Annotated in this window: 53 protein-coding genes and 1 tRNA gene; 14 read left to right on the forward strand and 40 right to left on the reverse strand. The window is 52.3% G+C overall.

The window, feature by feature from the left end; all coding sequences use genetic code 11:
- Positions 1-221: hypothetical protein (locus tag ACFO3I_RS00005; protein WP_377330660.1), on the forward strand; the 221-nt coding region annotated here is incomplete at its 5' end.
- Here ACFO3I_RS00005 and ACFO3I_RS00010 read toward each other — a convergent pair.
- Both ACFO3I_RS00010 and ACFO3I_RS00015 read right to left on the reverse strand, forming a co-directional pair.
- On the reverse strand, positions 218-811 hold the full coding sequence (locus ACFO3I_RS00010; RefSeq protein WP_377330662.1) for a hypothetical protein: 594 nt from the start codon (positions 809-811) through the stop codon (positions 218-220). The two genes, ACFO3I_RS00005 and ACFO3I_RS00010, sit on opposite strands and share 4 nt — an antisense overlap.
- Before the next feature lie 139 nt (positions 812-950).
- Positions 951-1,646: a hypothetical protein gene (locus ACFO3I_RS00015; RefSeq protein ID WP_377330663.1), complete on the reverse strand. Its 696-nt coding sequence runs from the start codon at positions 1,644-1,646 to the stop codon at positions 951-953.
- A gap of 102 nt (positions 1,647-1,748) precedes the next feature.
- Here ACFO3I_RS00015 and ACFO3I_RS00020 point away from each other — a divergent pair, with 102 nt between their 5' ends.
- On the forward strand, positions 1,749-2,174 hold the full coding sequence (locus tag ACFO3I_RS00020; RefSeq protein ID WP_377330665.1) for a hypothetical protein: 426 nt from the start codon (positions 1,749-1,751) through the stop codon (positions 2,172-2,174).
- Between the two features lie 156 nt (positions 2,175-2,330).
- On the opposite strand, the gene pssA is transcribed toward ACFO3I_RS00020, so the two are convergent.
- The 25 genes from pssA to ACFO3I_RS00145 all read right to left on the reverse strand — a co-directional run bounded on the left by pssA (position 2,331) and on the right by ACFO3I_RS00145 (position 30,811).
- Positions 2,331-3,674: a CDP-diacylglycerol--serine O-phosphatidyltransferase gene (gene pssA, locus ACFO3I_RS00025; RefSeq protein ID WP_377330667.1), complete on the reverse strand. Its 1,344-nt coding sequence runs from the start codon at positions 3,672-3,674 to the stop codon at positions 2,331-2,333.
- Positions 3,675-3,773: 99 nt separating this feature from the next.
- On the reverse strand, positions 3,774-5,213 hold the full coding sequence (gene tldD, locus ACFO3I_RS00030; RefSeq protein ID WP_377330669.1) for a metalloprotease TldD: 1,440 nt from the start codon (positions 5,211-5,213) through the stop codon (positions 3,774-3,776).
- Entirely contained in the window at positions 5,210-6,046 is an 837-nt protein-coding gene (locus ACFO3I_RS00035; RefSeq protein WP_377330671.1) for a carbon-nitrogen hydrolase family protein, read from the reverse strand. The genes tldD and ACFO3I_RS00035 overlap by 4 nt, the downstream gene beginning before the upstream one ends.
- A complete protein-coding gene (locus tag ACFO3I_RS00040) occupies positions 6,039-10,016 on the reverse strand; it encodes a YhdP family protein (protein ID WP_377330672.1) in 3,978 nt (1,325 codons plus the stop codon). Before ACFO3I_RS00040 ends, ACFO3I_RS00035 begins: the two co-directional genes overlap by 8 nt.
- Positions 10,017-10,037: 21 nt before the next feature.
- The gene (gene rng / locus ACFO3I_RS00045; protein ID WP_377330674.1) at positions 10,038-11,510 is read right to left on the reverse strand and encodes a ribonuclease G; all 1,473 of its coding nucleotides are present in this window, start codon (positions 11,508-11,510) and stop codon (positions 10,038-10,040) included.
- Positions 11,507-12,070 (reverse strand): Maf family protein, encoded by a 564-nt coding sequence (locus tag ACFO3I_RS00050; RefSeq protein ID WP_377330676.1) that lies wholly within the window; start codon positions 12,068-12,070, stop codon positions 11,507-11,509. Before ACFO3I_RS00050 ends, rng begins: the two co-directional genes overlap by 4 nt.
- An 8-nt stretch (positions 12,071-12,078) precedes the next feature.
- On the reverse strand, positions 12,079-12,561 hold the full coding sequence (mreD, locus tag ACFO3I_RS00055; RefSeq protein WP_377330678.1) for a rod shape-determining protein MreD: 483 nt from the start codon (positions 12,559-12,561) through the stop codon (positions 12,079-12,081).
- Complete coding sequence (mreC, locus tag ACFO3I_RS00060) at positions 12,561-13,448, reverse strand: rod shape-determining protein MreC (RefSeq protein ID WP_377330680.1); 888 nt, start codon at positions 13,446-13,448, stop codon at positions 12,561-12,563. Before mreC ends, mreD begins: the two co-directional genes overlap by 1 nt.
- Positions 13,449-13,467: 19 nt before the next feature.
- The gene (locus tag ACFO3I_RS00065) at positions 13,468-14,511 is read right to left on the reverse strand and encodes a rod shape-determining protein (RefSeq protein WP_046521342.1); all 1,044 of its coding nucleotides are present in this window, start codon (positions 14,509-14,511) and stop codon (positions 13,468-13,470) included.
- Between the two features lie 286 nt (positions 14,512-14,797).
- Positions 14,798-17,905 carry a DUF6701 domain-containing protein gene (locus ACFO3I_RS00070; protein WP_377330683.1) on the reverse strand — a complete coding sequence of 1,036 codons (3,108 nt, stop codon included), beginning with the start codon at positions 17,903-17,905 and terminating at the stop codon, positions 14,798-14,800.
- 224 nt (positions 17,906-18,129) lie between these two features.
- Positions 18,130-18,582: a type II secretory pathway component gene (locus tag ACFO3I_RS00075; RefSeq protein ID WP_377330684.1), complete on the reverse strand. Its 453-nt coding sequence runs from the start codon at positions 18,580-18,582 to the stop codon at positions 18,130-18,132.
- Entirely contained in the window at positions 18,572-19,348 is a 777-nt protein-coding gene (locus ACFO3I_RS00080) for a PilW family protein (protein WP_377330686.1), read from the reverse strand. The genes ACFO3I_RS00075 and ACFO3I_RS00080 overlap by 11 nt, the downstream gene beginning before the upstream one ends.
- Positions 19,348-19,890 carry a type IV pilus modification PilV family protein gene (locus ACFO3I_RS00085; protein WP_377330688.1) on the reverse strand — a complete coding sequence of 181 codons (543 nt, stop codon included), beginning with the start codon at positions 19,888-19,890 and terminating at the stop codon, positions 19,348-19,350. The genes ACFO3I_RS00080 and ACFO3I_RS00085 overlap by 1 nt, the downstream gene beginning before the upstream one ends.
- A complete protein-coding gene (locus ACFO3I_RS00090) occupies positions 19,884-20,327 on the reverse strand; it encodes a prepilin-type N-terminal cleavage/methylation domain-containing protein (protein WP_377330690.1) in 444 nt (147 codons plus the stop codon). Before ACFO3I_RS00090 ends, ACFO3I_RS00085 begins: the two co-directional genes overlap by 7 nt.
- A gap of 26 nt (positions 20,328-20,353) precedes the next feature.
- Positions 20,354-20,905 (reverse strand): prepilin-type N-terminal cleavage/methylation domain-containing protein, encoded by a 552-nt coding sequence (locus ACFO3I_RS00095; RefSeq protein WP_377330691.1) that lies wholly within the window; start codon positions 20,903-20,905, stop codon positions 20,354-20,356.
- A gap of 30 nt (positions 20,906-20,935) precedes the next feature.
- Positions 20,936-21,547: a prepilin-type N-terminal cleavage/methylation domain-containing protein gene (locus tag ACFO3I_RS00100; protein WP_377331329.1), complete on the reverse strand. Its 612-nt coding sequence runs from the start codon at positions 21,545-21,547 to the stop codon at positions 20,936-20,938.
- Between the two features lie 103 nt (positions 21,548-21,650).
- The gene (locus ACFO3I_RS00105) at positions 21,651-22,868 is read right to left on the reverse strand and encodes a type II secretion system F family protein (RefSeq protein WP_377330693.1); all 1,218 of its coding nucleotides are present in this window, start codon (positions 22,866-22,868) and stop codon (positions 21,651-21,653) included.
- Positions 22,868-24,607 (reverse strand): GspE/PulE family protein, encoded by a 1,740-nt coding sequence (locus ACFO3I_RS00110; protein WP_377330696.1) that lies wholly within the window; start codon positions 24,605-24,607, stop codon positions 22,868-22,870. The genes ACFO3I_RS00105 and ACFO3I_RS00110 overlap by 1 nt, the downstream gene beginning before the upstream one ends.
- Before the next feature lie 3 nt (positions 24,608-24,610).
- Entirely contained in the window at positions 24,611-25,747 is a 1,137-nt protein-coding gene (locus ACFO3I_RS00115; RefSeq protein WP_377330698.1) for a tetratricopeptide repeat protein, read from the reverse strand.
- Positions 25,744-26,649, reverse strand: coding sequence for an ExeA family protein (locus tag ACFO3I_RS00120; RefSeq protein WP_377330700.1), 906 nt, complete (start codon positions 26,647-26,649; stop codon positions 25,744-25,746). The genes ACFO3I_RS00115 and ACFO3I_RS00120 overlap by 4 nt, the downstream gene beginning before the upstream one ends.
- Positions 26,650-26,651: 2 nt before the next feature.
- Complete coding sequence (gene mshL / locus ACFO3I_RS00125; RefSeq protein ID WP_377330702.1) at positions 26,652-28,322, reverse strand: pilus (MSHA type) biogenesis protein MshL; 1,671 nt, start codon at positions 28,320-28,322, stop codon at positions 26,652-26,654.
- Entirely contained in the window at positions 28,315-28,638 is a 324-nt protein-coding gene (locus ACFO3I_RS00130) for a hypothetical protein (protein WP_377330704.1), read from the reverse strand. The genes mshL and ACFO3I_RS00130 overlap by 8 nt, the downstream gene beginning before the upstream one ends.
- Positions 28,616-29,266, reverse strand: a complete 651-nt coding sequence (locus ACFO3I_RS00135; RefSeq protein WP_377330706.1) for a hypothetical protein — start codon at positions 29,264-29,266, stop codon at positions 28,616-28,618. The genes ACFO3I_RS00130 and ACFO3I_RS00135 overlap by 23 nt, the downstream gene beginning before the upstream one ends.
- Entirely contained in the window at positions 29,263-29,868 is a 606-nt protein-coding gene (locus ACFO3I_RS00140) for a PilN domain-containing protein (protein WP_377330708.1), read from the reverse strand. The genes ACFO3I_RS00135 and ACFO3I_RS00140 overlap by 4 nt, the downstream gene beginning before the upstream one ends.
- Positions 29,852-30,811: a hypothetical protein gene (locus ACFO3I_RS00145; protein ID WP_377330710.1), complete on the reverse strand. Its 960-nt coding sequence runs from the start codon at positions 30,809-30,811 to the stop codon at positions 29,852-29,854. Before ACFO3I_RS00145 ends, ACFO3I_RS00140 begins: the two co-directional genes overlap by 17 nt.
- Before the next feature lie 111 nt (positions 30,812-30,922).
- On the opposite strand from ACFO3I_RS00145, the gene ACFO3I_RS00150 reads away from it, so the two are divergent.
- Entirely contained in the window at positions 30,923-31,849 is a 927-nt protein-coding gene (locus tag ACFO3I_RS00150; RefSeq protein WP_377330712.1) for a 1-aminocyclopropane-1-carboxylate deaminase/D-cysteine desulfhydrase, read from the forward strand.
- On the opposite strand, the gene ACFO3I_RS00155 is transcribed toward ACFO3I_RS00150, so the two are convergent.
- The gene (locus ACFO3I_RS00155; protein WP_377330713.1) at positions 31,800-33,434 is read right to left on the reverse strand and encodes an EAL domain-containing protein; all 1,635 of its coding nucleotides are present in this window, start codon (positions 33,432-33,434) and stop codon (positions 31,800-31,802) included. The two genes, ACFO3I_RS00150 and ACFO3I_RS00155, sit on opposite strands and share 50 nt — an antisense overlap.
- Before the next feature lie 135 nt (positions 33,435-33,569).
- On the opposite strand from ACFO3I_RS00155, the gene ACFO3I_RS00160 reads away from it, so the two are divergent.
- Entirely contained in the window at positions 33,570-34,022 is a 453-nt protein-coding gene (locus tag ACFO3I_RS00160; RefSeq protein WP_377330715.1) for a GNAT family N-acetyltransferase, read from the forward strand.
- Between the two features lie 23 nt (positions 34,023-34,045).
- Here the strand turns inward: ACFO3I_RS00160 and ACFO3I_RS00165 are convergent, their stop codons facing one another.
- Positions 34,046-34,747, reverse strand: coding sequence for a 2OG-Fe(II) oxygenase (locus ACFO3I_RS00165; RefSeq protein WP_377330716.1), 702 nt, complete (start codon positions 34,745-34,747; stop codon positions 34,046-34,048).
- A gap of 221 nt (positions 34,748-34,968) precedes the next feature.
- On the opposite strand from ACFO3I_RS00165, the gene ggt reads away from it, so the two are divergent.
- Entirely contained in the window at positions 34,969-36,681 is a 1,713-nt protein-coding gene (ggt, locus tag ACFO3I_RS00170) for a gamma-glutamyltransferase (protein WP_377330718.1), read from the forward strand.
- Between the two features lie 331 nt (positions 36,682-37,012).
- On the opposite strand, the gene ACFO3I_RS00175 is transcribed toward ggt, so the two are convergent.
- The 8 genes from ACFO3I_RS00175 to ACFO3I_RS00210 all read right to left on the reverse strand — a co-directional run bounded on the left by ACFO3I_RS00175 (position 37,013) and on the right by ACFO3I_RS00210 (position 43,648).
- A complete protein-coding gene (locus ACFO3I_RS00175; RefSeq protein WP_377330720.1) occupies positions 37,013-37,768 on the reverse strand; it encodes an arylamine N-acetyltransferase family protein in 756 nt (251 codons plus the stop codon).
- 9 nt (positions 37,769-37,777) lie between these two features.
- Positions 37,778-38,104: a DUF2288 domain-containing protein gene (locus tag ACFO3I_RS00180; RefSeq protein WP_377330722.1), complete on the reverse strand. Its 327-nt coding sequence runs from the start codon at positions 38,102-38,104 to the stop codon at positions 37,778-37,780.
- Between the two features lie 30 nt (positions 38,105-38,134).
- Positions 38,135-39,484, reverse strand: coding sequence for a sigma 54-interacting transcriptional regulator (locus ACFO3I_RS00185; RefSeq protein WP_377330723.1), 1,350 nt, complete (start codon positions 39,482-39,484; stop codon positions 38,135-38,137).
- 1 nt (position 39,485) lies between these two features.
- Positions 39,486-40,061 (reverse strand): hypothetical protein, encoded by a 576-nt coding sequence (locus ACFO3I_RS00190; RefSeq protein WP_377330725.1) that lies wholly within the window; start codon positions 40,059-40,061, stop codon positions 39,486-39,488.
- Positions 40,058-41,476 (reverse strand): sensor histidine kinase, encoded by a 1,419-nt coding sequence (locus ACFO3I_RS00195; protein ID WP_377330727.1) that lies wholly within the window; start codon positions 41,474-41,476, stop codon positions 40,058-40,060. The genes ACFO3I_RS00190 and ACFO3I_RS00195 overlap by 4 nt, the downstream gene beginning before the upstream one ends.
- 109 nt (positions 41,477-41,585) lie before the next feature.
- Positions 41,586-41,786 carry a hypothetical protein gene (locus ACFO3I_RS00200; protein ID WP_377330729.1) on the reverse strand — a complete coding sequence of 67 codons (201 nt, stop codon included), beginning with the start codon at positions 41,784-41,786 and terminating at the stop codon, positions 41,586-41,588.
- Between the two features lie 436 nt (positions 41,787-42,222).
- Positions 42,223-43,452 carry an adenosine deaminase family protein gene (locus ACFO3I_RS00205; RefSeq protein WP_377330731.1) on the reverse strand — a complete coding sequence of 410 codons (1,230 nt, stop codon included), beginning with the start codon at positions 43,450-43,452 and terminating at the stop codon, positions 42,223-42,225.
- Positions 43,453-43,561: 109 nt separating this feature from the next.
- Positions 43,562-43,648, reverse strand: a tRNA-Leu gene (locus ACFO3I_RS00210).
- Positions 43,649-44,080: 432 nt separating this feature from the next.
- Between ACFO3I_RS00210 and leuA the strand changes: the two genes are divergently transcribed.
- The 5 genes from leuA (at position 44,081) to ACFO3I_RS00235 (ending at position 49,290) form a co-directional block, all read left to right on the forward strand.
- Positions 44,081-45,661, forward strand: a complete 1,581-nt coding sequence (leuA, locus tag ACFO3I_RS00215) for a 2-isopropylmalate synthase (protein WP_377330732.1) — start codon at positions 44,081-44,083, stop codon at positions 45,659-45,661.
- Between the two features lie 2 nt (positions 45,662-45,663).
- Entirely contained in the window at positions 45,664-46,725 is a 1,062-nt protein-coding gene (gene leuB / locus ACFO3I_RS00220) for a 3-isopropylmalate dehydrogenase (protein ID WP_377330734.1), read from the forward strand.
- A gap of 13 nt (positions 46,726-46,738) precedes the next feature.
- Positions 46,739-48,139: a 3-isopropylmalate dehydratase large subunit gene (gene leuC, locus ACFO3I_RS00225; protein ID WP_377330736.1), complete on the forward strand. Its 1,401-nt coding sequence runs from the start codon at positions 46,739-46,741 to the stop codon at positions 48,137-48,139.
- Position 48,140: 1 nt separating this feature from the next.
- Positions 48,141-48,743: a 3-isopropylmalate dehydratase small subunit gene (leuD, locus tag ACFO3I_RS00230; RefSeq protein ID WP_377330739.1), complete on the forward strand. Its 603-nt coding sequence runs from the start codon at positions 48,141-48,143 to the stop codon at positions 48,741-48,743.
- A 178-nt stretch (positions 48,744-48,921) separates the two neighbouring features.
- Positions 48,922-49,290 (forward strand): DUF3718 domain-containing protein, encoded by a 369-nt coding sequence (locus tag ACFO3I_RS00235; RefSeq protein ID WP_377330741.1) that lies wholly within the window; start codon positions 48,922-48,924, stop codon positions 49,288-49,290.
- A gap of 28 nt (positions 49,291-49,318) precedes the next feature.
- Here ACFO3I_RS00235 and ACFO3I_RS00240 read toward each other — a convergent pair whose 3' ends face one another.
- The 3 genes from ACFO3I_RS00240 to ACFO3I_RS00250 all read right to left on the reverse strand — a co-directional run bounded on the left by ACFO3I_RS00240 (position 49,319) and on the right by ACFO3I_RS00250 (position 53,489).
- Positions 49,319-50,359: a PepSY-associated TM helix domain-containing protein gene (locus tag ACFO3I_RS00240; protein ID WP_377330743.1), complete on the reverse strand. Its 1,041-nt coding sequence runs from the start codon at positions 50,357-50,359 to the stop codon at positions 49,319-49,321.
- A 9-nt stretch (positions 50,360-50,368) separates the two neighbouring features.
- Complete coding sequence (locus ACFO3I_RS00245) at positions 50,369-52,441, reverse strand: TonB-dependent receptor (protein WP_377330744.1); 2,073 nt, start codon at positions 52,439-52,441, stop codon at positions 50,369-50,371.
- 82 nt (positions 52,442-52,523) lie between these two features.
- Complete coding sequence (locus ACFO3I_RS00250; protein ID WP_377330746.1) at positions 52,524-53,489, reverse strand: hypothetical protein; 966 nt, start codon at positions 53,487-53,489, stop codon at positions 52,524-52,526.
- A gap of 107 nt (positions 53,490-53,596) precedes the next feature.
- Between ACFO3I_RS00250 and ACFO3I_RS00255 the strand changes: the two genes are divergently transcribed.
- The 4 genes from ACFO3I_RS00255 to ACFO3I_RS00270 all read left to right on the forward strand — a co-directional run bounded on the left by ACFO3I_RS00255 (position 53,597) and on the right by ACFO3I_RS00270 (position 56,852).
- Positions 53,597-54,220, forward strand: coding sequence for a trimeric intracellular cation channel family protein (locus ACFO3I_RS00255; RefSeq protein WP_377330749.1), 624 nt, complete (start codon positions 53,597-53,599; stop codon positions 54,218-54,220).
- Positions 54,221-54,310: 90 nt separating this feature from the next.
- Entirely contained in the window at positions 54,311-54,763 is a 453-nt protein-coding gene (locus ACFO3I_RS00260) for a MarR family winged helix-turn-helix transcriptional regulator (RefSeq protein WP_377330751.1), read from the forward strand.
- Positions 54,760-55,830: an HlyD family secretion protein gene (locus ACFO3I_RS00265; RefSeq protein ID WP_377330753.1), complete on the forward strand. Its 1,071-nt coding sequence runs from the start codon at positions 54,760-54,762 to the stop codon at positions 55,828-55,830. Before ACFO3I_RS00260 ends, ACFO3I_RS00265 begins: the two co-directional genes overlap by 4 nt.
- 29 nt (positions 55,831-55,859) lie before the next feature.
- Complete coding sequence (locus tag ACFO3I_RS00270) at positions 55,860-56,852, forward strand: DUF2955 domain-containing protein (protein ID WP_377330755.1); 993 nt, start codon at positions 55,860-55,862, stop codon at positions 56,850-56,852.
- Positions 56,853-56,871: the final 19 nt, after the last annotated feature.

Genomic DNA, 56,871 nt, shown 5'->3' on the forward strand with positions numbered 1-56,871 from the left:
GAATGTGGGTCTTGTCTTTTTGTTCATCATGTCACCTAATTGCTTACGAGGTGGATCATAACACCTCTAATCAGGTGGCCAAATTCAGTGTGCCACTACAGTCGCGTGGTGTAGTAGACATTCTGAACATCGACAAAGATGGCAATCTTCTTCAATTTTTATCCTTATCCAGCGTAACGCCCCAAGCAGCGGAGCTAGCTCCGCGTGCATTGGCTTATTAAGCATTGCGCTTGATCCTCACATGAACTTTTACAATATCTTTGTCTTGCCAATTTCCAGCTCTAAACTCAAAGCGAGAACGCAAATTGCCAAAGACGTTTGACGAAATTCCTAAATTGGCCGCATTCCATTTTTTTGTTTCAATTCGGCCGTCTTTGTAAGTCGTCTCTATTTCTGCGAGCTTTGTTACTAAAAGCTCTTGCTTGAAAAGCTCAGGATCTCCAGGCTCTAGTGTTATCGGTAGATAATCTGTGCGAGATCTAATCACCTCTGAAAGCGGACCTGTAATTTCCTGCCAGTCCGATATGTCTGCTTTATCATTCACTGGAATACTATGGTCGTAATTTTTATGGCAAGGCTGACAAAGAATCAGAATTGATCTCTCTAAAGGAAAATGTTCGTCTTTGAATCGTTCTTCAAACTTTTCAATATCCACGGTCGCAATACCGTTGTAGGTATAATCCTTGAGGATCAAATCTATTATTTCATTCCTATCTCGTCCATGCACATGAGCAGACTCTAGATTTTCCTTTGAACCACAGTGCTCACAAGCGGAAACTTCAGCTTTATGGCTTTTGGTAAATTGCTGCACAAGGTTTCTCAACCTCGGGCCTATATACCTACGGAATTCTTTGTTGGTTCCTACGAACGATGCCATTTTAATTGCCTAACGCCGCGCTCTGCGGAAATTTGGGAGCGCCAGCGAGTAAATTTTCCGTAGCAGCGCTTTGTTAGCACTCTTCTTCACGCTCGAGGCTCCATTTTATTGCAGCCCGCGCGATATCATTTCCAATTTCATATTCAACAATAGCCTTCTTCACAACTGTTTCAATGTGAAGTAAATAGACTCTCCACTCCCGATACCAGTGAACCTGTAGAAGTTGCTCCCAGGTTTCAATTGTGCTTGATAGATCGGCTTTTATTTCAGAGTCAGCATTTCTTGTAAGGCCATCTAAAGCATCCAAGACATACTTCATATTGCGTACAATCGTTTCAAGTTTTAAATACGCAACATAGTCAAAATCATCGCGAACTGATTCTAACGGGTAGAAAATTTCATTCTTTACATCTGGTTTTCTGAAATATCCCCAAATTTCACAAATGTCCTTTTGTGGATCGAAGTGCGCGCGTGGATTTCTACCCGTTTCGTATGTTTCAATAAATTCCTTTATTTCATTGTTAACCCTGTCTCGACACTCTTCTATCCTTGGGCTTATTCTTTCAAACTTAAACTCTATATATTCTAAGGCCTTAAATATTTCAGCTGATTTCAACGAACGCGCTTGGCTTTCACTTGCCCGCTTCATATCCTTTATTTCTTCATACTGTAATTTCAAATCTCTGTTCTGTAAGAGAACTGTTACAATAATCCATAGAAATGCAAGTACGCCCGCGAACCCAGCCAATGAATCACCTATTTCATTCATGGGCATTACAAAAATATTCTTCGAAAATGAAGTCGTAACGAACACCAGTACTATCAATGCAGTTATATATGTCGGATAGCTTATTAAGGCTGAGTTCCGTTTATGAAAACGCTTCAGCAAATAACGTATCCTTCTCCATTGCCAAAGGATTCTTTTTTTCAACACTTCAACGTCATACAAAATCTGATGTTCTCCTATAGAGTGCTAACGCTTATTCAAAGGCAAAACGCCCGCAAGTCGGAAGTTTTTTTGCCTTCTTTGCTGATGTTTACTTATACCAAGCTACTGCCGAAGTCCCTATTTTTCAACCAATTTTTTCGAATGCGCCAAAGGCCAGCCGGACAAAATACGTACTCGCTGTACGCGAGTTGTCCGGAGTTTAACTCCGGGGTGGTTGGCTGGGTTTTTCACCAGTGGTTTTTAGGGCTTATCGAAACCAATGCCTATCTGCATCTGTTTGCTTTTGGCACAAACCAGCCATCCAGCAAAACAGACATTGGTAACTGCGTAGTGAGCAATCAAAAGTGAGCGCGGGAGGCGCGAACGGGCGAACGCAGTAGTTGCCCCTGGCTGGTTTGCCCTGCCGCCTGATGGGAATACACATACCGGCACAGGGTTAAAATATTGGATTAAAGGGCGCAGTAAACGGCGCCCCTACCACAGCAACCGGATGGCAGCGGGCGGTTAAATAAGCCGCTTCACCACTAAGGTGCCGCCAATGCGGCCGATGCGGGCCAGCAGCTTTTGCACGGCTTCCGGGTAATCACTGATGGTTTCAATGTCGCGGTAATGGTGAATGGCTTTGGCGTGGGCGGTGATCACCGCTTTTTCCTGCTCCAGCACCGGTTTTAACTGCTGCAGCTCGTCTTCCACATAAATACCGTTTTCAAAATCCAGCGCAAAGGCGCGTGGGTTCAGGTTGTGGCCGGTAAACAGGTGCTTGTCACCGTCCACACTCAGGCCCTTCAGGTGGTAACTGTTGTCCTCGTGTTTCCACAGTTTCACCGTCAGCAAACCAGCGTCGATAAACTTCTGATTCGCGCGCAGGAACTTGCGCAAAATGGTTTCGTACAGGTACGGCAGCGCGCCAATTTTGCTAAAACGCTGGCCTGGTGGAATATAAAAATCGTTGGCGGTTTTATCCCCCACCACAATAGTCACCTGCACACCACGCTGTAAACATTTACGCAGCGCACGCGACAACGCCAGTGGCGGGTTAAAGTATGGTGTGTAAATAAACACATCCCGCTGCGCCAGAGCCAGCATGGCCAGAATACTGGTGTTCAGCTCATTGTCGCGCCGGCCCAGCCCCATCAACAAAGCCGCACGCAGCGGCGCGTCGGCGTTGTCGGCTAAACCGTAGTGCATGGTTTTGGCGTGCTTCAGCCAGTTGCGGCTTTGTTTTTTCGCCGCGTCTTTCAGCTGGACCTCATCGGTCAGCAGTGGTGGTGTTTGCTCCGCGTCGCCAAACAGCTGCTGGTGGGTGTGCACCACGGCGTCGGTCAGTGCTTTATTGCTTAGCAGTAAATAACGGTCGGCGCGATAACGGCCTTGCTGCGCCAGGTAAACATTATTCAGTGACGCGCCGCTGTACAGCAGCGTTTGGTCAAACACAAAGCCTTTTAAATGCAGTACGCCAAACAGCTCGCGCTTTTTCACCGGTACGCCGATGATTTGAATAGGCAGCTCGTAATCTTTGGCAATATCACGGTAAAAATCGTTGTTGGTGCGGGCGCCTTCCTGGCCAATTAAACCTCGCCGGGCGCGGTGGTAATCCACATACACAGTCACATCCAGCTGCGGGTTGCGCTGCTTGGCTGCAAACAAGGCACGTAACACCTCTTCGCCCGCTTCGTCGGCCTGCAAATACAACGCGGTGATCACAATGCGCTGCTGCGCACTGCCAATCAGCTCCAGCACTTTTTGTTTGTAGTCCAGCGCCGAACTCAGCACCGAAACGGTTTCAGCCACCAGATTGGTTTTGGCTAACCGGGCCAGACGACGACGGTTTAATAGGGTCTGTAGCATACAGGCTCTGTTCTCATTCCATAAAAAGTTTGGGGCCGGAGTTAAGGCTCCGGCCCCAGATCTTGCCGTAAAACGGTGCTTTGGCCCAGCTTTTTTTCGTCAGGCGGTGCCGCCTACCGTCATGGCGTCCAGTTTTAAGGTAGGTTGCCCAACGCCAACCGGCACGCTCTGACCTTGTTTGCCACACACGCCTACACCGCTGTCCAGCCGTAAATCATTGCCCACCATCGACACTTGCTGCATCGCCTGCGGGCCATTACCAATCAGAGTAGCGCCTTTAATTGGTTGGGTGATTTTGCCGTTTTCAATCAGGTAGGCTTCGCTGGCCGAAAACACAAACTTGCCGGAAGTGATATCCACCTGGCCACCACCAAAGTTAGGCGCATAAATACCTTTTTCCACCGACGCAATAATTTCTTCCGGCGCGTAATCACCGGCCAGCATATAGGTGTTGGTCATGCGTGGCATTGGCAGGTGAGCAAAGGTCTCACGGCGGCCATTGCCTGTGGGGGCTACGCCCATCAGCATCGCGTTGTGTTTGTCCTGAATATAGCCTTTCAAAATGCCGTTTTCGATCAGCACGTTGTACTGGCTGGCTGTGCCTTCGTCGTCGATATTCAGTGAGCCACGGCGGTGTGCCAGAGTACCGTCGTCCACAATAGTGCAGTGCCTGGACGCCACTTGTTCGCCAATACGGCCAGCAAAAGTCGACGAGCCTTTGCGGTTAAAGTCACCTTCCAGGCCGTGGCCTACCGCTTCGTGCAATAACACGCCTGGCCAACCACTGCCCAGTACCACCGGCATAGTGCCAGCCGGTGCGTCCACTGCGGTTAAATTCACTTGCGCCATCCGCACGGCTTCGCGGGCATACCCCATCCAGCGCGGTTCGCCGTCTACGTTTTCATAAAAATACTGGTAATCCAGCCGGGCACCACCACCGGCATTGCCACGCTCGCGGCGGCCATTGTGCTGCAACAGCACTGAGCAGTTCAGCCGCACCAAAGGCCGGATATCCGTGGCGAAGGTGCCGTCGGATGCCGCCACCAACATTTCTTCGTACACACCACTTAAGCTGACACTCACTTGCTCAGCGCGGTTGTCCAAAGTGCGAATAAAGGCATCCACTTGTTTGAGCAAGTCCACCTTGGCGGTGTTATCTAGGCTTTGCAACGGCTCCACCGGTAAATAAATTTGTGGCGTGTTGCCCCGGCTAAAGGCTTTTACCTGGCCCTGTTGGCCTGCCGCCGCAATACCGCGGGCGGCACTGGCCGCCTGGTTTAATGCCTGCAGTGAAATAGCGTCGGCATAAGCAAAACCGGTTTTTTCACCGCTGATAGCGCGCACACCCACACCACGTTCAATATTAAATGAGCCTTCTTTCACCAGGCCGTCTTCCAGCGCCCAGGATTCATGCACGCTGGACTGAAAATACAAGTCGGCGTAATCCAGCTGATGGGCAAATAAAAAACCCAGGGTTTGCTGTAAGTCGTCTGCCTTCAGCTCGCTGGCTTCTAACAGGTTAAATTCCACATTGCTCATTTCATCAGCTCACTATTAAATCTGTTGTGTTGCCGCACAGGCATTTTCTCAGCCAGTTGGCGGCATTGCTCCAGGTCGACCAGCACTGTCAGCACCATCTCGCTGTTGCTGTCGCCTTCTGCCAAAATATGGCCCCAAGGGTCGATAATCAGGCTGTGGCCATAGGTCTGGCGGCCATTGGCATGAGTGCCTGCCTGCGCCGGGGCCAGCACAAAACTTTGGGTTTCTATGGCTCTGGCCCGTAATAAGGTTTCCCAATGCGCCTGCCCTGTCACCACAGTAAAGGCTGAAGGTACGGCCAGCACATTCATGCCTTGCTGTGCCAGTTGCTGGGCCAGCCCGGCAAAGCGCATATCGTAGCAAATCATCAGGCCTAGCTTAAGTTGGTCCACCGCGGCCAGTGTCACCTTGTGGCCAGCCGCCGTGCTGGCCGACTCCTGATACTGCTTGCTGCTGTCGTTGACCAACGCGTCGAACAAATGAATTTTCTGGTAATCGGCAACCAGTTCACCAGCCGGGCTGTACAGCAGGCTACTGGCAGAAAATTTGGCCGGATCTGCGCTTTGGGTTGGCAGGGTGCCCACCAGCAAATAACAGCCAAATTCACGCGCCAAACCGGCATACCCCTGCTGCATAGGCCCGTGGCCCAGCGGCTCGGCCAGGCGCAGGTTCAGGCCATCTGGCCCGGCAAACAGCGCCACACCTTCAGGCAGCGCCACCAAATGCTGTGCTGCCCGCGGCAACTGCGCCATTAAGGCCCGCACTTTGGCCAGGTTCTGCTGCCAGTCCGGGCCGCTGGTCAGCTGTACCGCCGATAAACGCCACTCAGCCATTGGCTTTGTCCTTTTTCGTGCTGTCGGCTTTCGGTTTAGGCGGCTGGTTCTGCTGCTGTTGCTCCTGCAGCTGCCGGCGTTTTTCCTGTTCGGCCTTTAACAGCTCAGAGCGTGGAATTTCTATTTCTGTGGTATGGCGTGCCACTTCGGTCACCTGAAGCGCGGCAAAATTACCTGTCACGGCAAAATTCACTTTCGACACCACTTCAGCCGACTCGACCAGTTCGTCCAGTGCCAGCGCCGCCAGCCCTGTGGCCGGGTTAAATTGCAGCAGCGCCACCAATACAGGCAGGCTGGAAGTGACTTTAGGTAAAAACGCCATTTGGTAATCCAGCTGACGGGTAACTAAATCAGCGTAGCCCTGAATTTCAATATTACCGGCAGCGCCTTCCACTTTACTGTTATTGGTATGGGCTACGCCTTTGTCCAGCTTCAGGTCGCCGGTCATTTCGGTGAAGAAAAAGCCTTTGGAGAAAATATCGCGAAAATCCAGTTTTAGCTTACGCACCAGGGAACCCAGACTGAACACCGACAATAAGCGCGCGCCTTTGTCGCTGACTTCCGACAAGGAGCCTTCGCCTAAACGCCAGTGTAAATCACCCGCCAGGGTGGCGTAGTTAAACTGGGTCGGTCCGCCGTCCCAGCTCATTTGTTTAAACTGCACTTCACCGTCACTGCCAGCCACCGCGGACGTCAGATCATAGTCCTGCATCAGCTCACCAAAATTCGGACTTTTGATTTCTGCATCTACCGTGGTGCGGCCAGCGGCTTCGTCTTTCACCCAACGCCCGGTCAGGTTCAGCTGGTGCTTTTTATAGCGGGATTCAAACTGATCAATGCTCAGACTCTGGCCGTCTGAATGGGTCTTCAGCTTCAGTTGGCCTAAATCATAAGGGCCAAACACACAGCTTTTACAATTCAGGCTAAGCGGCGGTAAGTCAGCCAACCAGGGCATAGGTTTTGGCGGCACCACTTCGGCCAGCGCTTTGGCAATTTGTTGTTCTTTCGTCAGCTTCTGCAACTCTTCGGCCTCAGCCAGTGCTTTGGCTTCAGCGGCAGCCGTGTCGTATGGGAACAACTTTAAAAAATCCAGTTCAGCGGCAATACCGCCTTGCTGCAGGTCTTTCGCCAGCATGGCCACGCCTTTGGCCTGGTCCGATTGCAGTTTCAGCTGCCAGTGCTGATCAGCTGGCACCATCTCCAGCTGCAGGTTGTCTAGTTGCAGCTCGTCTGCCAAGTTCAGCCTGGCAACCTTCGCGCTGACTTTACTGAGCGGCGGCATCGGCGAATCTTCTTTGGCGGCGGATGCCGTGATCTGATGCTGAATTAGCCCCAGCCAGGGCACAAAATCGGTTTGTTCCAGATTAGCGTTAATGGTAAAACCTGGCGGCGCGGAGCCCGGCTCCATCCGCTCACCAAGGCTGAGCTGGGCCTGGCTGACCTGGTTTTGCTGATGTTGATAATTGGCGTCAAAAAACAGCAGGTCCTGGTAATTTAATGCAATGACACTGCTGTCCTGGTTGCCTTGGGTGGAGACAAAAACCGACCCGGGCTGTCCGACCGCTTTGGCTAACGGGTTGGGCAGTTTCAGCTCAGTGTCGGCGAAATCCAGCTCTAAATCAGACTGATACTGGTAGCCCTCGCCGGCCAGTTGCAGGTCCAGTTTAAACTGCCAGCTCAGCGGCCCCTGCGCATAAGATTCAAACTCTGGCGCCAGCGCCAGCAGCAACTCCTGGCTATTCTGCAGGCCCTGGCTGAGCAGCGACACCTGATAACCCTGCTCCTGTTGCTCGCCCCGTAAGCTGAATTGCACCGGAATGGTCGACAGCGTCATATCCAGCGCATCGGCCTGCACCCGGGCGTTGTCAAAGCTCAAGCGGCCGGTCAGGTTTTCGCCGGTCAGTGCAGGACCGGATAAATTCAGGCCGTTGTTCTGAAAGTCGATATCGCCTTTGACCTGCACGCCTGGGTGGTCCAGACCAATCGACAGCGACACATTGCCCTGCACCGGGCCCGTCACACCAAGGTAAGCCAGGGTTTCACCCACCGAGTCATGCATGGGCGACGCCTGCATCAGAGTGGTGACCTGTTCCGCCAGCAATTGCTGTTTAATATCTATCAGTAAATCTGAGGCATGGAACAAATCCGGAATACGGACTGTGACACCTTGTTGTACCGGCGCATCGACCAGGAAACCGGCCTGGCTCTGAATGGTCATGCTGGCGTTTTCGAACAGTAGCTCAGCCGACAACTCGGTCAGGCTGGGCCAATCGGCGTCAAACTGAAACTCAGCGCCCACCACGGACGCCAGCGCCTGGAAAGTGCCGTTATGTTCAGCGTAAGGGTACTGGCCAAATTCACCGGACCACAGCACTTTGCCCAAGCTGACATCGCCGGACAGCAAGGCGGGCTTTAAATACTTAATGACGGATTGCGGCATATGGTGCAGCGGGAAGAAATGCTCAGCTTCAGTGACCGGCACGTTTTTCAGTTCGGCGACTAAATCCATATCTGGCTTGTCGTCCAGGTTCAGCACCATTTCTGCTTCAACGCCAAAGCTGTCTCGCCACAGGCTGAGCGACGGCAGTAATACCTGCCAGTTGCCGGCCCGTTTACGCCAGGCCGCAGACAGCTCTAATCCCTGATAAGGCCAGCCGTGGCTGAAGGCGTTGCCCCAGCTCAACGTGGCGTCTTTGCCTGTTAAATCCAGCGCACCGAAATAAGCCGACGCCAACAGTTGCCCTTCCAGCGCATGCACACCGGGAATATCGCCGACTGGCGCGGATGTCAGGCCGTCAAACACAGACGACAGGTACCATTGGTCACCTTCTGTCTGCAGATCCAAGCGTTTCACCCGGGCATCCAACTGGTATTCCAGCAGTTGTTTCAGCTGTTCTGAATCGTCAGCAAACAGCTGCAATAACGGCTGCGCCACCGCCAGCTGCAGGTTTTGTAAGGAGGCATGGTAGTTGTCCTGATTCCGACTCAGCTGGAACTGCAGATCAGGCCATTGCTCAGAGGTGGTGCTTAACTGCATGGGGCTGGAGGTTAAAGTCCAGCCTTGTTTGGTTGGCTTCCACTGCAGGTAGCCGTCCGACAGCGCCACTTTGTTCCAGACGCCGTCTTTTAACCAGCCGACATTGTTGTCTGACAGGGCCACATCAATTTGCTGCAGCTTGCCCATTTTAATATCGCCCCAGGCGGCAAAGTTCAGCTTGGCACTGTTCAGTTTGCGGGTTTGTGGCATCAATTGCTGAAACCAGGGCAGCAAATCCAGTTGCTGGCTGGCCAGATAGAGCTGGCCATTGGCTTCATGCGCTTCGCCGTTCAAGTCGACGATAAAGGACAAGGTGTTGGCGGTTACGCCAGCGACTGACACTTCGCCCCAGCCCTGGTGACGGTCTGAATCGTTCTGCCAGTTCAGCGCTTTGATGTTCAGCTCAATGTCGTCGTCTTGCTCTGTGCTGAACACCAGTTTGCTGTGAATGACAGAAAACTGGCGTAACTGCTTGAAGAATAAGTCCTGCAGTGCCTGAAACAGTTGCTGATTGTCGGCCGGTTTACTGACCCCAGAGCCAAGCCAGCGGCGGGCTTCCACATGGTACGTCAGGCCAGAGAGTTCAAAATGGGCAGCGGTCAGTTTCATGTTCGACAGGCTGCGCCAGAAATCCAGCCGCACACCAATTTCATCCACGCTCAGCTGAGGTTGCTGCTGACTGTCCAGTACCTGCAGCTGCTGCAGTACCAAAGCCGGGCCTGTGCCCTGCCAGCCGGCAGACAAAGCGCCAATCCGCACTTCAGTGCCGTATTCAGTTTTTATCCATTGTTCGATATCGGTTTTGTAGCCGGGTGCATAAGGCAAGCCCAAACGCAGCGCAGACACCAGTGCGGCCATCAGCACCACACCGATAGCAAAAACAATCCAGACTTTGTGCAGGCAATACCAAAAGGCCTGTCGGATACTTCGCACTGCGGCTCTCTTTGTTCGCTGTTACATCATGACGACGTCAAATTGTTCCTGACTGTACGCCGGTTCAGTCACCAGACTGATTTGCTTGCCAATAAAGACTTCGAGTTCAGCCAGGCTGTGAAATTCATCATTAGTCAGCATATCCCGTACTGAAGGTGACACATAGACCATAAATTTGTCGGCGACATAAGCCCGGTTGACCCGGACAATTTCCCGCAAAATTTCAAAACAAACGGTTTCCACTGTTTTCAGACTGCCACGGCCTTTGCAAACCGGACACTCCCCACAGAGCACATGCTCCAGGCTTTCGCGGGTCCGTTTACGGGTCATTTCCACCAAACCCAGGGCAGAAAAACCATGAATATTGGTTTTGGTTTTATCCCGACCCAGCGCCACTTCCAGGCTGTGCAAAACCCTTTTCTGGTGTTCTTCGCTTTGCATGTCGATAAAGTCAATAATGATAATACCGCCCAGATTACGCAGCCTCAATTGACGGGCTATCGCCTGAGTGGCTTCAATATTGGTGTTAAAAATGGTCTCTTCTAAATTGCGGTGGCCAACAAAAGCGCCGGTATTGACGTCTATGGTGGTCATGGCTTCGGTCTGATCAATCATCAGGTAACCACCACTTTTCAGCATCACTTTGCGCTCCAGCGCGCGCTGAATTTCGTTTTCAACGTCAAACAGATCAAACACCGGCCGCTCGCCTGGGTAGTACTCCAGCTTGTCGGTCATTTGCGGCACAAATTCTTCGGTAAAGCTCAGCAGTTGCTGGAAGGTCAGTTTGCTGTCCACCCGCACCCGCTCTAAGTCCGACCCGACAAAGTCACGTAAAATGCGGTACGCCAGTGTCAGCTCTTCATACAGCATGGTTTCTTTGCGGGCATTTTTCTTGCGCTTTTGCACCTTGGCCCAGAGTTTTTTCAGAAACTGTGCGTCTTGCACCAGCTCATCTTCACCGGCGCCTTCGGCTGCGGTACGCACTATATAACCACCGGATTCATCCAGGCAGGCACTGACGATGTCTTTTAAACGCTGACGCTCGGCTTCACTGTCAATACGCTGCGACACACCGACATGGCTGGAGCCCGGCATAAACACCAGATGACGGCTGGGTAAGGTAATGTCGGTGGTCAGGCGGGCGCCTTTGGTACCCAGCGGGTCTTTCACCACCTGCACCAGCAGGTACTGGCCTTCATGCACCAGCAAACGGATGTCTTTTACGGCCGCAGGTTTGACCGATTCTGGCTCGGCGATTTGCAGCTCACTGGAGATAATGTCGGACGCATGCAAAAAGGCCGCTTTATCCAGACCAATGTCGACAAAGGCCGCCTGCATGCCTGGCAACACCCGGCTGACTTTGCCCATATAGATATTGCCGACCAGACCATGTTTGGCCTGACGCTCGATATGCACTTCCTGCAGCACACCGTTTTCAATCAGCGCAACCCGGGTTTCGCTGGGAGTGACGTTGATCAGTAACTCTGCGCTCATGCCAGCACTCCCTGTTGTTTCAGCAGTTGTTCGGTTTCAAACAAGGGTAACCCAACCACGGCAAAATAGCTGCCTGAAAGCTTTGTGACAAAACGCCCTGCTTTGCCCTGGATGCCATAACCACCCGCTTTGTCGGCTGGCTCGCCGCTTTGCCAATACTGCAGTATGTCGTGCTCCGACAACAGGGTGAAGCTGACTTCGGTGCTCACCAAAACGCTTTCGGTACGCTCACCGCAGCACAGCGCCACCGCCGTGCGCACCCGATGCTGGCGGCCAGACAGTAACTGCATCATGCGCTGAAAATCGGCAAAATCTGTCGGTTTGCCCAGCACCTGACCATCAATTTCAACGATGGTATCGGCACCTAAAGTTGGTAATGGGGCGCTTTGATGGGCGTACCCGGCCTGAGCTTTGCCTTTGGCCAGCCGCACCACATACTGCTCAGGCGTTTCACCAGGCAGTTGGCTTTCGTCGATATCGCCTTTGACCACAACAAAACTCAGGCCCAGCTGGGTTAATAATTCCCGCCGGCGCGGCGAGGCAGATGCCAGAGCTATCATCAGAAACCTCAGTGGATTTTAAATTGCCGGCGAATGCGGCGCAGCAACCAGAACAGCCAGGGCCAGATAAAGGCGCCAGTCAGTACAGGCCACAAATAAGCAGGGTTAAAAGTCACGTCAGTCAGGAAGTGGCTGAGCCAGAACACCAGCAAGTGGTTAAAGGCCAGAAATAGCGCCACCACCAGACTTTGTTGCAACACCGAAAAGTTGCGGATCTTCAAATGATGTGACGAGCAAAAATAGATAATGACCGAATAAGCCAGTGCATTCACACCCAGCACAGTGCCCACTAAAACGTCCAGCACAAAACCTGTGATAAAGGCGGTGCCGATACTGACCCGCTTCGGCAACGCCAAAGCCCAGTACAGCAGCACCAGCAAAGGCCAATCAGGCCTGAACAGTTTGACAATAGAGTGCAGAGGCACCACAGCCAGCACCAGCGCCACAATCAGCGACGCATACACCAGATACAAGCGGTAGGATTTATCCATCAGTGGGCTCCGGCGACGGCTGCTGTGTCCGCTTCAGGCGGTGCAATTTGCTGATCGATTTCTGGTTTGGCTTTAGGCCAGACCAATAAGACATAACGAATGCGATCCAGCTGTGCATAAGGCCGGGCATAGACCTGCAAAAATGGTTGCTGTGCGTCTTTGTTAATCCGCACCACTTCAGCCACCGGGTAGCCTTCAGGGAAAATGCCATCCAGGCCGGAGGTGAGCAGTTTGTCACCCTGTTGAATGTCGGCACTGTGCGGTAAGTGCATCAGCCGCAGCTGGTCCGATTGCCCCATGCCTTCCGCCACCACATGGTCACCGTTGCGTTCAATCCGCATCGAAATAGCATGGGTGGTGTCCGAAATCAGCAAAGCTCTGCTGCTGGTCGGCCCGACACTGACGATTTGCCCCAGTACACCCAGGTCATCCAATAATGGCTGCTGTGCGACCACACCGTCTTTGCTGCCTTTGTTGATCACGATCTGGTTGCTGAACGGATGGCTGTACACCGCCAGCACTTCCGCCACCAGGCGCTTGCTTTCGGTGACAGGCACTGAGCCTAACAAGGAGCGCAGCTTGTCGTTTTCCTGCTGCAAAAACTGGAAACGCTGCACCTGGGTATTTTGCCGCAGCAGGGTTTCACGCAGTTTCTGGTTTTCTTCCAGCAGTCGCTGATGCGAACTGAACTGGGCCGAGGCGTCGGATAACAGCGCCTGCGGTAGATTGGCCACGTAATACAAAGGGCTGACCAGCGCAGTCAGGTAACTGCGCAGCTGAGTGGAACTGTCGGTAAATTTGTCCAGTGCCATTAGCCCGACACTGCATAGCACTGCAAAAAATAATCGCAGCGGCAATGAGGGGCCACGCTCAAAGATAGGTTTCATTCAGACGCTGCCGGGCGGTTTAGTCGTAACTAAACACGTCACCGCCATGCATATCGATCATTTCCAGGGCTTTACCACCACCACGCGCCACACAGGTCAGCGGGTCATCAGCAACCACCACAGGAATACCGGTCTCTTCCATCAGCAGACGGTCTAAGTCACGTAATAAAGCACCACCACCGGTCAGCACCATACCGCGCTCGGAAATATCTGACGCCAGCTCTGGTGGAGACTGCTCCAGTGCCACCATGACCGCAGAGACGATACCAGCCAGCGGCTCTTGTAAAGCTTCCAGAATTTCGTTGCTGGTCATGGTAAAGCTGCGCGGTACCCCTTCAGCCAGGTTACGGCCACGCACTTCAATTTCCAGGATTTCGTCGCTTGGGTAGGCAGAACCGATTTCGGTTTTAATACGTTCTGCCGTGGCTTCACCAATCAGGATGCCGTAGTTACGACGGATGTAGTTGATGATGGCGTCGTCAAACTTATCACCACCGATACGCACAGAAGAGGAATACACCACACCGTTTAACGAGATGATAGCAACTTCAGTGGTACCACCACCGATATCCACCACCATAGAACCAGTGGCTTCAGACACAGGTAAACCTGCACCTATAGCAGCGGCCATTGGCTCATCAATCAGATACACCTCACGGGCACCGGCGCCCTGGGCAGATTCACGAATAGCACGGCGTTCTACCTGAGTAGAACCACAAGGAACACAGACCAGAACCCGTGGGCTTGGGCGTAAGAAGCTGTTGCTGTGCGCTTGTTTGATAAAATGCTGCAGCATTTTTTCTGTCACATAGAAGTCGGCGATTACACCGTCTTTCATCGGACGAATGGCTTTGATATTGCCAGGGGTACGACCCAACATACGTTTGGCGGCATGACCGACAGCGGCCACACTTTTCGGGCCCCCTGTGCGCTCCTGACGAATCGCCACCACAGAAGGTTCATTCAATACAATACCTTGGTCTTTAACGTAAATCAGGGTGTTGGCTGTCCCCAGATCGATAGACAGATCGTTCGAAAACAGGCCACGTAATTTGTTTAACATGGAACAGACTAATCCTTTTAACTTGGTGTGGTGACGCAAAGGCGGTCAAAAAATGCTGCTTATTTTAAGTAACAATTGGCCGGGAACATAGCTTTATCTTTGCTTTTGTCCAAATTAAACCAAAGCCATTGAAAAGCCAATTGTTTCGAAGGATGGACCCTGAAAGTTGTGGAAAGTTTTGCTGGAAAGGCAAAAAAGACCAGCTGGGTGGGATTCAGTTTAAATCAGCGATCTGCCCAGAGCACTAAACGTCGTTTCCTCGACGACATCCTGTGCTCGCACAGGCTTAGTTTAGTTTTTCCTGCCAGTAAATCTGCCGCTTATTGCCGCGGTAACGCCCAAATATTGCTTCTGCTTTCGGGTTCTGATTGCTGGTTCCGCCAGTCCATGGATAACCAAGATAGCTGATACCGCCCGTTTGCAAATCGTACTCCATCACAGCGCTGCCGGGCGCACCTGGCGCAGACAACATAATACTTCGCGGCGGATTCAGGCCATTCGTCACCGTCGTATTTCCCGACGCTGTAGTGACCACTCCGGTTACGGCAAGATGCGTGGCATTAATAGCCGAGCACTGGTCTTCGGTATTGCGGACAAAACTATGTGTACTCGGATCCCAATACTGAGTCACAAATTGTATCGGCAGGTCTTCATCTTCAGGGCCAAAGGCATCTTCAATCATCAGGCGGCCATAACGCACATCCAGATCACCAGTGAGCGCAACAGCACAATTCTCATTTGCAAGGCAGCCTTCAAAAGCCATATCGACCCCAGCCAATACAGTCTCGTCTTCTGTTTCATCAGGTTTGATGACTGTCACCCCAACTTTCAAGTTGCTGAACATGCCGTCGCCAGCAGGAATAGGTGTTACAGGGTTAGGCTTGACAAATCTCACGTCTGTCCAACTTGTTGTAAGTGGCTGCGACACCCCATTGTTCCAAGCTTCAGGGGTAATTGGGTGTAAGTCGCCATTTGTATCCAATCGCTGTAAACGACTCGCCAGATTAACTGACGAACCACCATTGGCAGCAACAAAATGAATGCCATATTTATGCTGGTAGTTTGCATTGTAGTTTGTTGTGATATTTCCCTGGCGATTGAGGGCCTGCAGCTGATAAGCCAGCTGAATTGCAGGTTGGTCCATATAGGTAAATTCTGTGCATGCATCCATAATGTTGCTGGATGCCGAGAGTTGAAACTCCGCAGGATAAAAACGGCCTATATTAGCGCTTGCAGGTTTTGCTACCACATCTCCAGAGCCCAGGTAACTCCCATTTGCCAGGCGTGCAGTAAGCTTAATGGTTCCTGCTTCATTCCAGCGTACCCCTTTAATTTCCTGGCGACCACCTGTCAATACTGTAGTCTCAGCGCCATCATTTCTGCTTAGGTTTCCAGGATTGCTGGCGCTGGGATAAACCAACTCTGCAATGTCTTGGGCCACATCAATAAGTTCTGGTTTGGCTACATTTAGCACTAAGTCGCGTTCTTGGCCGAAGTTCGGCGTAGTATTGCCAGAAGCATTGCGTGCTTCCACCACAACGCTAAAGGGATCACCTGAAGCAATAAACTGTCCTGCCTCTGTTGTGGTTCCAGGATTTGGTTTGCTGATGCTATTTGATTCATCCTCATAAAACGCATTTACCACGACCAATGTATGCGGGCGAGTGACAAAGCTGTTCGATTCCTGCACCAGAGTGACAGCAGGTTCATTAGCGGACGCCGCCAGTGCCAGCCGTGCATGCAGTCTCAGCTGCCCAGCGTCAGAGTATTGAATGGTAAATTCAGTTTCTGCACTGCTGTTAAAGCTTCTGTTGATGCTGGTGTACTGGCTGACTGTGGACGCTGGATTGTCCGCAATAGCTGTTGTGTCCACGGTAAAACTCTGGCCAGTAATACAGCTGGTTGGATTGACGCACTGATAACCAAACTGCACCGCACTTGAGGGCGTCACTCTGGCCACACAAGCGCCTGTATTGGTGTCAGTTCGCACCACCTGCAGTTTGACTTTGCTGGGGCTGGCAAGCCCTGCCACCTGATTCGGGATAGTGCTGAACCGCAAGCCAGTATTGAGAAAACTATGGCTGCAGGCCGCGTCTGTGGTTGTCCCCTCAAGGCAGACTGCTGCTGCACTGGCCGTCACGCTGGCCGCACTGATCCCCAGGACAGAATCTCCACTACTGGTTTTACTCAGGTACTTGGTCGCCATGCCATTGCTCAAGGTAATCTGATTACCACCAATCCAGGCCCCGCCATTGTTTGCGCTCAGGGTAAGTGTCACTGTATCGGTGTAACGGCTTGAGCAGGATGCATCTGCACAAGCCTCAATCAGCACCGCTGAAGACTGGCAGGTGATCCCTTGCACTGGGTAACTCAGGCGGAAATGGTTTACCCCAGCAGGAGCTGGCGGTTCATCCTGACATAAAGGCTGAGGCTGCACTGTATGGTATGTACATTCGCCGTATATAGCACTGTTGGGCCAGTTGCCTTCAATTGTCTGCCAGGAAGTGCCTACAGTAACAGAACCATAAACGAAGGAATCCTGCAGTTTTACCTTTTGTAGATCGTAATTGGTTTCACCATAGATATTGCCGTACAGTGTGCTGTCGTTCAGCGTGACATTAAACCTGGCCTGAATGTTTCCTGTGTAGTCGGTGTCATTTAACACCACATTGTTCGGCCCGCCGAGAATATTGGCGTTAATGGTGCTGTTATTAAATTCCACCCGGTCGGCACCGCAGCCACTGCCCAAATTTGGCGTGGTCTGAATAGTGCCTGAGGTCATAGTGGTATTGGTCAGAATGACATTGTTGCAGCTCGATCTCAGGTCCCCCGCAATAGTCCCACCGGTAACCTGAATACCGCTGTAACCACTGATCCCGTTGCCAATCACAGAGTTCGTAGTTTTGACTGTGTTGGCAGTGCTGGTGACTTTGCCGCTGACCGTGGCATTAGTTAACACTACATTGCCATTGGCTGTGATATTGCCTTCAAAGACAGTGCCTGTCGCCGTCAGGGTTTGGGCTGTCACTGTGACATTATTTTTTACCCTGCCACCAGTCAGGGTAATGGAACTGTTGGAAGAACTAAGGTTGCTGTGAAACGTGGTGTTTGAAGCACTAATGCCATTATTGGCGCTGACCGCACCATAGATAGTGGCTCCATCCCCTTGAAAATTGCCCGTCACATTAACGGCGCCCATCACCACAGTTCCAGTCATCAGCCGCACATTATTGCTTGAGCCCAGGATAGAACCGTACAATGTAGAGCCTGTTAGCCGGGTGATATTACTGCCCTGGGCTTCAAGATTGATGGTTGAACCGCTATCTCCAAGTGTCACGTTCACCAGGTCGAAACCACTGTAAGACAGAATTTTGATGTTACTTGTCGAGAGCACTTTGTCACCGGATGCCACAGTAAACGGCTGCCCCCAAGTACAAACATAAGTGGACCCGTCCCAGCTCCCCTGGTTTCCGCTGCAGACTGCAGGGCGACTAGGTGGATTTAAATTGACCGTCGCAGCGATGCAGTTCGACATTAGCACTACGCCAAGCAGCAGAGCCATAAAACTAAGCCGGATGAAAGCGAATGGACTAACTGTCGCCATTGGTGATTACCTTTCTATTGCCAGACTTCAATACTGACAGTGCGCTGACTACTGATTGAACCTGCAGTACAGCTGCCAACACTGGTCAGACGGTAATACACGACAGCCGTCGCATCCAGCGTCTGCCGCCCCGAGCTACAACTCAAACTAAAGCTACAGCCTGCCAAATCGGCACTGGCAAGGCTATTGGTGTCTGCCGCACTGCCGGTATAGCCGGTGTCGGCCACTTTACAGTAATTCCCTGTTGCCCCCACAGGAAACAGCTGCACTAAGCCTTGTTCCAACCCTGTTTGCGCGGCAAAAAAAGCACGGGTTCCCAACACTTCATAACTGATGGTCTCAGAGCTGGTCTGCAGAAACCGCGACATGCTGGCCACCAGCAGGCCCATAACCACAATCACAAACAAGGCGACAACGATGGCGCTGCCCTGCTGCTTCTGGCTGGATGGATAAATTTCAGGGGACATTGGGAATATGGATCTCCTGATTAAATACCAACCGGTCAGCAAACAAGGATTTAAAAGCCAGCCGGATATGCACCACCGAATTGCGGGTCAGCACCAGACTATCCTGATACTGAAATGGCGGTTCGGCGACATAAAACTCAGTATCCAAAGCCTCTGCCATTAAGGTCCGGCCGGACAATGGCTGGTCTAACCCAGTCCTTTGATAACGGTAAAGCTCAGCACCTTCCTGGCAATAGGCCACGGGCAAGCCAAAAAAATACATACGGGCACTGGGAGAGTCTCTGGGGGTGGTCGCAAAACTAGCAGTCACACTCAGTTCGTTGCCGGTTGCAGACAGGTTTAATAAGCTCGCTACCCGTCCTTGCTGATAAATATCTGTAGATGCATCCACTGGGTACACAGTCATAAATAAAGGCTGACTATAACTGGTCAGTTCGGTCCAGCCCGCCGGGCTGAACAAAGTCACAGCGCCCGAAGCAATGCCAGGGCTGTAGCGGCCAGCGCTGATCAATGGCGCAAATTCAATGCAATTTTTACCCGTTTCAGAAGAAACACGCACACTGTTCGGCACCACATTGCGTAGTTCGCGGGTCAGCCGCTCTACAGCAAAACGGCTTTGGCTTAATAATTTTTCCCTGTCTGCGGCATCGGCATACATCTGCGCCCCCAGTCCCAGGTAACTAAAGGTTGCAGTTCCCACAATACCCAACAACACAATCACCAGTATCAATTCGACCAGGGTAAAACCAGCTGCAGGTCTGGGCATTACCAGTTCCCCCTGTAAGCAGAAAACCCGATGCTCTGACCCGTTGGCGTGGTGATGGTCACCTTTATTTTTTTCAGTTGCTCGTTGGCAAAACCTAATTCAGTGCCTGCGCAGGATACGACCACCGTAGCGCTGTAGCCACTGTACAACTCAGCCAGGGAAGTGCTGCTGTTAATGATATCGTTGCCACTCAGGGTTAAGCCGTTAAAATCGTCGACGTCATCAAAAAACTCCCTGTCTTCGGCTTCAGCCTGATTGACACTGGTGTCATTGCAAAAATTACTGCAGGCCAGATAACCGCTGTCTCCGCATCGATACTCTCCAGCAGCACGATCGGAGTTTTCATCAAAGCTACGCGCCATAATTTCATTCAGCAGACTATGGCCCAATTCTGCAGCCCGCACCTGATGCCAGGGGTCGGTGGATTGTTTAAATAAGGGGCCCAAAGCGCCGGTAATCACCACCAGGGCAATACCCAGCACCACAATGCCGATAATGATTTCGAGCAGAGTAAAACCCTTAGCTGCAACAGGCTTTAACATGGGTGGATATACCCTTCAGATTCAATGCAAAGCTTCTGACTGGTAGCGCCGGAAATTTCAAAGCGCAGGCCATTAACGGCCTGAGTGAAAGTCGCAGGATTGCCGGTAACAAAACCTGGCTGACCATAGGCATTAAACCAAAACTGACTGACCGCATTTCCACCACTGCTTTTATGGTCAAACAGACGAAGCTGAAGCTGGCTGCCCGCTTCTGGTAAACCAGAGGCTGTAACATTAAAAAGCCGGAAGGAAGAGGTGTTTTGCATCGCCTGAGTTTGGCTCAAACGCAATTGGGACAATAAACGATCTTGCAGTGTGACTTCTTCCACCCCAGCCTTCCCCGATAAACGGGGAATGGCCGTGGCAGAAACAATAGCGAGCAAAATTATGACAATAATCAGCTCGATTAAGGTGAACCCGGAAGCTCGGCTTCGCATACCCTCACCTTAACTTATCAGCCTAATTAGTCGCAGTTAGTGTTGGTAACAACGATTGTAGGACGAGCAGTAGCTGAGGTCGCAGCAGTGTAAGTCACAATACAGGTGCCATTGCGTAAATCCTGCAGGTTGTTACCCAGAACCACAGTACCGTCTGTCACTGCTAACTGTGGATTTAATGCTGCACCTGTGGTGTTGTCATGCAGCACGATACCACCGGTGAATTCAGCTGCTGCAGTTAATGAAGCCACGATGTCGGCCGGAGCTCCGAACGCAATATCTTCACCGTTAGCGCAAGTTCCAGCAGTGATTTCGGTGTCAGAAGCTTCAACCACCGCGTTGTTAACAAAACAAGACAGCGGAGCTGTATTTTGGCCAGAAATAATGGCTTTGCCTTCTACCAGACTAACAGCAGCACGCAGACTGCTTTCAATGCCTGACAGTACCGAGGCTTTGGCATCGCTCTGGAAATTCAAAAACCGCGGCGCTGCAGTTACGGCCAGAATACCTAAAATCACGATCACAATAATCAGTTCCACCAGAGTGAAACCTTGTTGAGCTTTATTGATAGTATTCATACTTCTTCTACCTCTGATTAACTAAAACCGTTATGCCTTGTTTTTAAATACTGTCACGGCCCCTGTGGCCGGATTGTAGATAAAGCCGTTTAATGAGTTGGTATCACCCGCAGCAGGAACCGCCGACAAACCATTGGTCTGGTAGTAATAGCACTGACTGGAATCAACCTGAACAAAGAGGCTGGAGCCGGTAATATTGGCTAATGTCACACCACCGCTGGTTTGCGCCACCGAAGTTGGCGCATTTTGCATAATCAGATTCAGCACATTGCGACATTGATCATGATCCATGCTGCTGATGCGGCTGTCCGCTCTTGGAGTGCCCGTAGGGAAACCAGCGACCACCCCTGTGCCAGATGCCGCATTGACTGCCACCTGCACACCATCCACAGTCACAAAAGTACCATTGGGCGATAAAGTGCCACCGTTATCAAAGTTACCATTGGGGCGAGCTGCCACTTCCCACTGACCACGCACCAGACCAACCGCAGAAGCAAAACCACCGGCAATGCCGTCGATAGACGCATCTTCAGCTTGCTCAGTTACGTTTAAAAAACGCGGTAATGCCGTCGCAGCCAACAGACCAAGAATGATCACCACGATGATAATTTCGATAATAGTGAAACCACTTTGACGTTTCATCTTTTTCACTTCACACCCCTAGGTTATAAATTTATGGTTTTTTCGCATTCTAACTGGTATTTGTGACCAAAGTTATAAATTTTCCAATTCCTTTGCAAATTTTTTAACCTTTTTTATAAGCGTTCATCATGTCCCACATAGGTGTAAAAATACCAAGGGCTAAAATCAACACCATCACAGCCACAATACAAATTAAAACAGGTTCTATCTTGGCGGTCAGGCCCTTTAAATCATAAGCCACTTCACGTTCATAAAAGCTGGCCACTTCACCAAGCATTTCATCCACCTGACCGGTTTCTTCACCAACGGCCAGCATTTGCAGGACTAACGGAGTAAACAACTCACTGTTTAATGACACCCTAAGCAGGCTTTCACCGCGTTCAATGTTTTTCCGCATCTCGCGGATTTTCTCCGCCATAAAATCATTGTCGACGGCTTCCGACACCAGAGATAACGCCGAGGTCAGCGGCACACCAGCTTTCAGCATCATGGCGAAGCTGCGGCTGAAGCGGCCCAAAGTTGCCCGCTTGATAATAGACCCCATTAACGGCAGGCGCAGCTTCCAGTAACTCCATTGATAGCTGCCTTGCGGACTGGCCAGATAGAGTTTCAAGCCCCAAATGCCACCAATCAACACCGCCAGCATCAGCCCCCAATAATTCAGAAACATATTGGAGCTTGCCAGCAAAAAGCGGGTTGCCCATGGCAACTCGGCATGGAAGCGGGAAAACATCGCCGCAAACTGCGGGATCACCATCATGTTCATCAACACCATAGCAACCACCAACGCAAACAACACAAAGCTGGGGTAACGGGTCGCCTGTTTAATCTGCTTGCGGGTTTCCAGCTCTTGTTCGAAGTAGCCGGACAACTGCAAAAAGGCTTGATCCAACCGGCCGGTATTTTCACCCACGTGCACAATGGACACCACCAGCCGACTGAACTCTTTCGGGTGCTGCGCCATGGCGACCGATAAGGTGCGGCCTTTTTCCAGTTGGTCGGCTAAATCCAGCAACACCTTATGCAGCGCTTTGGAACTGGTACTTTCTGCCAGCCCGACTATGGCCCGAATAATAGGAATTCCAGCTCTGGTCAGTGAATACATCTGCCGGGCAAACACAATCAGGTCTGTCAGGTTGACACGCTGCCAGGGCCAGACAAACTCCGCTTTTTCCTGCGCATCCTGCAGCAGCTGAATGCGGATAGGGATTTGGCTGCGTTTGATCAACACATCGGCAGCGGCTGTCTCACTGCCCGCTTCCAGCGTCCCACTGACTGATTGACCTTGCCGGTCCCGCGCCGTGTATTGATAAGTCGCCATCAGTCAGCCTGCAACTCAACTGCCGGAGTTTCTGCTTCCAGCTCCAGATATTCTGACACTTTGATCACTTCTTCCAGACTGGTGAGCCCATCCAACGCATAGTGAAGAGCCATATCACCCAAGGGTTGAAAGCCTTCGTTGGCACGAGCGGCTTGCGCAAAGGCGTCCAGATCTTTACGCCGCAGCGCATCGGCCAGTTCACGATTCATCACCAGAAGCTCAAACACACCAATCCGGCCTGAATAGCCGGTGTGGTTACAACTCTGGCAACCTTCTCCGCGCCAGAATTGCGGATTGGCGGCCATGGATTTATGCGCCAGCCAGCTTAGCTCTGCAGCATCCGGGGTATAAGGCTTTTTACAATGGGGGCACAAACGCCGCACCAGACGCTGAGCCAGAATGGCTCGCATGGCACTGGCCACCAGATAATCGGGTGCACCCATATCAATCAAACGTAAGGTACTGCTGATCGCGTCATTGGTGTGCAAAGTCGACAACACCAAGTGACCAGTTAAAGCGCCACGCAGCCCTATTTCAGCGGTCTCATGGTCACGCATCTCACCGACCATAATAATGTCCGGGTCTTGCCGCAAACTGGTTCTTAACACATTGCTGAAGGTCAGACCTATACGCTGGTTCACCTGAACCTGATTGATGCGGGGTAAGCGGTATTCCACAGGGTCTTCGACCGTAATAATTTTATTGCCGGACTGATTCAGCTCGCTCAGCATGCCATACAAACTGGTGGTTTTGCCTGAGCCTGTCGGCCCTGTCACCAGGATCATGCCGTGAGGGGTCTTCAAAATGCGCCGCAACCTTTTTAACAACGCATCAGGCATGCCGGTTTGCTCCAGCGTCAGCAAGCCCGCCGACTGATCAAGCAAACGCATGACCACAGACTCACCGTATTGCACCGGCATGGTCGACATCCGTACGTCGATGGTACGGCCTTTGATTTTGATCTGGAAGCGTCCGTCCTGCGGCAGCCGCTTTTCTGAAATATCCAGCTGTGCCATCAGCTTTAAGCGCAACACCAGTGCGGGCACGATGGAGACTTCTTTTAATACGTTTTCCTGCAAAACGCCGTCAACCCGCTGCCGGATCCGCAGCAATTTTTCGTCTGGTTCTATATGAATATCGGAAGCACGCACCTGCACCGCATCTTCGAAAATGGACTGCAGCAGTTTGACGATGGTGTTGTCATTGTCGGCTTCGTCATTCAGTGCGCCAAAATCCAGCTCTTCGGCTTCGGAATATTCCTGTTTCAGCTGAGTGGCGAAGCTCTCAATCTCTTTGGTGCGCCGGTACAAGCGGTCGAATGCACTGATCAGCTGAGCTTCGGGAACAATGGCAATAGCGATGTGTTTCGGCGCCAGCATCGGAGCAATCTGGTCCAGCACCGACAAATCGGCCGGGTCGCTCATGCCAAGCAATACTTCAGCGCCGCGATCTTCCAGCACCAGGGCACGGAACCTGCGGGCGTGCACTTCAGGCAACAGAGCAACCGCATTGGGGTCTATCTGACGTTGACTGATGTCGAGCAGACTGACGTTTAACTGCTGAGCCAGAAAACGAAGCAACTGGTCTTCGGTCAGCAACTGCAGATCGATCAGGCTGTTACCCAGTTTACGACCGGTTTTTTGTTGTTGCGCCAGCGCTTGCTGTAGCTGGGCTTCGGTAATAATGCCTTCGTGAACCAGCAGGTCCCCCAACCGCATTTTTAGCTTGGGTTTAAGCATCTGTTACTCCAGTTCCGCAATGCGGCTTCGGACAAAATTCAGGCTGTCCGCCGCCAGGCTGATTCCTTGGTTTTCCGCTTGCCGGTAGGCCAACAGCGCTTGTTCCCGCTGGGCCAAAGCGTCAAAACTCAGCGCCATACCAAGCCACCAGCGGGCTTGTTGTGGCTGCAACCGGGCTAATTGTTGAAATAATCCTATCGCCTGCGCATGTTGGCCGGTTTTCTGTAATGCCGCTGCTTTTAGCGCATAAAAGTCCGGGTGCTGACTGAAATCAGGCGCAGCATTGAGCACAGTGACAGCGTCTTGCCAACGCTGTTGTCGGACCGCCAGGCCTGCCAGTGCCATCAGCAAATTCGGGTCCTGATTCCCTTGTTCCACCGCCTGCTGCAACACCTGCTCTGCAGCGGCGTGGTTTCCCTGAATTTGCCAGAGCCTGGATTGTTGCAAATAAGGTTCAGCCTCTGTTGGCAGCAAGGCTGCGGCTTTTTGCCATAACTGCAGCGCCTGCATCAGTTGGCCGGCGTTTTCGGCTTTACGGGCTTGCTGCACCAGCAAGCTTTGCTGTTCTGACAGGCTGAGTTCAACTTTTTCAATCGACAGACTGGGCGCTTTCACCGGCGCAGCAGTTGAAAGCGCAGGCTCTTGCGACCACTCAGTTTCTGCCTCTGCAGCAGAAACTTGAGCTTCAGCAACCGGCTCTTCAGCCTCAGGCTCTGGGGCCGTGGCTTGTTCAGCCTGCACAGGTTCAGCAATAGGGTTCTGTGCTGGTTCTGCTGTTGTGGCACCAGTTTCCGCCAGTGGCGCCGCAGGCAAAGGAGTGACCGGGGTCAATTCAACCGGAGCTTCAGGCACAGTGCGCTGCGCGCTGGCCGCCTGCTGCCTGAGTGGTTCATCCTCCGCTGTTAATGGACTCAACTGGCTGTGCTCTACCTCGGCTTCTCCGACGATCGGAGTCTGTTCCGGCGTAGCTTGCCGGGTAAACCAGGCTTGCCCCAGCCAGCCGGCCACTAATGCCAGCGGAATGATAAACCAGGGCAACCATGACCAGCGGCTTTTACGCTGCAGGATAAGCGGGCCATGACTGCGTTGGTGTTGCTGCTGCCGGTCGAGATCGCGCAGCATTTTATTAATCACACTCATAACCAGCCCATCCACCAGATATAGGCGCAAGAACCGGCGGTAGCACTTAGCACTAACCAGAGAGCCCAGGCCAGACTGGGTTTGGCAGCCTGCTGCACATCCTCAGTGTCTTTGGCGGCATAACGCAAATGACTACCACTGATTTGAAATTTGTGCTCCCCAAAGGCCAGCATCAGCCCCTTGTGACTCAATACATTCACCAGTCTGGGTACTCCTCTGCTGTAACGCCATAATGCCTTTAACGCAGAGTCCGTAAATAGGGGCTGCATCACGCCGGCGATCTCCAGACGGGCGCGCACATAAGCGCGCACTTCTTCAAATGACATGCCCCGCAGGTGATAAGAAAAGCTGACGCGTTGGCGCAATTGACGGAATTTATGACTGGCCAGACGTTCATCCAGCTCAGGTTGGCCGAACAACACCACCTGCAGCAGCTTGCGCTGTTCAGTTTCCAGATTGGTCAGCAATCGCAAGGCTTCTAAGGTGTCATCCGGCAGCGCCTGTGCTTCATCAATGACTAAAATGGCTCGTTTATCCTGGCTGGCCAGCATCATCAGGTGGCGTTGCAGCAACTGACCCAATTGCTGATGATCGATATTGTCAGAATGCTTCAGGCCCAATTCGCAGGCGACTGCCCAGCGTAATTCAGAGGGGGATAAAAAAGGATCCGGAATATAGGCAATCACCCAATCAGGCTGGGCTTCATTGAGCAACTTACGGCATAACATGGTTTTGCCGGTGCCAACTTCCCCCGTGACTTTGATAAAGCCTTCTCCGGCTTGCAGCGCTGTAGTCAGCACCTGCAGTGCTTCATGGTGCTGAGGCAAATCGACGTAAAAAGCTGTGTTTGGCGTTAAACCAAACGGGCTTTGTTGCAAACCAAAATGCTTCAGATACAACATGGTCAGTTCTTCTTCGGATACCACTGGTTAATCAAATCAGCAGACTGCTGAACCTGCTGCTGCATGACCCCAGCGTTGACCACTGTCGGTTTGATCAGAATAATCAGTTCTTTTTTACGTTCGACTTTGCTGACCCGGCTAAACAATTTTCCCACCAAAGGCACAGACCCCAGTACAGGAACTTTAGACTCACTGTCGGAAATGGTCGACTGCATCAGGCCGCCAATAACCACTATCTCACCATTGCGGGCTTTAATAATGGTGTCAGACTCGCGCACATTGGTCTGCGCGAAGTCCACCTGAATGTCCTGCCCTGTGTCATCGCGGCCGATAGAGCGCGGCAGTTCAGTGGTTTCACTGACCGATGGATGCACATGCAAAATCACATCGTTATTCGGGCTGATTTGCGGCGTGACGTCCAGAGCAATGCCTGAAAATATCGCGGAATACTCGGCAGTGGCTTGTTGCACTGTGCTACTGGAACTGCCGGTCGAGGCGTAACCAGGGTTCACCCCGACAGCAAAATAGGCATCAGTCCCCACTTTAATCACCGCTTTCTGGTTATTAATGGCCGTGACTCTGGGGCTGGACAGCACCTGGGCATTGCCCTGCGATTCCAGCAACTCAATCACACCACTAAAATCCGGTCCGCTGAAGTCCAGATTCGTCCGGCCACTTGTCGTGGAGGTGGTGCTGCTGACCACACCAAAACCAGAGGTACTGAAGTTAAAATCAGTATTGCCGATGGAGCCGGCAATTTCCGACCAGTTAATGCCTTGCTGGTAATCATCATTTAAGGTGACTTCGACAATTTTCGCTTCCAGTACCACCTGGCGCTGCAGGCTGCGTTCGGTTTGCCCCAAGTACGCTTTGACTGCGTCAATCTCGGCAGGCATTGCCCGCACAGTAACTAATCCGGCTTGTGGGCTAATCACCACAGCTCTGTCCTGACCACCGCCAATAATGCCTGTCACCGCTTCTTTCAAATCTTTCCAGAAGTCGGTTTTATTTGAGCTTTGTATGGTACTGCCGCTCTGTTGGCCTCCACTTCCACTCTGATATTGAGAGTTGTAGTCAAATCCGTTCTGGTTGCTTTGCATCTGACTATTTTGCTGACTGTTAAATTGACCGTTATTGTTGCCTTCGCTCGCCGAAATGCCACCAGCGGTCACCTGCAGCGATGAGCTGCCGGAGCGCTGCATCAGCAGGTAGTTGACTGCGATAGTTTCTGTACGTAAGCCGCCTGGCATCACTTTATAAATTTGACCAACCAGCTCAATATGAAAGCCATACAACTGCTCAACCACAGCAAAAGCTTCAGCCAAGGTCACTTGTTTTAAATCAAGGGTAATTTGCCCGGTCACTGCTGGATGCAATGCCACACTGTAATCGGTATCAGCCACCAGGGATGTAAAAAAATCACCGACGTCCACATTCGCTGCCGCAACATTAAACCTCGGTAAGACAGGTGCAGTGATTTGCATAGGGCTGGTCATCGCCAGCAAATCCTGAGTGACGCTGTCTGGCACTGCAGTCGGTTCTCTGACCTCTGGGGCGGCCGCTTTCGCCAGCTCGGCGCTGGCTTCTCTGGCCACCTTGGTCTGTTCTAGCCCCTGGCATCCTAATAAGCTCAGGCAGCCAAATGTAATCACTAAGCTGGTTTGTTTAATCATTGCTTTTCATCGTTTTAAACAGCTGTAAGATTTTTTGCTCAGAGCCCTGACGCAATACGACACGTTGTGGTTCTATTGCCAGCACTGTCCAGTCAGCCACAGCATCTCCCTGCCTGACGGTTTGCCCATTAATTAAGGCGATAGGTTTGCCCTTTACAGTCCGGATCAGGTTTAACTTCAGTTCACTGACAACAGGTTCAGTTTTTTCTGCTGTTGCCGTGACTGTTGTCAAAAGCAGCTCAGGTTCAGTCGGATCCGCCAATGCCAGTGCCGCACCGCTGCAGCACAATAAGCTAAAGCTTAATATAACTTTCATTATCACTTACCGTTAACAGGTCCAGAGTCAGTTCTGCAGTCGGAAACCCTGTCACTTTGTACTCCAGTTGTTGCCAGCCTAAAGACCATGGCAACTGGTCCAGTCGGTGCAACACAGCGTTCAGCGCCGGATAACTGCCGACTAAGACCACCTGGGTGGAGTGACGGTACACAAGGGCCTTCTGTTCCAATCCGCCGTCGGCAAAAGACAGTGGCACCGGCGGTGTGGCCTTCACCGATTTGACACTGACATCGTCGCTGCTTTTCAGCACATCCTGCAGCACAACGGCCATGCGCTCCGAGCCGACAAAATAGCTGGTCAGCGCCGAAATACGTTGCTGCACTTGCTGTTCTTCCTGTTCCAGCTGCCTGATTTTTTCTTTAAAACTGGCATCAGGATCGATAGCTTCTTGTTGTGTTAAGGTCTGAATCAGCTTTGCGTTATTCGCTAACTGACTGTTCAGATTAATCAATTGCTGTTGATCTTTATGGTGTTGTTCCAGATTAGGTATTATCCACTCCAGCAAAAAAAGCCAGAGACAAAGCAGCACAACCCCATAAAGCGTAATGAGTTTTTCCCTTGGTTTCAGCGCCCGGAATTTTTCCTGCAGTTGCAGCCAGAGACTCATGGTGCTTCTCCTGCGACCTGTTCCGACTGCACAACAAAGGACATGGCCTGGGTCTGATCACGCTCCTGCTCCAGTTCAAACTGAGCAAAACTCTGGCCTTTAAAGAACTCATTCTGGCTTAACTGATTCAGCCAATAAGGCAACAACTCAGCCTTAAGCACATACCCCTGAAAGGTACTGCTGTCCGCTGAAAGCCGGAATGACGTCAGCCAAAAACCTTTCGGATCAATTTTTGCCAGGTAGTCAAACACAGGGCCATATTTTACAGCGGTCTTTTTCTGCTCATTCTGAACATAGCTCAGCAGTTTATTTTTCTGCGACAGCAGCTGGGTCAGTTCTTCGTGCTGTTTAACCAGCACTGGCGACGGCACTCTGGCCTGCAACCTGGTCCGCAGTTGTTCAATTTGGCTCTGCTGTGCAGCGGTCTGTTGCTGCATAGCCGCCAGCTCCTGGCTGGTCGCATCCGACCGGTAGTCCAGCGCCAAGCCAACCAGAGTCATGACCAGCACCAGGCAGCCAACAACCTGCACCACCAGTTTCAGGCTGATCTTTTCCTGCTCTGGTTTTATCGCTGAGGTATAGAGATTAAGGCGTAACTTCATGGTCCGCCTCCGCAGCAGCCATCACAGGCTCAATAGCACCGGCAAGCGCTTGTCCATACACTTGAAAATCGTCAGCACTGACACTGAGTTGTAGTGCATCAGCGGTGACATTAAATACTTGGGTAAATCCGTTTTGGATAAACAATTGCAGAATATGCTGTTGATGAGGACCACTGAGCCAGAGGCCAATTTCTCTGACCGGTGCCTGCTTTAGCTGGCCTTCAAAGAAATCGATAGAGCGCTGCAGTTCAAGTAATAAGTTATCGAAAACACCTTGCTCCAACTCTTCCTGATTGAACTGATCAAGCCGGTTAAAACCGCGCAGACGTCTTGAAAAATACAGACTGCCATTCTGAATGATCTGCACGCCCAGATCCTGCCCTGGCTGATGACAAACCACCATGACCGCATAATGTTTTTTCGGCAATAAATTGCGCGCCAGCCATTCTTCCGGCTGAATGCCGGTTAAGGTGAGTTTGTAGTGCTGAAAAAGAGCCGCCAGCTCTTTTAACCAACTCTTTGAACTGACCACCACATTCACTTTGGCACTTTGTAATTGGTTTTGCAGCGGCAGGTCGAGATAATCCACCACCAGATCATCGTCTGGCAGTGCCACTAAATCTTTGATGGTCCAGGGTAACGCCATTATCAGCTCTTCCGGTGGTACCGGAGGCTTGTCAATTTGCAGTACCATGTAGCGTTCTGGCGGAATAATAAGTGTGCAATCGCAATGTGCCGGCAGCAGGGCCGCCAATTGGCGAAAAGCCTGGCTTTGTTGGGCTGGCCCTTCCATCGCAAGGTTGTAATAAGCGGGAGGCTGCCATTGTCCGTCCAGGTATTGCACCACAGCCACTTTAATTTGTTGGGGCAACCAGTGAACCCCGGCGTAGTAACCAGCAGGTTTCTTTTTGAGGTTCAAGCGTTCCAACCAGGCCGATAACATAAATGCAAATACTACCTTTCACTTGATGTAATTATTGTAACGCCACGTTATCACATAAAACGATAAAAATGATAAAATATTCATCAATTCTCGTAGAATCAAGGCTATTGTATGGTGTTAACTACAGAATGGCAGCTTTTATCTCATCCTGTACTGTGCAAATTTCAGCACCAGCTCTGGATTTGTCAAATTCAGAGCCAGGATCCGCAAGTCTCTGGTAATAAAGCACTAAAACTAAAATACCAACTGGCACAGGCTGTTCAAACTAAAAACGCCGGATTGCTGACTTTAGGAGGTGCTTTTTCCAATCATCTGGCAGCGACTGCTGCTGCATGCCACAGTTTGGGGCTGGCCAGCATAGGCCTGGTGCGCACTGACGCCATAGACCTGGGGAATCCGACCCTGAGTGCCTGCCAGCAAAATGGCATGCAGCTGATCGCCGTCAGTCGTGAGCACTATCGACAACGCGACCACTTAGAGTGGCAACAACACTGGCAAATGCAATTCCCAGACTATCTTTTCGTGCCTGAAGGAGGGACAAGTGAGGCAGCAGTCAGAGCCGTCAGCGAATTTCCGCTCGGTCAAACGCCAGCAGGCCAGGCAGACTGTCTGGTTAGCGCGGTCGGCAGTGGCGGCACCTTGGCGGGCTTAATACGAGGCGCAGGTTCAGCGTCGGTGCTGGGCATTCAGGTGGCACCAGACCCAGGACTTAGCAATAAAATCAGCAGGCTGACTGAGGGAGCGACTGACAACTGGCAACTGCAGCCTGCGCTGCATTTACCGGCTTATGGCAAAGTAGACAACACGCTGTGGGAATTTTGCGCCTTGATGAAGCAGCAAGGCATAGAGCTGGAACCCATCTACACAGGCAAAGCCTTATACAACCTGCTTTTGTTGATTGAGCAAGGGCTGCTGGGCCAGGGCAAACGCATCAGTTTCTTCCATACCGGTGGTTTGCAGGGGCTGGCCGGCCTTGCGTATCGCGGCCTTATTCCATCAGCTGATTTTGGGCAATCAAACGCGCCAGTGGCTGGCTGAAGTAGTAGCCCTGCGCACCCGCCACTCCAAGTTTTTTCAGGCAATGCCACTCGGATTCGCTCTCCACTGCGGTGGCGATCACCAGGGTGTCAGTGCCACTGCAGCTTGCCAGCAAACCACGCACAAACAGCTGCTGCTCCAGTTGCTGATCAATATGCCGCACTACAGCCGGATGGATCTTTAACATGCTGATCGGCAGTTCATCACTATAGGGCGCTGGGGTCAGACTTAAACCAACATGATCAACCACCAGCGCAAAGCCCCAGGCCTGCAGCTGCAGCAGCCGGGGCTTGAGTTGCAGATAATGCTGATGCAGATGATGCTCATGAAACTCCAGCGCCATTAAATCCACCGGCAAACGCCGTTGCTGTACCTGCTCTTCCAGCCAGCGCCACCAGCCATTGTCCAGCACAGATGAAATGGTGATATTGACGCTGCAGCGTCGTCCCTGATAACTCTGCCGCTCCCTGGTGCAGACCTGGGCCACTTGCAACAACACAGTCTGATCAATGGCACCAGTCAGGCCACAGTTGGCCGCCATGGGCAGAAAGACACCGGCAGACAACTTGTCACCATCGCTGCTTTGCAAGCGGACCAGCACTTCGTGCTGTAACACATCCTCATCATGCCAGGAGAACACTGGCTGAAAGCTGAGCAGAAACCTTTTGTCGCGCAGCGCATTGTTCAGTTCAGTGCGCCACCAGACAGAACCTTTGATTTTCGGTTTTTGCGGGTCGGCAAAGCCAAAGGCCGCATTCGGGCCCTGCAGCTGAGCGGTTTTCAGCGCCATATCCGCTTCTGACAACAGCTGATAACTGCTTTGCCCCTGCTCATACAGCACAAAACCAACGTGGATCAGATCAAAATCCTGCACTTCACTGAAACAGCTGGCCTGACTAAGCACCAGAGCCAGCCGATCACCAAATAATTCAGCTTCTTTGCTCTGCATGCCGGGGATTAACAATGCCAGGTCATTGTCCGCTATCCGCGCCATCACCACTTGAGGCCAGACTGAACATAACTCGGTCAGTAATTCAATGCAGCTGCGCAATCTGGGTAGTTTCACCGTGTTGTGCAGCACAGGTTCCGGATGGCTGATTTGCAATAAAAACAGCGCGCCAGCCACAGGTTCAGCGCTGTCAGTCAGGTAATGCTGCAAGCGGCTTTCAAAGTACAATCTGTTACCGACCGCCAGCTCATGATCGACCAGGCCCTGCACCCGCACCAACTGACGGGTTTCAGCATCGCGTTTTTGCCAGTTCCGCAGTTTTAACGAAGCCCGTTGTATCTGAGCTGCGACAGGCACAGCGTCCTGATAGTCCATCTCCAATTGCTGCAGCAATTCACAGGTCTGCATTTCGGTTTGCTGCCAGTGGTGCAGCTGCTCGCGCATAAAAGGCTGCCACCACATCCACCAGGCAGCAACCAGCACAAAGGGAAGATTCAGGCATAACATCAAGGGTAAGTAGCGATCGGGCATCGCGGGGGCTACCCCGGCCAACAAAGCATTCAGCAGCAGTGCAGCCCCGATAAACAAGCGGGTTTGCCAGCGCTGCTTGCGTTTTAATAATTCAAAAAGTCCCATTGTTCACCCCCGTCCTGCTGCCTGTTTGCTTCTCCGGCAGTTTGGTTAAGTGTTGACCAGGACCTTAAAAGTTGCCGAAGATTTTTCCCCCAGGGCTTTGTTATCATGGCTGGTCTTTTGTTCAGAGGAGTTTTTATGCAGTGGCATTCTTGTAGTTTCAGCGAGCTGGACTCAGGCACTTTGTACCAGATCCTGCAGCTGCGGGTTGACGTGTTTGTGGTCGAACAAAATTGCCCCTATCCGGAACTGGACGGCAAAGACTTGCTGCCAGGAACCTTGCATTTATATCTGCAGAACGAGCAAAAGGTGCTGGCCTATGCCCGGATTTTACCGCCGGGTGCCAGCTACGCCGATAATCCTTCGTTAGGTCGGATCTGTGTGGCGCAAAGTGCCCGTCAACTGGCGCTTGGCAAAGAGTTGGTGCGACGTTCGATTGAGCTGGCTGAACAGCAATGGCCTGCCAATCCAATTCGTATCTCGGCCCAGTGTTATTTGCAGCGGTTTTATGAAGGCTTTGGTTTTATTGCCTGCAGCGAATCTTATCTGGAAGACAATATTCCCCATCTGGAAATGCTGAGACCCGTCTGAGCTGACGCCAGCCTGAGACCCTGCTAGCCTGGCTGGCCATAAATCTGTTCGGCACGATTGAACAGCACCCAACTGGTCAGTATGTACTTGTCGCCTGAGACAGGCACGCAGCCCCGGTGTGTATGTGTGAAATAAGCAGGCGCTATCACCATCCGGCCGGCTTTCGGCTGAATGGCTTTCTTCTGGTAATAAAACTCCGTCTGGCCGCCGTCACTGACATCATTCAGGTAAAACATAAACAACAATGCCCGGTGCAGCGCTTCATTGTGCCCCAGCTGCGGGTAGACTTCAGAATGCCAGTAGTTGTAGTTGCCTTTGCCTTGTTGGTATTTTTGCAGCTGAATGGGCCCTAACCGATAGATGGCCTGCGTCAGTTGCGGCACCTGAGGCCGGCCGAACTCATCAAAGTTATCCGCCGTCAGAGTGACAGCCCCCTGCCCGGACGGATGCGGCAAGGTCATGCTCATAGGGCCAATCAAGGCAAAATAGTACTTACGAAAGTATTCCATCACGTGCTGGCTGGTATGGCGGCAAATTTCATTGAGTTGCTGCTGGTACTCTGCATGCTGATTCAGATACAAATCGGTGCTGATTTTTTTACTGGTGTCGACACCTCCGCCTGTGCGTCCCGCCGTAGTGTGAGGGCTCAGTTCAAAAGTACGGATCAGTTGCTGACAAAACTCCGCAGTTAATACATCGTCATAAACTTCAATAAAGTCGTGCATAAAATCTGATAATTCCGACGGTTAAATCTACAAAACATGTTGTGCGACCAGCCTTCACCATACAGTGCCCGACTGGCTGTTTGCAAAAATTTTACAAGCGATAATGTGGCCGGCACTTCCCTGCACTCTGCCCACTGAAAGCCGCTGTTAGTCGTGGCTCTCTGGCGCAATACAGCATAAAGCAGTAGCTTGGTGGCTTTGACCAACAGAGGATAACCAGAATGAAAAAACTCGTGTTATGCAGTTTATTGGCATTAAGCCCACAGCTGCTGGCCTATGATCGCATCACAGGTGCAGAGTTCGCCAGCCGCTCCGAAGTGATAGCACCGCATGCCATGGCAGCCACCAGTCAGCCGCTGGCCACTCAGATTGCCCTGGATGTGATGAAACAAGGCGGCACTGCCGTCGATGCAGCCATTGCGGCTAACGCGGCACTGGGCCTGATGGAGCCGACCGGTAATGGCATTGGTGGTGATTTATACGCCATTGTCTGGGATGGCAAAACCAAACAACTGTACGGCCTGAATGCGTCTGGCCGCTCACCAAAAGGTTTAAGCTTTAAACAGCTGCAAAAAGAGCTGAAGAAACAAAACCTGACTGAATTGCCGCCTTACGGCATGTTACCAATCAGCGTGCCAGGTGCAGTTGACGGTTGGTTTGAACTGCATCAGAAATTCGGCAAACTGCCTATGCAACAGATCCTACAGCCCGCCATTAATTACGCTGAGCAGGGCTTCCCGGTCAGCGAACTGATTGCCTACTACTGGGACCGTTCGGTGCCGAAGCTGTCGGTGCAACCAGGTGACTTCAAAGGCACCTTTACCATCAATGGCAAAGCGCCCGCCAAAGGCGAGCTGTTTAAAAACCCGGATTTGGCCAACACCTACAAAGCTATCGCTGCTGGTGGGCGCGATGCCTTTTACAAAGGTGATATCGCCAAACGTATCGACAGCTTTATGAAAGCCAATGGCGGCTATCTGCGCTACGACGACTTGGCCAGCCATCAATCGGATTGGGTTGAGCCGGTATCAGTGAACTACCGTGGCTACGATGTGTGGGAACTGCCGCCGAATGGTCAGGGCATTGCCGCGCTGCAAATGCTGCAAATCCTGAAAAACTTTGATTTAAAGGCCATGGGCTACAACAGCGTCGAAAGCATTCATACCCTGGTTGAAGCCAAAAAGCTGGCCTTTGAAGACAGGGCAAAATTTTACGCCGACATGGACTTCAACAAAGCGCCGGTTGCCGCCCTGATTTCGGAAGCTTATGGCAAAGAGCGCGCCAGGCTGATCACCAGCAAAGCCGCACAACGGGTAGACGCCGGGAACCCGCACCTTTACACAGGCGACACCATCTACCTGACCACAGCCGATAAAGACGGCACTATGGTGTCACTGATCCAGTCCAATTACCGCGGTATGGGATCAGGGGTGGTGGTACCGGGCACAGGTTTTGGCTTCCAGGACCGAGGCCAGCTGTTTTCACTGGACCCGAAACACGCCAATGCCTATGAACCGGGGAAAAGACCTTTCCAGACTATTATTCCGGCCTTTATGACCAAAGACGGTCAGCCGCTGATGAGCTTTGGTGTCATGGGTGGCGCTATGCAGCCACAAGGCCATGTGCAGATTGTGGTGAATATGATCGACTACGGAATGAATATTCAGGAAGCAGGTGACGCCGCCCGTTGGCAGCATTTAGGCAGCACCGAACCAACAGACGCCGCCAATGCTTACCTGACCAATGGTGGTTATGTGCAGCTGGAAAAAGGCGTGCCTTACGAGACCGCCCGTGAGCTGATGAAACGCGGCCACGACGTGCGCTCAGGTTTAGGTGAGTTTGGTGGTTATCAGGCCATTTACCGTGACCCGAAAACCGGCGTCTACTGCGGGGCATCGGAATCCCGTAAAGACGGTCAGGCCGCTGGCTATTAAGTGTTGAGCACGTTGAAAAAAGGCGGGTAATAACCCTAATGCCAGTCAGTTAAGCTGACTGGCATTATTTTTTACCGCACAGTATCAGAATTCACCTGAACTAAAACAGTAAACGAACTGAATCTATCCAAAGCGAGGAAAGGTAAAAAACTAAGCAGACCGTCTTTGGCATGGATGCCAAAGCCGAGCCTACAGGGAACGTATTCACGGCGTGTCTGCGTGGGCTTTGCCTTTTCCGCTGCAACTGAACCAACTCGTGAATAGATAAGCAGTTTTTGAATAAAAACTGCTTATCTGATCGGCATTAGGTAATAACCCACCTTTTTTCGTGTTAATTCAACAGACGCTGTAATTCCGTGTCGCGCTCCGCCTCAGATAACTGCCGCACTTGAGTGCCTTCTGCACGAATTTGCTTTAACTGATCTCCCAGCAGAATATCGCGGCCTTGAGGGCTGTGCCGGATCACCAGCAGTTTCTGCACAAAAATAGTGTCCGGGTGCGTCGAGTTCAGGTAGTTGGCTGGCATAAAATCCACCCACTCACTTTCGTAACAGTCAAAGCCAAACTGGCTCAGCCACTGCCCGTCGACAAAGGCTTGCAGCACATAAGCGCCCTTGTCATCCAGCGTCAGTTTAAAGCGATCAAAATCCTGCTCCAGTTCTGTGTCCAGATGCGACAGCGCTATTGGTGCGCGGATGCCGTAGCTGCCAAAACCTAAATCCAGCAGATACTGTTCGCCTTCGGCTTCGACCAGCAACACCATATGGGTTTTAGGCCGGCGCACCGGGTAGAACATAGGCCGGGCAGCAACAAAACGGTAGCTAAAGCCCAAGGCCTGCAACGCCATTGCAAACAGGCCGTTCACTTCGTAGCAATAACCGCCACGGCGCTGCTGCACAATTTTTTCCACGATTTGCTCTGGCACCATAGACACCACTTGTCCGGCCTGCACATCGAGGTTTTCAAAAGGCACCGCAAAGAGCTGAGTCCGCATCAGGTCGTGCAGCGTCTCCAAGCTCCGCTCCACCGGGCCTGTATAACCAATGCGCTGAAAGTAGGCGGCTAAGTCAAAATTTTCGGCAAACATCATCGGCTCCTAATTCAGCACCGCACCGGCTTTGTCCTGCACCAGCACCCAAGGCGAGACCACAACAGCCCATAAGTCTGCTTTTTGCTCAAACCAAACCGCGGCCTGGCTGTCATTGACCCGGTCCACCAGCCCTTGCTGTAACCAAAGCTGCACTTGAGTTTTCAGGTCCTGGCTGAATGCATAGGCCACCTCAACCAGGTCCAGGCTGGCGGCCACTTGCACTACAGAGCCTGCTGCATAAAACTTTTGCAATTCCAGCCAGTTGATGCGTGCAGTTTCGCTGGTGATCTTCGCTTTCAGTACTTCAGGTTCAACCGAAAAATTTTCGTTCATCTTGCTTCTCTTGCCCGTTAACGGCCTGTTCTACTCAACTTCATCGCCCTGCTCGGCCACCTGGGCCGCGCTGAGCTCGTGTTTTTTCATTAACTTGTGCAAGTCCGTTCTGTTGCGTCCGGCCAGCTCTGCCGCGCGGGTGACATTGCCTTCGGCCATTTTCAGCACTTTGATCAGGTACTGACGCTCAAACTGATCTTTGGCTTCGGTTAAGGTCGGCCAAAAACTAACATTCTGAGATAAGGCCTGCTCGACCTGCGCCAGGCTAATCACCGGACTGCTGGTCAGCGCCACACACTGCTCCACCACGTTGACCAACTGGCGCACATTGCCCGGCCACTGCGCTGTCACCAACGCCTGCATCGCATCGTCGGAAAAACGGTTCACCTGGACACCGTGGCGCTCTGAGCTTTGCTGCAGCACATGACGGGCAAGCAGCGGAATGTCTTCTGCACGTTCACGCAAACTAGGCAGCTGCAAATTGACCACGTTCAGCCGGTAATACAAGTCTTCGCGGAAGCTTTGTTCCTGCATCGCCTGCTTCAGATCACGGTGAGTGGCAGACAATACCCGCACATTAATAGGAATGGTTTTGGTGCTGCCAACAGGGCGAATTTGCCGCTCCTGCAAGGCGCGCAATAACTTTACCTGCAACGGCATCGGCATGTCGCCAATCTCATCAAGGAACAGCGTGCCGCCATCCGCTTCGCGGAATAAACCGGCATGCTCATTGACCGCACCGGTAAAAGCCCCTTTGGTGTGACCAAAGAGTTCGGACTCCAATAAGTGCTCAGGTAAAGCGCCGCAGTTAATGGCGACAAAGTGCCCTTTGGCCCGCGGGCTGGCCTGATGAATGGCTTTGGCCAGTAATTCTTTGCCTGTCCCGCTGGCGCCGGTGATCAGCACGCTCACGTCACGCTGCGCCACGCGGTACGCTTGCTCCAGCACCTGCTCCATCACTTTACTGCGGGTGACTATGGCCTGACGCCATTGGTCCTGACTGGGAATATGCGACTGGTGCACCGCCTGCGCCAGAATATCGCGCAGCTCATTGTTATTCAGCGGTTTGGTCAGAAAGCCAAAGACACCACGCTGAGTCGCGGCAACCGCTTCCGGAATAGACCCATGCGCTGTCATCAGCACCACAGGTAAACCAGGGCAGCGTTTGGCTATTTCATCAAACAGCGCCATGCCATCCAACCCGGGCATGCGTAAGTCGGACAACACCACATCAAAGCTGTTTTTACCCAGCAACGGCAGCGCAGTTTCGGCGCAGTCTGCACTGGTCACCTGATAGCCTTCCCCTTCCAGCCGCAGCGTCATTAGTCGCAGCAGGCTGGGGTCATCATCCACCAACAATAAACGGGCGCCATGGCTCATCTTAGTTACCTGTCTGATTTAATTTGGCTTCAATTTGGGTCAGCGCATCAATCTTTTTCTGCAGATCTTTGGTCTGCCGGTTCAGCCGTTCAATCCGGCCCTGATGCTGAGCATTCAGGCGCGACAAAGCGGTCACGGCAGACTCGGTTTCCAGTAACTTCTGGTTATAGGCCAAGTCCCAGCGCAGCAGATCGGCCAGTCCTTTCGGCAGGGTATTGAGCCGATCAGATAACTGAGACTGGGCGGCAAAGCGCACTGAATAAGGGCTGTCCGGGTGCAGGCGGATCAGCAAGGTCTGCAGTTGGGTGACCGCACTGCTGGTCAGGCTACGCAGCAGTGCATCGCGCTGATCCTGGGTGGTCGGCAACAACTGGGCGCGGAAATCGCGCCAGGCTTGCAAGGTCAGCACATCGTCGGCAATCGCCAGCTCAGCCTTCAGTGGTTTTTCTGGCTCCACCTCTTTTGGTTGCACCAGGGCAGGCTGAGGTTCAGGTTTCTTCACCACAGGGTTCAGCGGCTTCACTGCCTGACAACCCACCAACAGCACTGCGGTGGTGATGCTTAACCAGATTTTCATACACTTTCCTCAACTAAAGGTAACCGGACCTGAATACAGACATCGGCGTAATTCACATCGACAATTTCAGCTATGCCTCCCAGCAGGCGGGCGCAGTCAGCCACAATAGACAAGCCAAGGCCTGAGCCTTGCACGGCGTCAAAACGTTGGGCTTTACCACGCTGGAAGGGTTCAAACAGTTTGGCCCGCAATTCGGCCGGAATAGGCGTGCCATTGTTGGCCACGTCCAGAATAAGGTATTTGTCATGTGGCCTTAGGCTGACCCAGACCTTGCTGCCTTCGGCGCCATAAGCCTGAGCATTATTAATCAGATTATCCAGAATACGGCGGAATAACATGCCATCGGTATAAATCCGCGGTAGCTGACAATCCAGCTCGATCTGCTGCTCACGTTGTTGCAGTGACAACGCATGGTCGTTAAAGCACTCTTGCAATAACTTGTCGCTGTCATGCCAGCTCAGTTCGGGCTTGGCCTGTTGCAACAGTTTATTGTAATCCAGCAGCTGCTCGGTCAGCACACTCAGCCGATCCGCACTGCCATTGAGCAAGGTCACGACTTCCATTTGCTGGGGGGTTAGCGGCCCCACCAACTGCTCCGCCAATAAAGCGCAGCCTTCGCGAATACTGGACAAGGGGGTTTTTAGCTCATGCGAGGCGTGGCGCAGCAAAATGAGCCGCAAAGCCTCCAGCTGCTGTAAACGTGACGCCAGCCAGCGCAGCTGTTCACCCAGTTCGGTCAGCTCACGTGGCCCATCAACTTTGTCGTGCGGAAAATGATGGCTGGGCTGACCGATAGAACGGATCATTGTATCCAGCTTTTTCACCGGTGCAGTAATACGGGCAGAAGCCCACAACACCAGCAATAAAGTTAACACCACCAATGCCACTGTCTGCCAGGCCAGCTGGCTTTGCGCTTCTTCGGCATAGGCCTGTTGTTGTTGTAACCGTTGCTCCAGCATGCTCCAGATGGCTTGTGTCAGTTGCAGCTGCTGCAAGCGGATCTTCTGTAGTATCGGGCTTAATTCTTCGTTATTTTCGGTCAGGTAATTGTCCAGCAATAACTGCAGCTGCGCCTGTTGCTGCTGACACAACAGCGGCTGCGCCAGGTTCAGACAGACTGAACTCAGGTTCTGCTGGTAATTGTCCAGGTGGGTCGCGGCGAGCTTAGACAAGGCATCGGTCTTCAGAATACTGAACTGCAGCACAGAACGTTCAATGTCATTCACCAGCTTTTGCATATTCTCGGTTCGGCGCACATTCGCCACTGAGCTCTCGGCCTCTGCAATGGCAAAACGGCTGACGTCAGACAAGGAGCTGTTGCTCTGCCACAACAACACACTTAACGGAATTAGCGCCATACAAAAGCTAAGCAATACAAATTGCCGCAGGCTGGCTGGCTGAATGGGCATACGCATAGGATAAGCAATGGCCGGAGAAAACTGCCGGTATCATAACGGATTTTATCCGGCGCAAGAAAGCAAAAAGCCGGTCAAAGGACCGGCTTTTCTGAAGTTCAACAGCAGCTTATTGGGCAACCTGCACAGCTGAGGCCACAGCACGGGCTTTACGCGCCTTGGCAGCAGTGCGGGCATAAGCGTCAGCTGCTTGTGCCCGCTCTAACTCCTTTACCTGGGCACCATTCAAATCAATTTTGCGCAGGAAGCTGACGAACACAAAAGCATTAACCATAAAGAAGGCGACTGCGGTGATTAAAAACATATCCATGATTGACCTCTCTTACTTCAGTTGAGTTGCAGCTTTGGCTGCGCCGGTCGGTAAATTAGGTAAGAGCAACAACTTCGTATCTCTTACCTAATTTACCGTGACGACTCTAATAATGCAGAGACTGTGCCAACAAATTAGAATAAAATTAAATCATTTAAAAACAACAAGATAAACAAACAACAAGTTACAAAAACCCGTTTTTTCGCTGAAACTGAACCTGAGCCACAAAAGATCTGTTGCCAATTAGCGACAGCAAATCACCCAGTAAAAATTAAATCATATAAATCAACAGCTTAAACTGTATCTTTTTAGCGACAGTTTTCTTAAGAAAGGTTAAAATCAATTAAATTCATTAAAAATCAATAAGATAAAAACATACTTTTGGAGTGGCGAGTGGAGAGCAATGGGGCCAGAACATGCTCTGGCCCCGGCAGGGTTATTCAATAAAACCGTATTTGCGGGCGACTTTGTCAAAGTACTCCAGGCATTGTTTAGCGTACTGGCGTTTTTCTACATAGCTGCCAGGGAAAAAACTCTTTTTAAAGCCATAAGCCACCATGTCTTTTAAGCGCTTTAGCGGGATATCAAAGTGGTCCAGTGCCAGTTTGTACTCGCGTGACACCGTGGTATTCGACACCAGCCGGTTGTCGGTGCAGATCACTGTGGCAATACGGTGGTCCAGCATATCGCCGAATTTATGTGCCTCAATAGACCCGATAGCCGGGTTGGTTTGCAGATTGCTGGTCAGGCAAACTTCAATGGCAATGCGTTTGTCGGCGATATACGACGCCAGCTCTCGGATATAACGCTCTTTGTCCTTGATGGCCGGGTCCTGGATCATCTCCGGCACAAACAGCGAATAGCCATGGCCAATACGGTCGGCATAACATTCTGTAATGGCTTCAAACACACTTTCTGCGCCATAAGCTTCACCGGCATGCAGGGTTTTTAATAAAAAGTGCTGGTGGGCGTATTCATAGACTTCTTTAAAGTTATGTGCCGGATAACCCGACTCCTGCCCAGCCAGATCCAGCGCGACAATGGGAATACCCGCCTCATCGCGCAGCCGCACACTGGCGCGCACCAGTTCCATAGCCGCCAGTTTAATCACCTCTATCGGAGTGAAATCGCGCATCAGCTGAAACAAATTGGTGTAATAAGGTGAAAAGCCTTTGTCGCCAAACATCCGCATGGCGCAGTTAATAATGCCGTAAGCAAAAGGGGGCTTGTCGCCGTTTTGAATCGCAGGCTGTCGATTGTATTCCTGCTGTGCGCGTTGCAGGCCATTGTTCACCGCGTGCATCACCCGATCAAAATCGATACCACCGGGTAAATCAATTAACAACTGAGGTGCAAAGCGGACTTCGATGTAATTCACTCCTTCCAGCTGGTTATCAATCGCCAACTCGTAGGCTGCCCGCTCCAGGTTGTCCATATCGCGCAGCACGGCGCAGGTGTATTGAAAGCAATGCAGGTATTCACCCAAGTTCTGGTAGCTGTCTTTGAAAACCAGCTGCTTTAAGCCCTCCACGGTTTGGCTGGGCAAGCTGACATTGGCTTTGGCTGCCATTTCAATCAGGCTTTCCAGCCGCAAACTGCCATCTAAGTGCAGATGCAAATCTGACTTTGGCATTTCTTTAATAAAATCAAAGGAATAATAGTGCATGCGCTAAAACTCACGAAAAAGACAACTGGTTTTAGTTATAGCAGTATGCGCTTAAAGAAAATACAGAAGAAGTAAACAGAAACGAGCGGAAGAGAAAACTGAGTGGTCATGGTGCCCGGGGCCGGACTTGAACCGGCACGAGGTTTCCCTCGAGGGATTTTAAATCCCTTGTGTCTACCGATTTCACCACCCGGGCGACGGCGCGTATTCTATGCGCAGAAACTCAGTTCGTCATGCATTTTTCATCAAAAGCGGCAAAAAAATAAATAACCGCTGATAAATCCAGCAAAAACAACCCCATTTTTCTACACAGTTACTGGATTTATATCTGCTGCGGTGAAATAACAGCCAAAAAACTTAGAGGTTTAGCCATCTATACTGTTGCAATCAACATTTTGCCGTGCTACTAATAAAAGCCATAACGAATACGGCGAATAACAGTCGATGAATTTTGTAACTCAGAACACCACACTGCTCAGCCTCCTCGTGCTCCTCAACGGACCACGGGGTCTTGTGCATTGGTAAATCTGTAGTTACCACACACTTCAACCCCGTGCCCAAGGCCGGGGTTTTTTGTATCTAAACCAAGGCCACCGCACAGGAATTCACATGCTAAGAGGATTATTTTATGAGTGGCCGCGACAAAATCTGGATCTTCGATACCACCTTACGTGATGGTGAACAGGCACTGCGTGCCAGCTTAAGTCATAAACAAAAAATCCAACTGGCTCATGCCATTGCCCGCTTAAATGTGGACGTGATGGAAGTGGGGTTCCCGGTCTCTTCGCCAGGTGACTTCCAGTCAGTGCAGAGCATTGCCCGCGAAGTCAAAGGCCCGATAATTTGTGGCCTGGCCCGTGCGGTTGCCGCCGACATCGATGCCTGTGGTGAAGCGCTGGCACCGGCCGAACGTAAACGTATTCACACCTTTATCGCCACCTCCCCTTTGCATTTACAGTACAAATTACGCCGCTCGCTGGACCAGGCCATTGAGCAAGCCGTTGCGTCCATTAAGCAGGCTCGTCGCTATACCGACGATGTAGAGTTTTCCTGTGAAGACGCTGGCCGCACTCCAATAGATGATTTATGCCGCGCCGTGGAGGCGGCCATTAAAGCCGGTGCCCGCACCATCAATATTCCGGATACGGTCGGCTACACCATTCCAACCGAATTCGGCCGTATCATTACCGAACTGAAAAACAAAGTGCCGAATATCGACCAGGCCATTTTAAGTGTGCACTGCCATAACGATTTGGGCTTAGCCGTGGCCAACAGCATTAACGCCATTCAGGCCGGTGCCCGCCAGATTGAATGTACCGTCAACGGCATTGGCGAACGCGCTGGTAACTGCTCGCTGGAAGAGGTGGCGATGATTATCAAAACCCGTGGCGATGTGTTGCCGTTTTACACCGACATCAAAAGCACTGAGATTTACCGCTCCAGTCACCTGGTTAGCCAGATTTGCCATATGCCAATCCAGCCGAACAAAGCCATTGTCGGTGAAAACGCTTTTGCCCACAGCTCAGGTATTCACCAGGATGGCGTGTTAAAGGCGCAAAATACCTACGAAATTATGTCGCCGGAACAGGTGGGTATTCGTCAGAACGAGCTGAACCTGACGTCACGTTCAGGCCGCGCGGTCATCCAGCACCGTTTAAGCGAAATGGGTTACACCCAGGACGACTACAACCTGGATCAGATTTATCAGGCCTTCCTGGCCTTGGCCGACCAGAAAGGCCGGGTCTTTGATTACGACTTGGAAGCCCTGGTATTTTTCCAGAACCTGCAAGACACCAACGAACCTTACAAGCTGGAGTTTTTAAGCTCCTCGACTCACACAGGCCATGTCGCCAGTGCAACTGTCGGTATCAGTGTGGATGGCGAGGTTAAGACCGAAGCCGCTACCGGCAATGGCCCGGTTGAAGCGGCCTTTCAGGCCATTCAGCGCATGGTGGGTACTGAAGTACGGATGGTCGACTTTAACCTGCAGGCTAAAGGCAGCGGCGAAGACGCGTTGGGCCAGGTTGATATTATTGCCGAGCATCAGGGCCGCCGTTACCACGGTGCCGGTCTGGCGACCGACATCGTGCGCGCTTCCGTACTGGCCTACGTGCATGTGCTGAATTTAATCGAACGCAGTAAGCAGGTGGACGCCGCCAAACAAGCGCGCCGCAGCCCGGAATTCCAGACAGAACAGACAGAGAAATAACAATGAAACAGTATAAAATTGCCGTGTTAGCCGGTGACGGCATTGGCCCTGAAGTGATGGCTCAGGCGTTAAAAGTGCTGGACGTCGTCTCCGGCAAGTTCGGCTTTTCAATCACCGCCACCCAAGCGCTGATCGGCGGCGCCGCCATTGACGCCACCGGCACTGCGCTGCCGGATGACACCCTGGCGCTGTGCAAACAAAGCGACGCTATTTTGTTTGGCTCAGTCGGTGGCCCGAAATGGACTGCCAGCTTACCCCCAGCGCAGCACCCTGAACGGGCTTCTTTATTGCCGCTGCGTAAGGCCTTTGATTTGTTCTGTAACCTGCGCCCAGGCCAGATTTACCCGGCCTTTGCGGAGTTATCCCCCTTGCACCCGCGCATCAGCAGCCAGGGCATGGATATTTTGTGTGTGCGTGAGCTGACCGGCGGCATTTACTTTGGTGACAAAGGCCGCAGCGACATCGACGCTTACGACACCCAGCGCTACAGCGTGGCGGAAATTGAACGCATCGCCCGGGTTGCTTTTGACGCCGCCACCAAACGCCGCCATAAAGTGACCTCCATTGATAAAGCCAATGTGCTGTCAACCAGCGTGTTGTGGCGCGAAGTGGTGGAGCGTGTCGCGAAAGACTACCCGCAGGTTGAACTGGAACATATGTACATCGACAATGCCGCCATGCAACTGATCCGTGCGCCTAAGGCCTTTGACGTGATGCTGTGTGACAACCTGTTTGGCGACATTTTGTCCGACGAGTTAGCCGCTATTGCCGGCTCTCTGGGCTTATTGCCATCCGCCAGCCTGAACGGTTCCAACTTTGGTCTGTACGAGCCGGCGGGCGGCTCTGCACCTGACATTGCCGGCAAAGGCATTGCCAACCCAATAGCCCAAATTTTAAGTGCAGCGCTGATGCTGCGTTACAGCTTTGGTGAAGAAGAGGCCGCCCGTGCTATTGAGGCTGCAGTTGCCAAAACCTTAAGTGATGGCGTGGTCACCCGCGACATTAACCCGAATTCAACTTACGGCACTGCGGATGTAGGCGCAGCCGTGATTGCTGCTATCTGACGAGGAACCAAAAATGGGTCAGACTCTGTACCAGAAAATTTATCAAAGCCATGTGGTCGCAGCCGTCAACGGCAGCACCGACTTATTGTTTGTCGACCGGCATTTAATCCACGAAGTGACCAGCCCACAAGCCTTCGCCGGCTTACGTCAGGCTGGCCGTGCCGTGCGCCGCCCGGATTTAACTTTTGCCACTATGGACCACAACACCTCCACTCAGGTGCGCAGCTACGATGCTGCGGGTGAAACCTCACGTAAACAGCTGGAAGCCTTAGCCGCCAACTGTGAGGCCAATGGCATTACCCTGCTGGATTTATACCACCCGGATCAGGGCATAGTGCATGTGATTGGGCCTGAGCTGGGCCTGACTCAGCCAGGCATGATTATTGTTTGTGGCGACTCTCACACCTCCACCCACGGCGCTTTTGGCGCTTTGGCTTTCGGTATCGGCACCTCCGAAGTCGAGCATGTGCTGGCCACCCAAACCCTGCCACAACAAAGTGCTAAAACCCTGAAAGTGGAAGTGACAGGCCAGTTATCGCCTTTAGTCACTGCCAAAGATGTGATCATGGCGGTGATTGGTGTGTTAGGTACTGCCGGTGGTAATGGCTATGTGGCGGAATTCTGCGGTGAAGCCATTCGCGGCATGAGCATGGAAAGCCGGATGACGCTGTGCAATATGAGCATTGAAATGGGCGCTAAAGCTGGCCTGGTCGCGCCGGATGCCACCACTTTTGCTTATATGCAGGGCCGCCCTTATGCCCCGAAAGCAGAACACTGGGATGGCGCCGTGCGCTATTGGCAAAGCCTGTACTCAGACGCGGACGCGGTGTTTGATAAAACAGTCACTATTGCGGCTGACAGCATCAAACCTCAGGTGACCTGGGGCACCAGCCCGGAGCAGGTAATTGCGGTGGACCAGCCAGTACCAGCACCTGAGTCCTTCAGCGATTTAATCAAAGCCGACGCCGCCCGTCGCGCCCTGAATTACATGGGCATAGAACCAGGTCAGAAACTGACCGACCTGGCGGTGGACGTGGTCTTTATCGGCTCTTGCACCAACAGCCGTATTGAAGACTTACGTCAGGCCGCTGCGGTGGTGCAAGGCAAACAGGTCGCCACTGGTGTGCGTGCTTTGATAGTGCCGGGTTCTGGCTCAGTGAAACGTCAGGCCGAAGCCGAAGGTTTAGCCGATGTATTTAAAGCCGCAGGTTTTGAGTGGCGCGAACCTGGCTGCTCTATGTGCCTGGGTATGAATGATGACCGTGTAGGTGCAGGTGAACGCTGCGCCTCCACCTCCAACCGTAACTTTGAAGGCCGTCAGGGCCGTGGTGCCCGCACTCACTTAGTCAGCCCGGCGATGGCCGCTGCTGCTGCTATTGCTGGCCGTTTTGTTGATATCGCCCAAGGAGCCTGAGATGAGCCAGATTTTTGCAAAAGGCCTGGTCTGCCCGCTGGATAAAAATAACGTGGATACCGACCAGATTATTCCAAAGCAGTTTTTAACTTCGGTCAGCCGCGATGGTTTTGCCGAAGCACTGTTTTTTGACTGGCGTTATCTGGACAATGGCGCACCAAACCCTGATTTTGTGCTGAACGCACCTCAGTACCAGGGCGCCTCAGTCCTTTTAACCCGCGCCAACTTTGGTTGTGGGTCCAGCCGTGAACACGCGCCTTGGGCTATTCAGCAATACGGCTTTAATGTGGTCATTGCGGAAGGTTTTGCCGATATTTTCTTTAATAACAGTATTAACAACGGCATGTTGCTGATCAGCTTAAGCCCGGCCAATATTGATTACCTGTTTACCCGCTGCCAACAAGGCCCGTTGGAGCTGTCGATTGACCTGGCAGGCCAGCAGATCCTGTTAGGCAACAACGCAGCTTTAGGTTTCCAGATTGATCCGGATATCAAACAGCGCTTGCTGTCTGGCCTGGACTTTATCGGTGCCAGCGAGCAGTTTAATCCGCAAATTGACCAGTACGAACAGAAGCGTCGCCAGCAACAACCCTGGTTAGGTTAAACCCTGATCACCGGAGCTGTGTATTCTGCTCAGCTCCGGCCTCTTTAGCCATCCAGACGTAAGTCACTGATTTTCCATCGAATCGTTTGCTTATTTCTTCAGCAGCACCATACTTGGCAAAGCTCAGCAGCCTGTCTATAGTTTCGTTATTATCACTTTAACCACTGAGGAAAGACCGATGAAGAAACTTGTTACCTGTGCGGCCTTATTAACGTTAACTGCAGTCGCAGCCCCTGCGATGGCCCAGGATCAATGGCTGGTGTCGTTATGCGAATACACCAAAGCCGATGATAAAAACCGGGTTCGTAAAGTGCTGTCAGACAACAAAATGAATGTGCGCAAAATTTACGACGCGGTGAAATGCAACGGTGACAGTCTGATCCAGTTTGCCATCCGCAGCGATGCTTATGAAACAGGTGCATTTTTTGTTAAACAGATGCCAGCCAAAGCACTGGAAGCTGAAGGTCTGGAAGCTTGGGCTGCCGCCAATGGCTTTGGCAGTTCAGCCTTGTTAAACGACATCAAGGCCCGTATCGGCCAGGACTAACAAGGCAATACGCACGTCAAAAGCGGGATCAATTCCCGCTTTTTTTATTGCGGCCCAAACGCCAGAGCAACCCGAGCCACCATAACAGCACTACCAACAGAGCTGCAGCCACCAGCAGCAGCTTGTACCAGAAGCCGCCCACCGCCGCGATATGCAGCGGATACACCAGTTGCATGGTCTGGGTCGCAGGTCCCAACTCCGTCGCTTTGGTCAGTTGCAACACAGTTGCAGTCTGTGGGTCCATCACCAGCTGAGTACGGCCATTTGGGTGCCATTCTTCAGGCAATTGCAGGCGGAATGACAGCGGCTGATTGGCCGACTTGCGAAAACTGGCCAACCGGATTTTTCCCTCGGGAACAGCCTGTTGTGCCGCCGGTAACCACAAAGACCAGGCGCTGTTTTGTAGCGGAAAATCGACGTGAAGCTGGGGAGCTTTGGCTGGCAGGCGTTCGTTCAATAGCCAGGCCAAACCGCTCGTGACTTCTTTGTTGTAGACCATCACAGTACCGGTCAACACAGTCCAGCCGACTAACGGCAAGGTGAACAACCCCAGCAGCCAATGCCAGTGTCGCGCCCGCCGGCCATCTTGCCGTGCTGCAGGTGGTCGCCACAGTCGCCAGTTCCAATGCCGTGGCCAGCTGATTTTTAACCCCAAAATGAACAGTGCAAAAGCCAGAAGTCCAGCCAGCCCAAGCAGCTGATGGTCCCAGTCTTTGACAAACAGATACATATGCAGCTGATAACTCCAGCCAATCCAGTCCTGATAAAGCGTGCGACTGAGCAGCAACTGGCCCGACGCCGAATAGTACTCCAGCGTGCCATCATGCCGCGATAACTCCAGCCAGGGTCGCTCAGGTGTTGGGATACGGGCAAAACCGTACTCTTGTTGCGGCAACTGATCCAGCACCTTGCCCCAGACGGCTAAATCGGACTGGTACGGCAGCTGCAATTGCGGGTATTGCCACTGCAGCAAGGGGTTTTTATACAGCAGGATAGCGCCGCTGACCGACACCAGCATCAACACCAAGCCAAACCAAAGTCCAAGTTGTCGATGCCAGTAACGGCCCATGTACACCTCTTAAAATGCGGTTTGCCAGCTCAGGGTGACAGTACGGCCCAGACCAGCGAAATAGGTGGCATTGGCCGGTGTAGTTTGTGAATAGTAGGTAATGTACTGCTTATCCAGCAGGTTTTCGATCCCCAGGCTCCAGCTGCCAAAACGGCCACTGTCATAACGGACTGATGCATCCACTGTGTGGTAGCCGTTAAAAGAACTGCCGTCATTGAATTGCATGTCCATCAACTGACTGAGTTGCAGCCGGCTGCTGATGTTCTGTGGCCACTGGGCCAGCCAGTACAGATTCAGCCGCTCAGGAGCAATATTGACGCCGCCCAGGTCGCGATCCACCCGACCATCGTTGTTACTGTCATACTGACCGTCGGTATTGGCGTAGGTCAGGCCCAGGGTGTGGTCGCTGTTCAGATACAACTCGGCTTCAAACTCGACACCGGAAATCTCGGTTTTTTCACGCATCACACTGTAGATACCGTCCGCATCGGCCTGCAGGCGTGAGCCTAAATCCGAGTCAGACTGAAAGTAACTTAATTGCCAACGGTACAGGTCATCGGCCATTTCAAAACCAAATTCGGCATTGTCGGACACCACAGGCTGCAGGTTCAGGAACTGCGACACCGACTGATTGGGTTTATTGATAGCGCGCAGCACCCGACCGACATCCGGCATCCCAAAACCCTGGTTGTAGCTGGCATAGACACGGGTCATCGCCGTCAGCTGATAGACCACACCAAAGTTATGCAGAAAATCGTTGAAGCTCGGCGAGCCGCCTTCGACAAAACTGCTGTTGCTGGATGCCAGCGTGGTGAAATCATCCACCTTTAACTTGCCATATTCATAACGGCCACCCGCGCTGAAGATCCAGTTTTTCAAGCCGTCATACCGCAGCTGAACAAAAGGCGCGTAGTTGCTGAAGGTCGCTTCCGGTACCCAATTACGGCCTGTCATCACCAATTGCTGATAAGTGGTGTCCTGCATCCAGTCCAGCCCGGTGCTGAGGTCCACATCAGTCCCCAGCAGGTCAGCTTTGAAATAGGTTGCGCGGCTGCCCAGTTTGCGAGACACGTTTTGGGACTGATCAAAAATGTTGCTGCCAAGCGCCGGGTCCTGGAAGGTTGCAGCACGACTGCCACCAAACATCGATTTAAAATCTTTGCCAAACAGCTGCAGACTCAGCGAGCCACCAGCAATATTTTGGTGCTGGTAGTCCAGTGACACAGTGGTCACTTTGTTTTCAGCCGCTTTGCCTTCGGTTTCGCCTTCTTTCGACGTCGCAGGAATACCCGCGGCGGCGTTGCCATTGACCAGCACGTAATTATTATTTCCCTGCAGGTCGAAGTGGTTGACCATCAGTTGCAGGCTTTGCTCTGTATCCAGCTGCCAGCGGGTTTTGACAAACAAATCCACGCTGTCGGAATCCATGGTGTCGCCTTGGGTGGTGTCGACGCCAACAGGATTGCCAGCGCCATCCAGATAAAGGCCGGTTTTGTTGTAAGCAATACCTGTCACCAGCGACATATTGTCAAACTGATCGGAATACAGGTAGCTGGCTTTATAACTTTGGGTGTCGGAGCCGCCCGCTGTCGGCGCCACACCGGTCAGTTTGACCTGATGCTGCAGCTCGGACGGTGACTTGGTGATGATATTAATAATACCGCCGCTGGCGCCCATGCCCTGAATGGCGTTAGCGCCACGAATGATTTCAATACGTTCAATCATGGCCGGGTCTATGGTGTTGCCGTCACGTGAGCCATTTCGTAATGGGGTTGATTGTGGCACCCCGTCAATCATGTACAGGGGTTCACGGCCACGCAGCGTTTCACCATTGGCAGTCATTTTCTGCCGGCTTGGCGAAAAAGACGGCATCAGGTTGCCCAAAATTTGCGATAAATCCGAGGTCGTTGCCAGCTGCTGTTTAATTTGTTCCTGATCAATCACTGTGATAGTTGCCGGCACTGTGCTGACAGGATAACTACTGCGGGTGGCTGAAATAGTAATAGTTTCAACAGGATCGACAGATTCTGCAGCCAACAAAGGCAAAGGCAGGCATAACAGGGCAAGTGGGGTCAGTTTCATCTCAGCGGCACCGCAATAAAAAATGGTTCGCCTTTATAAATGCGAACCATTCTTATGTCAACTTGCAGTGGGTCGAACCCGCTCAGTGCGTGCTGGCTTCCAGTACAAAGCCCGATTTTTCCAGCAACTGTTCTGTACTCTCAATACCTTGCATCGCACTGCCGTCTTGCATACTGGCAAAACTAACCGGCTCAGCAAATTCAAAACTCAGGCTTAGCTGGTCCGGCTGCTGAATAAACTGCTGCAGTGGCTGGCGGATAGCGTCCGGCAGTTCAGGGTTATCGTCCAGCTGTGCCAGCATCAGACTTTGCAATGTGGCAAAGTTGGCACTCAGACCGGCTTTGGCAAACTGCTCAGTCAGCTCCTGCCAGAATTGATGGTTATCTATCTGCAGCTTGCCTTTGATCAGGCTCGCCTGTCCCACTTTTTGCATCAGCTGCGGCAAATAATTGGCCTGCTCCGCCTGCTGCTGCTGTTGCTCCGGGCTAAGTTTTTGTAACTCTTCGGCGTACTGCCACAACGGCTGCATGCCGCCCAGGCTGAACTGGTAACTGAATTCCAACTTGTCCTGCACCAGCAGTTGCTGGGAGAAATTCAATTCGCCCAAATGAGCATCGTACTGATACTGGTAGTTCAGCCCCATTTTCAGTTGTTGCAGGTACGCGGCTAAGTCAGGGGCCAGCCCCTGCAGCACCGTATCTGCAATCTGAATACCTTCGAGCCTGGCCGAGCTTTGGCTCGGCATGCCTGATAATTTCAGCCCTTTTAAATCCACCAGCTCGATACTGGCTATAGCGCCAAGCCCTTCAATGCTCAGGCTCAGGCCATGCACTTTGTAGTGAGAAGTCAGCACATTGGCCGACAAATCCTGATACGCCAGCTGAAACGGCGGCATTTCGCCCAGCTCAGCCAGCTCCTTATACTGCTGATTCGCATCCTTAATCTGCGCCGCGACATAAAGCTCAGCCTGATGATTGGCGTACACCAAAGCCCCTGTCGCGGCCAGGATCAACACCACACTTCCACCTATCCAGAGTTTTTTTGTCATTCGTATATCCTTTCAAAACCTGCCCCATGCTACCACGCCAGCTTTTTGCTTGTCAGCCGCAAGGACCGGACGCTACCCTGTGCCTATCGCAGTCGGCAGGACTCAGTATGGAACTCTACTTTCACTGGTTTGATTTATTAGGCATTGCTGTTTTTGCCGCCACCGGCACCCTGGCCGCCTGGCGCAAACAAATGGATGGTTTTGGCGTGATTGTTCTGGCGACAGTCACCGCGATAGGAGGCGGCACGCTGCGTGACGTCATTCTGGACACCCCCGTGATTTGGCTCAGCGACAACAGCTATTTCGTGGCCATTTTCACTGCCGCGGTGCTGACCATTCTTTGGGTGCGTAAACGCCTGTTGATCCCCAACAATGCGCTGCAGATTGCCGATGCAGTCGGCCTGGCTTTTTTTGTGATTATGGGCACGCAAAAAGCGCTGGACCATGGGGCCTCTGGTTTTGTCGCCATTATGCTGGGCACCATGAGTGGCGTCTGTGGCGGCATGATCCGCGATGTGCTGTGCCGGGAAATTCCGTTGGTGTTTCGTGGTGAGCTGTACGCCATGACCTGCATCTTCGGTGGCCTGGTTTATGTGCAATTGCTGGAGTTTGAGGTGGCCAAAATGCCGGCTATGCTGGCTGGCATGATCGCCCTGCTCGCCTTACGGTTGGCGGCTATCCGCTGGCATCTGACCATCCCGGTGTTCGGCAAAAAAGGCGATCTGCGCTAAAGGCGGACACCTGAGCTGCATTCAGCACTTGAAATTAGTTAGGAAGCTAATTATAATTTAATTAGATTCCTAACTATTAAGTGACAAACAATGAGTTTTCAAAGCATAGGCCTGTTAATTCACTCCCTTTCACGGCAATGGCGCAGTTTGCTGGATCAGCAACTGGCTCCCTTAGGCTTCACCCAGTGTTCCGGGGTCGCATTGGTCTACATTGCAGAACACCAGGGGCTGAGCCAGACTGAACTGGCACGGCTCTTAGGCATAGAAACCCCGTCTTTAGTCCCGGTGCTGGACCAGCTGGAAAAACAAGGGCTGGTGAAACGCCAGCCGTCTGAATCGGACCGACGGCAAAAAGTGCTGACCTTATTGCCAGATGCGCTGCCACTGGTGGCTCAGATCAACGAACGCCGCCAGGCCTTGCAACAGCTGATGCTGGATGGCTTACCTGCCGACCAGCAACAACTCTTTCCGCTGATGGTGCAGCAACTGGTGCAGCAAAGTAGCCTGTTGCTGGAGCAGCAAAAATCAGGAACCCAGTCATGAGTGCAGAACAACTATTTAACCATTGGGTGCGCTGGACCCTGCTAAGCTTCGCCCTGCTGTTTGGCTACTACCTGCTGGCCGATTTAATGATGCCGCTGAGCACCGACAGCCTGATGCAACGTTATGTGGTGCAAGTGGCGCCTCAAGTGCAGGGCCGCGTCACCAAAGTGGCCGTCACCAACAATCAGCAGGTAAAAAAAGGCGATTTGTTATTTGAACTGGACGCCACCGATCAGCAACTGAAATTGGAGCTGGCCCAGCTACAACTGCAACAAATGCAGCAAAAAAGTCAGCAGTTGCTGGCGACTTTGGACAGTGTCAAAGCCCGTCAGCAGCAAGCGGCGGTGCAGCTGGAACAAACCCGGCTGGACGCCAACAGAGCCCGGCAATTACGTGAACAACAGTTGATCCCGCAACAACAGCTGGAACAAAGCCTGACCGCTTTGCAGCAGGCTGAAGCTGCCGCCCAGGCTGCCCAAGCCGCCACCGCCGAAGTGGTGGCAGAGCTTGGCGCTAAAGGTGTTGAGCTGGTCGCCATTCAGCAGGCCCGCACCCAACTGGCGCAGGCTGAGCTGGATTTATCCCGCACTAAAGTCTATGCCGATGTTGATGGGGTGGTCAGTGATCTGCAGCTGGAAGTCGGTACTAACCTCAATAGCCATCAGGCAGTGCTGGCGCTGGTGTCGTCGCAACAAAGCTGGGTCAGCGCGGCCTTCCGTGAAAAGAGCCTGCTGTATGTCAGCCAGGGAACCAAAGCACTGGTTGCCTTTGATGCCTTGCCTGGTCAGTTATTTGAAGCTCAAGTGAGCAGCATTGATGCCGGGGTTGCCACAGCACAAGGCAAACCAGACGGCCAGCTGGCCAGCGTGGAAAGCACCACCCGTTGGGTAAGAGACGCGCAGCGTCTGCGGGTCAACCTGACGCTGGCCGGGCAAGTGCCGGACAAACTGGTGGTCGGCTCCAGAGCTACAGTGCAGTTGCTGCCTTCTGAGCAAGACTGGGGCCTGCTCAACAGCCTGGCGCAGCTGCAAATTAAAGCCATCAGCCTGCTGCACTACATTTATTAATCTGCTGAACTGCAACCACAGAGGTCCGTATGCGCCCCGCTGCCGTCCATCCGTTTAATGCCGTACTGCGGCTGGCCATAGGCGCCAGCCTGAGTCTGCTGCTGGCGAAGCTGACAGACTCCGACAGCTGGGGCGTATTTTTTACCATAGGCCCAGTGCTGTTGCTGGGCCTGCTGCCCACATTAAACGCCTTTCTGCTGAAGCAATTTGTCGCCTCCACAGTGGTTTCCGGCAGCATTGTCTTTATCTACCAATGGCTGGGAGGTTACGGCCCGGTGCTCACCCTGCTGTTGTTTGGTTACTTTTTCTGGTTATTCCGCCTGATGGCTGGCGGCGTGTTTTTTGTGTTTGCCGCCACCGCGCTGATCAATAGCAGCATATTTCTGCATTTTGCCAGTTACCCAGGCCTGGATGCCGGTGCCATGCTGGAAAACAGCGTACTGGCGAATCTGGCTGCTATGCTGATTGCATTAAGCCTGACTTACCTGCTGCCAACCGCTCCTCCACCACCAAGGCCTGCGCCTCCGGTCGTGCCAACCTCGCATTTACTGGTATTGGCATTTCTGGTGACCTCCTCTTTTCTGGCCTTTCAGTGGCTCGACCTGAAAGACTCGCTGTCCGCTCAGGCCAGCACTGTTCTGATCCTGCTGCCGCTGCAGTTCAGTGCTATTGTCCAGGCGGGCTTGAAACGGGCTACTGGGGTGCTGCTGGGTTCGGCGTATGCAGTGCTCTGTCAGGTGCTGCTGTATAACCATTACCAGCAAATTGCACTGGTGTTACCGCTGTTTTTCCTTGGCATGTTGCTGTTTGCCCGCGCCCAGCAAAAAGAAGGGCCAGGCTCAGGTGTTGCCTTTGGCGGCATGACAACCATGGCAATTATTTTCGGTCAGTACCTGACTCCGTCACAAGATATGATGTACAGCGCCTTGTACCGCATCAGTTCGGTCACAGTAGCCGTCGGCATTATGTTAGCCATTGCCACCTGCGCTTTTCACGCCCTGGCCAAAGGCAACAAAAACTAAGCAAAAAAAACAGGCCCCG

It is taken from the genome of Rheinheimera marina (genome assembly GCF_042654345.1).
Taxonomy (GTDB): Bacteria; Pseudomonadota; Gammaproteobacteria; order Enterobacterales; family Alteromonadaceae; genus Pararheinheimera; species Pararheinheimera marina.

What these genes read in the sequence shown, in the direction of transcription:
- leuC (WP_377330736.1), top strand. Translation starts at nt 46,739, where the DNA reads ATGGGTCAGACTCTGTACCAGAAAATTTATCAAAGCCATGTGGTCGCA.
- ACFO3I_RS00190 (WP_377330725.1), bottom strand. Translation starts at nt 40,061, where the DNA reads ATGAAAATCTGGTTAAGCATCACCACCGCAGTGCTGTTGGTGGGTTGT.
- ACFO3I_RS00270 (WP_377330755.1), top strand. Translation starts at nt 55,860, where the DNA reads ATGCGCCCCGCTGCCGTCCATCCGTTTAATGCCGTACTGCGGCTGGCC.
- ACFO3I_RS00155 (WP_377330713.1), bottom strand. Translation starts at nt 33,434, where the DNA reads ATGGGACTTTTTGAATTATTAAAACGCAAGCAGCGCTGGCAAACCCGC.
- pssA (WP_377330667.1), bottom strand. Translation starts at nt 3,674, where the DNA reads ATGCTACAGACCCTATTAAACCGTCGTCGTCTGGCCCGGTTAGCCAAA.
- leuB (WP_377330734.1), top strand. Translation starts at nt 45,664, where the DNA reads ATGAAACAGTATAAAATTGCCGTGTTAGCCGGTGACGGCATTGGCCCT.
- ACFO3I_RS00160 (WP_377330715.1), top strand. Translation starts at nt 33,570, where the DNA reads ATGCAGTGGCATTCTTGTAGTTTCAGCGAGCTGGACTCAGGCACTTTG.
- ACFO3I_RS00115 (WP_377330698.1), bottom strand. Translation starts at nt 25,747, where the DNA reads ATGAGTGTGATTAATAAAATGCTGCGCGATCTCGACCGGCAGCAGCAA.
- mshL (WP_377330702.1), bottom strand. Translation starts at nt 28,322, where the DNA reads ATGATTAAACAAACCAGCTTAGTGATTACATTTGGCTGCCTGAGCTTA.
- ACFO3I_RS00105 (WP_377330693.1), bottom strand. Translation starts at nt 22,868, where the DNA reads ATGGCGACTTATCAATACACGGCGCGGGACCGGCAAGGTCAATCAGTC.
- ACFO3I_RS00150 (WP_377330712.1), top strand. Translation starts at nt 30,923, where the DNA reads ATGGTGTTAACTACAGAATGGCAGCTTTTATCTCATCCTGTACTGTGC.
- ACFO3I_RS00245 (WP_377330744.1), bottom strand. Translation starts at nt 52,441, where the DNA reads ATGAAACTGACCCCACTTGCCCTGTTATGCCTGCCTTTGCCTTTGTTG.
- leuD (WP_377330739.1), top strand. Translation starts at nt 48,141, where the DNA reads ATGAGCCAGATTTTTGCAAAAGGCCTGGTCTGCCCGCTGGATAAAAAT.
- ACFO3I_RS00080 (WP_377330686.1), bottom strand. Translation starts at nt 19,348, where the DNA reads ATGCCCAGACCTGCAGCTGGTTTTACCCTGGTCGAATTGATACTGGTG.
- ACFO3I_RS00250 (WP_377330746.1), bottom strand. Translation starts at nt 53,489, where the DNA reads ATGACAAAAAAACTCTGGATAGGTGGAAGTGTGGTGTTGATCCTGGCC.
- ACFO3I_RS00015 (WP_377330663.1), bottom strand. Translation starts at nt 1,646, where the DNA reads ATGAATGAAATAGGTGATTCATTGGCTGGGTTCGCGGGCGTACTTGCA.
- ACFO3I_RS00135 (WP_377330706.1), bottom strand. Translation starts at nt 29,266, where the DNA reads ATGAGTCTCTGGCTGCAACTGCAGGAAAAATTCCGGGCGCTGAAACCA.
- ACFO3I_RS00200 (WP_377330729.1), bottom strand. Translation starts at nt 41,786, where the DNA reads ATGGATATGTTTTTAATCACCGCAGTCGCCTTCTTTATGGTTAATGCT.
- ACFO3I_RS00075 (WP_377330684.1), bottom strand. Translation starts at nt 18,582, where the DNA reads ATGTCCCCTGAAATTTATCCATCCAGCCAGAAGCAGCAGGGCAGCGCC.
- ggt (WP_377330718.1), top strand. Translation starts at nt 34,969, where the DNA reads ATGAAAAAACTCGTGTTATGCAGTTTATTGGCATTAAGCCCACAGCTG.
- ACFO3I_RS00205 (WP_377330731.1), bottom strand. Translation starts at nt 43,452, where the DNA reads ATGCACTATTATTCCTTTGATTTTATTAAAGAAATGCCAAAGTCAGAT.
- ACFO3I_RS00100 (WP_377331329.1), bottom strand. Translation starts at nt 21,547, where the DNA reads ATGAAACGTCAAAGTGGTTTCACTATTATCGAAATTATCATCGTGGTG.
- ACFO3I_RS00110 (WP_377330696.1), bottom strand. Translation starts at nt 24,607, where the DNA reads ATGCTTAAACCCAAGCTAAAAATGCGGTTGGGGGACCTGCTGGTTCAC.
- ACFO3I_RS00180 (WP_377330722.1), bottom strand. Translation starts at nt 38,104, where the DNA reads ATGAACGAAAATTTTTCGGTTGAACCTGAAGTACTGAAAGCGAAGATC.
- leuA (WP_377330732.1), top strand. Translation starts at nt 44,081, where the DNA reads ATGAGTGGCCGCGACAAAATCTGGATCTTCGATACCACCTTACGTGAT.
- ACFO3I_RS00175 (WP_377330720.1), bottom strand. Translation starts at nt 37,768, where the DNA reads ATGTTTGCCGAAAATTTTGACTTAGCCGCCTACTTTCAGCGCATTGGT.
- rng (WP_377330674.1), bottom strand. Translation starts at nt 11,510, where the DNA reads ATGAGCGCAGAGTTACTGATCAACGTCACTCCCAGCGAAACCCGGGTT.
- ACFO3I_RS00090 (WP_377330690.1), bottom strand. Translation starts at nt 20,327, where the DNA reads ATGCGAAGCCGAGCTTCCGGGTTCACCTTAATCGAGCTGATTATTGTC.
- ACFO3I_RS00165 (WP_377330716.1), bottom strand. Translation starts at nt 34,747, where the DNA reads ATGCACGACTTTATTGAAGTTTATGACGATGTATTAACTGCGGAGTTT.
- ACFO3I_RS00240 (WP_377330743.1), bottom strand. Translation starts at nt 50,359, where the DNA reads ATGGGCCGTTACTGGCATCGACAACTTGGACTTTGGTTTGGCTTGGTG.
- ACFO3I_RS00185 (WP_377330723.1), bottom strand. Translation starts at nt 39,484, where the DNA reads ATGAGCCATGGCGCCCGTTTATTGTTGGTGGATGATGACCCCAGCCTG.
- mreC (WP_377330680.1), bottom strand. Translation starts at nt 13,448, where the DNA reads ATGAAACCTATCTTTGAGCGTGGCCCCTCATTGCCGCTGCGATTATTT.
- ACFO3I_RS00235 (WP_377330741.1), top strand. Translation starts at nt 48,922, where the DNA reads ATGAAGAAACTTGTTACCTGTGCGGCCTTATTAACGTTAACTGCAGTC.
- ACFO3I_RS00265 (WP_377330753.1), top strand. Translation starts at nt 54,760, where the DNA reads ATGAGTGCAGAACAACTATTTAACCATTGGGTGCGCTGGACCCTGCTA.
- mreD (WP_377330678.1), bottom strand. Translation starts at nt 12,561, where the DNA reads ATGGATAAATCCTACCGCTTGTATCTGGTGTATGCGTCGCTGATTGTG.
- ACFO3I_RS00195 (WP_377330727.1), bottom strand. Translation starts at nt 41,476, where the DNA reads ATGCGTATGCCCATTCAGCCAGCCAGCCTGCGGCAATTTGTATTGCTT.
- ACFO3I_RS00020 (WP_377330665.1), top strand. Translation starts at nt 1,749, where the DNA reads ATGAAAACGCTTCAGCAAATAACGTATCCTTCTCCATTGCCAAAGGAT.
- ACFO3I_RS00255 (WP_377330749.1), top strand. Translation starts at nt 53,597, where the DNA reads ATGGAACTCTACTTTCACTGGTTTGATTTATTAGGCATTGCTGTTTTT.
- tldD (WP_377330669.1), bottom strand. Translation starts at nt 5,213, where the DNA reads ATGAGCAATGTGGAATTTAACCTGTTAGAAGCCAGCGAGCTGAAGGCA.
- ACFO3I_RS00095 (WP_377330691.1), bottom strand. Translation starts at nt 20,905, where the DNA reads ATGAATACTATCAATAAAGCTCAACAAGGTTTCACTCTGGTGGAACTG.
- ACFO3I_RS00260 (WP_377330751.1), top strand. Translation starts at nt 54,311, where the DNA reads ATGAGTTTTCAAAGCATAGGCCTGTTAATTCACTCCCTTTCACGGCAA.
- ACFO3I_RS00085 (WP_377330688.1), bottom strand. Translation starts at nt 19,890, where the DNA reads ATGTTAAAGCCTGTTGCAGCTAAGGGTTTTACTCTGCTCGAAATCATT.
- ACFO3I_RS00035 (WP_377330671.1), bottom strand. Translation starts at nt 6,046, where the DNA reads ATGGCTGAGTGGCGTTTATCGGCGGTACAGCTGACCAGCGGCCCGGAC.
- ACFO3I_RS00065 (WP_046521342.1), bottom strand. Translation starts at nt 14,511, where the DNA reads ATGTTAAACAAATTACGTGGCCTGTTTTCGAACGATCTGTCTATCGAT.
- ACFO3I_RS00130 (WP_377330704.1), bottom strand. Translation starts at nt 28,638, where the DNA reads ATGAAAGTTATATTAAGCTTTAGCTTATTGTGCTGCAGCGGTGCGGCA.
- ACFO3I_RS00120 (WP_377330700.1), bottom strand. Translation starts at nt 26,649, where the DNA reads ATGTTGTATCTGAAGCATTTTGGTTTGCAACAAAGCCCGTTTGGTTTA.
- ACFO3I_RS00145 (WP_377330710.1), bottom strand. Translation starts at nt 30,811, where the DNA reads ATGTTATCGGCCTGGTTGGAACGCTTGAACCTCAAAAAGAAACCTGCT.
- ACFO3I_RS00050 (WP_377330676.1), bottom strand. Translation starts at nt 12,070, where the DNA reads ATGATAGCTCTGGCATCTGCCTCGCCGCGCCGGCGGGAATTATTAACC.
- ACFO3I_RS00140 (WP_377330708.1), bottom strand. Translation starts at nt 29,868, where the DNA reads ATGAAGTTACGCCTTAATCTCTATACCTCAGCGATAAAACCAGAGCAG.